Genomic DNA, 54766 nt, shown 5'->3' on the forward strand with positions numbered 1-54766 from the left:
ACCCCCCCGGGCCTTTGCTTTTGCCCCCCCTGTAGCCCCGAGCCAGGCGCGGCTGGGGCTCTACCGGTAAGGCCTCTGCCGAGCATGGCTCGGCACTACCAAAAACAACAAAGGCCCGGATCATTCCGGGCCTTTGCTTTTGCTCCACCTGTAGAGCCGAGCCATGCTCGGCTGGGGCTTTACCGGTAAGGCTTCTGCCGAGCATGGCTCGGCACTACCAAACCAGAGCCGCTTACTTGTTCGGCGCAAACGCCAAGGTGCGACGGGTGGTGGTCGGGCTGCTGATCGGCTCGAACTTCCAGCGCTTCACCGCATTCAAGGCTTCGCGGTCGAAGGTGCGTGCCGGGGTGGCGCGCAACACGCGGGCGTCGGTGACCGAGCCGTCGGTACCGATGGTCAGTTCCACCAGCACTTCGCCCGAGGTGCCCGAACGCAAGGCATCGGCCGGGTAACGCGGGGCCGGGGTGCTGACGGCACGCAGCGCCGGTGCTGCCGCCGGCTTGGGCGCGGCGGCCTGCTGGGCGGCGGCCTGGGCAGCGCTGCGCTGTTCGGCTTCGCGGCGGACGGCAGCCTGACGCTCTGCTTCCAGGCGCTCGCTGTCCTTGCGCGCGGCTTCCTGCTTTGCTGCAAGCTGCTGGGCGGCGGTGGCTTCGGCGGCCTGCTGTTGGGCCAGGCGCTGCTGTTCGACCTGCTGCTTGGCGCGGGTCTCAGCGTCCTTCTTGGCCTTGTCGGCTTCTTCGACGGTGCGGCGTTCGGCCACCTGCATGCTGCCGGTGACGCCCTGCTTCAGGCGCGGCAGCGCCGGTGCGGTCGGGTCCACTTTCTCCACCAGTGCGATCAGGCGCTGGGTTTCGGTGAAGTCCTCGCGGCTCAGGGCCTGCTCGGCGGCAATCAGGGTGTAGGGCTGCAGATCGGTCAATGCGCTCTTGATCGAGGCGTCGCCAGGCAGCTTGTCGCGCAGCGCGAGGTAGTACTCCATGGCGTTGTCGCCAGCCGGTGCATACATGCGGTTGTCGCGCAGGGCGGCGCTGGCCAGGTCGCGTAGCTGCTGGGTGTCCATGGCCTGGACTTTGTCGGCAACCACCGGTGCGGCGGGTGCAGCTGCTGCGGGCGTGGCCGGTGCAGCTGCCGGTGCGGCAGGTTCATCCTTGCCGGAACAGGCGACCAGCGTGGTCAGCAGAAGAGCGGGCGCCAACAGACGCAGCTTGCCTTTACTCATGACGTACGACATCAAACATCCCCTTGAATCGACGAACGTGGACTGCGTTTGCCTTGACGGCGGCATGGTGGCGGCATTTCCCGATGCCGTACCCATCAGCAGTGAAGCGCGAATCTAGCATCGCCGGCACGGTAAGCGGGGGCCGATGATGACGCTGAAATGAAAAAGTGATGGGCGTCACATCATGTGACGCCCATCACTGCGGTTGCTCAGTGTGCGTTGGCCGCCGGTTTGGCGTGGCCGTTGGACATCAGCTTGTCGGTCCAGGCGATGCCGATGGCCGACAGGATGAACACGCAGTGGATGATGGTCTGCCACAACACGCCATCGCGGGTGAAGGTAGTGCAGGGCGACTTGAGCGCGGTCAGTTCCGGCGTGCACAGCGGCATGCCGAGCTGGCCGGCTTCGATGAAGGTCTTGAGCAGGTGGATCGAGGAGATGCCGATGATCGCCATCGCCAGTTTCACCTTCAGCACCGAGGCATTGACGTGGCTCAGCCACTCCGGCTGGTCCGGGTGGCCCTGCAGGCCAAGACGGGAGACGAAGGTTTCGTAGCCGCCGACGATCACCATCACCAGCAGGTTGGAGATCATCACCACGTCGATCAGGCCCAGCACGATCAGCATGATCTTCTGTTCGGTCAGGCCCTGCGCGTCGGTAACCAGGTGCAGCAACTCTTTGCCAAACAGGAACACGTACACGCATTGCGCGACGATCAGCCCCAGGTACAGCGGCAGCTGCAACCAGCGCGAGGCGAAGATCAGGGACGAGAGCGGACTCAGCGGTTTGTGTTGGGACATTGGGAGGATGGTGCGTTGCGGAAACAGGGGAGGTTACCGGTCGCCCGGAAGGCTGCCAAGCGGCTACCGTAGGAGCCCCTGAGGATGGTTCTGCCGAGGCGTATTCATGATCGACCTTTATTACTGGCCCACCCCGAATGGCCACAAGATCACCTTGTTCCTGGAAGAGGCCGGGCTGGAGTACCGCGTGCACCCGGTCAACATCGGCAAGGGCGACCAGTTCCTGCCGGAATTCCTCGCCATCTCGCCGAACAACAAGATGCCGGCCATCGTCGACCATGCCCCGGCCGACGGCGGCGCGCCGCTGAGCGTGTTCGAGTCCGGTGCCATCCTGCTGTACCTGGCCGAGAAGACCGGCCGCTTCATCCCCGCCGACCTGCGCGGCCGTGCCGCCACGCTGGAATGGCTGTTCTGGCAGATGGGCGGTCTCGGTCCGATGAGCGGGCAGATGGGCCATTTCAACGTCTATGCGCCGGAGCGCATTCCCTACGCGATCGAACGCTATGACAGCGAGGTGCGGCGCCTGCACCGGGTGATGGACAAGCGCCTGTCCGAGTCTGCCTATCTGGGTGGTGCCGAGTATGGCATCGCCGACATGGCCAGCTACCCGTGGATTGGTGCCTACGCCAAGCTGCCGGTGGACTTCGAGGCCTTCCCGCACCTGCGCCGCTGGCACCAGGCCATCGCCGAACGTCCGGCCACCCAGCGCGCTTACGCGGTCGGGCCGACGGTGAATCCGCAGGCCGGCCAGCCGCTCAGTGACGAGGAGAAGCGCCAGCTGTTCGGCAAGCGCGACTGACTGACGGCAGGGGCAGCACGGGCAGGGCTCGGCTAGGATGGCCAGATCCGTGCTGTCCCCGACAGGAATCCCATGCGTCCCTTGTTTCTAGCCCTTGCCATGATCCTCGCCACTCCCGCCGTCCACGCTGAAAAGCTCACCCTCGAAGCCATCACCGGCAAGGCGCCGTTGTCCGGCCCCACGTTGATGAAGCCCAAGGTCGCGCCGGATGGTTCGCGTGTCACCTTCCTGCGTGGCAAGGACAGCGACGTCAAGCAGCTGGACCTGTGGGAATACGACATCGCCAGCGGCCAGACCCGGCTGCTGGTCGATTCCAAGGTGGTGCTGCCCGGCACTGAAACCCTGAGCGATGCCGAAAAGGCCCGCCGTGAGCGCCAGCGCATCGCCGCCTTCAGTGGCATCGTCGATTACCAGTGGTCGCCGGATGCGAAGACCCTGCTGTTCCCGTTGGGTGGCGAGCTCTACCTGTACGACCTGGGCAAGCAGGGCAGCGCCGCGGTGCGCAAGCTCACCAATGGCGAAGGCTTCAGCACCGATGCCAAGCTCTCGCCCAAGGGCGGCTTCGTCAGCTTCGTGCGCGAGCGCAACCTGTGGGTGATCGACCTGGCCAGCGGCAAGCAGCTGCAGCTGACCCGCGACGGCAGCGCCACCATCGGCAACGGTGTGGCCGAATTCGTCGCCGACGAGGAAATGGACCGCCACACCGGTTACTGGTGGGCGCCGGACGACTCGGCCATTGCCTTCGCCCGCATCGACGAATCGCCGGTGCCGGTGCAGAAGCGCTATGAGATGTATGCCGACCGCGTGGAGATGATCGAACAGCGCTACCCGGCGGCTGGTGATCCGAACGTGCTGGTCACCCTGGGTGTGATCGCCCCGCGCGCTGATGCGGCGGTCAACTGGGTGGACCTGGGCAAGCAGACCGATATCTACCTGACCCGCGTCAACTGGCGCGACGGCCAGCACCTCACCTTCCAGCGCCAGAGCCGCGACCAGCACACGCTGGAGCTGATCGAAGCCAACCTGAGCGACGGCAAGCAGCAGGTACTGGTCACCGAGACTGGCAAGACCTGGGTGCCGCTGCACAACAGCCTGAAGTTCCTCAAGGATGGCCGCTTCCTGTGGTCGTCCGAGCGCAGCGGCTTCCAGCATCTGTATGTGTCCAGCGCCGATGGCCGCAGCCAGACCGCCTTGACCTCGGGCAACTGGCCTGTCGATGAACTGCTGGCCGTCGATGAAGAAGCTGGCACCGTCTACTTCCGCGCTGGCGTGGAATCGGCGCTGCGCAGCGAAATCTATTCCGTGCCGCTGGCCGGTGGCATCCCCACCAAGCTGTCGAAGACCGCCGGCATGCACAGCGCCGCGTTCGCCAGGAACGCCAGCGTCTATGTGGACAGTTGGTCCAACAGCACCACGCCGCCGCAGATCGAGTTGTTCCGGGCCAATGGCGAAAAGATCGCCACCCTGCTCGACAACAACCTGGCCGATGCCAAGCACCCGTATGCCAGGTACCGCGACGCACAGCGTCCGGTCGAATACGGCACGCTGACCGCTGCCGATGGCAAGACGCCGCTGAATTACAGCGTGATCAAGCCGGAAGGCTTCGACCCGGCCAAGAAGTATCCGGTTGCCGTCTACGTGTACGGCGGCCCTGCCTCGCAGACCGTGACCGACAGCTGGCCGGGTCGTGGCGATCACCTGTTCAACCAATACCTGGCCCAGCGCGGCTATGTGGTGTTCTCGTTGGACAACCGCGGCACGCCGCGTCGCGGCCGTGACTTTGGCGGCGCGCTGTACGGCGTGCAGGGCACGGTGGAAGTGGCCGACCAGCTCAAGGGCGTGGAATGGCTGAAGTCGCAGCCGTGGGTGGATGGCAGCCGCATCGGCGTGCAGGGTTGGTCCAATGGCGGCTACATGACCTTGATGCTGCTGGCCAAGGCCTCGGACCAGTACGCCTGTGGCGTCGCCGGCGCGCCGGTCACCGATTGGGGCCTGTACGACACCCATTACACCGAGCGCTACATGAACCTGCCGGCGGCCAATGTCGATGGCTACCGCGAAGCACGCGTGCTCACCCATATCGCCGGACTGACCTCGCCACTGCTGCTGATCCACGGCATGGCCGATGACAACGTGCTGTTCTCCAACTCGACCAGCCTGATGAGCGCGCTGCAGCAGCGTGGCCAGCCGTTCGAGCTGATGACCTATCCGGGTGCCAAGCATGGGTTGTCTGGTGCGGATGCGCTGCACCGTTACCGGGTGGCCGAGAACTTCCTTGGGCGTTGCTTGAAGCCTTGAGGCGCGTTGTTGTTTTGATGCGTGGGTGAGGGGGGTTGGAGGCTTAAAGCCAAAAGCACCCCTCCCCAACCCTCCCCTTCGCTGCGCGAAAGGGAGGGTGCAACGCTCAGCCCCCTCCCTTTGGCCAAAGGCCGAGGGGAGGGTTAGGGAGGGGTCAGCTTTTGCACCAGCAATCCCCAACACCCCCACTTCCTACCCTTGCCGCACCGGCGGCGACTGCGTACGGTCAGCCCATCCCTTACGGAGCTGTCCATGAAGCCTCTCGTCCTCGCCGTCGCCCTTGCACTGGCCGCCCCGCTGCCGCTCACCGCAAGTGCCGCCGCACCTGCAACGACCAAGACCACGCCCGCCGCCCCGGCCTGGGTTGCGCGCAGCAATGAGCTGGCGCAGATCCTGCTGCAGGCGCAGGCGCCGTTCCAGCCGGAAATGACCAGCTTCTTCGGCGTGCCGGGTTATGACGACAAGGTCGTCGATCTGGGCGCGGACAACGCCGCGCGCTACCGCGCCGCCATGAACAAGGCGCGCGATCAGCTGCGCGAGAAGCTGCAGGTCGAGCGCGATCCCAATCTGCGCCAGGACCTGGAGATCATGATCGGTGCCGCCGAGCGCAATATCGAAAGCAGCACCCTCAACGAACAGCACCTGATGCCGTGGGTAGATGTGCCGCAGACCGTGTTCGGCGGCATCAACGGCCTGCTGTCCGACCAGGTGCCCGAGGCGCGCCGGGCCAAGGCACTGGACCGCCTCAATGCCTACCTCGGCAAGGCGCCGGGCACGCAGCCACTGGCTACCCTGGCGCGCCAGCGCTACGAGGAAAAGAGCGGCACGCCGAACCTGCTGCAGCCAACCAAGATTGAAGTGGATCAAGCGCTGGCCAATGTTGATACCTACATCGCCGGCATCGGCAAGCTGTTCGCCAAGTACAAGATCGACGGCGCCGATGCCTCGCTGGCCGAGTTGTCCACGCAGATGAAGGACTACATCGCCTGGACGCAGAAGGACGTGCTGCCGAAGGCGCGCACCGACAACCGCCTGCCGGCCGAGTTGTATGCCTTCCAGCTCAAGGAAGTGGGCGTGGACATCGACCCGGCCCTGCTGATGCAGCGTGCCCAGCTCGAGTACATGGAAACCCGCGCGATGATGCGCCAGCTGGCACCGCTGGTGGTGCAGGCAAAGGGCTTGAAGGTTGCCGACAACACCGATTACGTGGCGGTGATCCGCGCGCTGAAGCAGGACAAGATCAGCAACGACCAGCTCGAATCGCATTACCGCGGCGTCATCGATGCGATCGATCCGATCATCCACAAGCAGGGCATCGTTGATGTGCCGCAGCGTCCGCTGCAGATGCGCCTGGGCAGCGAGGCCGAGAGCGCTGCGTCGCCTGCACCGCATTACCTGCCGGCACCGCTGGTCGGCAACACCGGCCAGCAGGGCACCTTCGTGCTGCCGCTGGGCAACCCGGCCTCGGGCGAGAAGGCGCAGTACGACGACTTCAACTTCGGCTCGGCGGCATGGACGCTGAGCGCGCACGAAGGCCGCCCGGGCCACGACCTGCAGTTCGCGGCGATGGTCGAGCGCGGCATCTCGCTGGCGCGCACCATGTTCGCTTTCAACTCCGTCAACGTTGAAGGCTGGGCGCTGTATGCCGAAGCCGAGATGGTGCCGTTCGAGCCGCTCGACGGGCAGATGATCGCGCTGCAGTTCCGCCTGCTGCGTGCGGCCCGTGCCATGCTCGACCCCGCGCTCAACCTGGGCCAGACCGACCGCGAGCGCGCTCGCAAGGTGTTGGTGGAAGGCGTTGGTCTGTCCGAGGCGATGGCCACCCAGGAACTGGACCGCTACACCGTGCGCGCGCCGGGCCAGGCCTGCAGCTACTTCTACGGCTACACCCGCATCATGGAACTGCGCATGCAGACCGAGCTGGCCCTGGGCGACAAGTTCGACCGCCTGGCATTCAACAACTTCCTGCTCGACCAGGGTCTGTTGCCGCCGGATCAGCTGGCCGCCGCGGTCAACGAAGTCTTCGTGCCGGCCCAGCGCCGCAAGTAAGCAAAAGGGCGCCGCAAGGCGCCCTTTTTCATTGGACATATTTTTTTGTGGGAGCGGCGTAAGCCGCGAAGCCACCACATCATCAGGTGACATGGGCACTGACGACTTCAGCACCATCAGCTTCATTTTTGTGGGAGCGGCGTAAGCCGCGAAGCCACCACATCATCAGATGACATAGACAGCAACGACTTCAGCACCATCAGCTTCATTTTTGTGGGAGTGGCGTAAGCCGCGAAGCCACCACATCATCAGATAGCAAAGCTGCCAAGGCCTTCAGCACCATCAGCTTCGCGGCTTACGCCGCTCCCACAGCTCCCACAGCTCCCACAGCGCGCACAGAACAACGCCAGCCCAGGCCGCCTCATTCCTTGTCGTTTGAAGGCTTCACCGTCGTGCTGTCTGTCGCATCAGCCTCGAACAGATGCATCAGATCAGCGCGGGCATCGCGCGAGGTCTGCATCACCGCCACTTCGTCGTCGTACACCAGATGCTGCGCCTTGAGCAGCGCTTCATCGTGCTCGCGGAAACGCTGCACGTGGTCGCGCGCAACGCTGTCCGGAATACCGAGAGCAGTCAGCACCCGTTCGCTGGCTTCAAGACTGGAGCCGAATACCTCACGGAACGGCTCGGCCGACATGTCAAGCAGCTTCCAGGCGTGCTGGCGGTTGCGCGCACGTGCCAGCACCGTCGCCTTGGGATACATGCGCCGCACCAGCCGCACCGCGCGAAGATTGGTGTCCGGGTCGTCCATCGCCATCACGAACACGCGGATGTGTTCGGCCCCGGCGGCACGCAGCAGGTCGGGCCGGGTAGGGTCGCCGTAGTACAGCTGGTTGCCGAAGCGGCGCAGGTCCTTGACCGTGTCCGGGTCGGCTTCCAGGGCAACAAAGGGAATGCGCTGTGCGGTGAGCAGACGACCGACGATCTGGCCGAAACGGCCCATGCCGGCAATCAATACCTGCGGTCGCTGCGCCCCGGCATCCTTCAGCGTTTCATCCGGCTCGGGTTGGGCAGGGCGCGCAGGCGGCTTCAGCTGCAACGTGCGCTGCAGGGCGAGCAGCAGCAAGGGCGTGATCGCCATCGACAGGCTGACCACCGCCACCAACCGGTCATGATTGATGCGACCGAGCAGATGCGCACGCTCGGCTTCGTTGAACACCACGAAGGCGAACTCGCCACCCAGCCACAACACGCTGCCCAGCATCAGCGCATTGCGCAGCGACAGGCGGGCGGCCAGGCCCAGCGCGATCAGAATGGAGAACTTCACCGCCAGCAGGATCGCCACGCCCAGCGCGATGATCTCGGGTTCGGCGGCAACCCGCTTCAGGTCGATGCCCATGCCAACGGCGATGAAGAACAGACCAAGCAGCAGGCCCTTGAACGGTTCGATCTGCGATTCGATCTCGTGGCGGAACTCGGAGTCGGCCAGCAATACACCGGCGATGAAGGCGCCCAGGCTGGCGCTGAGCCCGGCCTCGGCCATGAACCAGGCCGTGCCCAGCACCACCAGCAGGGCGGTGGCGGTGAACACTTCCGGCATGCGGGTGCGGGCGACGATGTTGAACAGCTGGCGCAGCATCGGCCGGCCGAGCACGATCACCAGCATCAGCGCGCCGAGGGCGATGGAGGCATCCTGCCAGCTCAGGGTTTCGTTCTTGACCCCGCCCAGCAGGGGAATGGCCGCCAGCAGAGGAATGGCGACCAGATCCTGGAACAGCAGGATGGCAAAGCCGAGCCGGCCATAGTCGGAATTGAGTGCCTTGTGCTCGGACAACAGCTGCAGGCCCACCGCAGTGGAGGACAAGGCCAGCGCGGTGCCGATCACCAGCGCGCTCTTCCACGAGAAGTGATTGAGCAGCAGCAGGCCGCCCAACACCACCGCACTGATCAGCACCTGTACCGTGCCGGCGCCGAACACCGGCCGTCGCATCACCATCAGCCGCGACGGCGACAGCTCCAGCCCGATCACGAACAACAGCATCACCACGCCGATCTCGGCGGCATTGAGGATGCGGTCGGCGTCCTGCACGAAGCCCAGCACATGCGGCCCCAGCACCACGCCGGCGGCCAGGTAGCCCAGCACCGCGCCCAGCCCGAAGCGCTTGAATACCGGCACGGCGATGACCGCCGCCAGCAGCAGTACCAAGGCTAGTTCGAGACCGGTGCCATGCATTTAAAGGGATTCCTTGATTGATTGCGCTGACCGGTCGGGCAGCTGCCTACCGACGATTTCACATTATGCGGACTGTGCCGTGAGTGAATGCGAACGGCAGTCCTCCATTGGCGGGACGCAGCGATGCAGGCTTGACCCCGTCGGCCAACAGGACCAGACTCGCGCCGCTGGCGGTAGAGCCGCGCAGCACCTTTCCGGAGTCCAACCCATGTCCAGCGACAGTAGAAGTCGATCGCGATCGTCGACACCAGCGACGGCAACCGCCTGACAGGGCTGGTTCGCCCTGTGCTGGCGTTGCGGTCGCAATCCAGAACAGGCGAATCAACATGAACCAGAAGCAATTTCTGCGGCCAGTGGTGGACGCAGCCACGCTGAGCGCGCCCTTGGCCGATTACAACACCGCCGACGCGGTGGAGTATCTCAACGCCCTGCCATTGCCACTTGCGGCCAATACGCTGGCGGCACTGTCTTTGCCGCGTGCGGTCAAACTGCTGGAAGCCCCTGAGCTGCAGCATGCAGGTGAGCTGGTCGCGGCGTTGCCGCCGGCCCGCGCCGCGGCCCTGCTTGGGCTGATGGCCGACGACCGTGCCACCGATATCGTTCATGAACTGGACGATGCCGATCGCGCGCGGCTGATCCCGCTGCTTGCACCGGAGGCGCGGCGTTCGATCCAGCTGCTGCTGAGCTACCCGGCCAATACCGCCGGTGCCTTGATGACCACCGAGTTTGTCGGCGTGCCGGCAGACTGGACGGTGGCGCAGACCCTGCAGCACATCCGCGAAGTGGAGCGCAGCCGCGAGACGGTCTACGCCATCTATGTGCTGGACCCGCAGACCCGCCAGTTGCTGCAGGTGGTGACGATGCGGCGGCTGATCACCGGCGAGCCGGGTGATTCGATCCTGTCGGTTGCCCAGGTCAATCCGCCGGTGACGGTGGATGCCTTGCTGGACCAGGAAGAGGTAGCGCAGCTGATCCGCCGCCACGACCTGCTGGCGATCCCGGTGGCGGATGCGCAGCAGCAGATGCTGGGGATCGTCACCGTCGACGACATCCTCGATGCGTTGATCGATGAATCCACCGAGGACGTGCACAAGTTCGGTGGTGTGGAAGCCCTGGACAAGCCGTACATGCAGATCGGTTTCCTGGAGATGCTGCGCAAGCGTGCCGGCTGGTTGAGCGTGCTGTTCCTCGGCGAAATGCTCACCGCCAGCGCCATGCAGCACTATGAGGACGAGCTGGCGCGTGCGGTGGTGCTGACCTTGTTCATCCCGCTGATCATGAGTTCGGGTGGCAACTCCGGCTCACAGGCGACCTCGCTGCTGATCCGCTCGCTGGCGCTGCGCGAGCTGCGCCTGCGCGACTGGTGGAAGGTCGCCCTGCGCGAGCTGCCGACCGGCGTGGTGCTGGGTGCGATCCTCGGCACCTTGGCGATCATCCGCATCACGGTCTGGCAGTTGGCGGGCCTGCACGACTACGGCGAGCACTGGAAGCTGCTGGCGGTGACCATTGGCGCGGCCCTGATCGGCATCGTCACCTTCGGTTCCTTGTCCGGCTCGATGCTGCCGTTCGTGCTCAAGCGCCTGGGCTTCGACCCGGCCAGCGCCTCGGCGCCGTTCGTGGCAACGCTGGTGGATGTCACCGGCCTGGTGATCTATTTCAGCATCGCCGCAATGATCCTCGGCGGCACCCTGCTCTGAATGTAGTGCCGAGCCATGCTCGGCAGAGGCTTTACCCGTAGAGGGGGACCTGTAGTGCCGAGCCATGCTCGGCAGAGGCTTTACCCGTAGAGGGGGACCTGTAGTGCCGAGCCATGCTCGGCAGAGGCTTTACCCGTAGAGGGGGGACCTGTAGTGCCGAGCCATGCTCGGCAAGGGCTCTATCGGCAAGACCTACGTCAAACGCAAAAAACTACCCCTCCCCAACCCTCCCCTTGGCTACGCCAAAGGGAGGGGGCAGAGCCTGTCTCCCTCCCTTGCGCGTAGCGCAGGGGAGGGCCGGGGAGGGGGGCTCTTCGCGGCAATCACGGCCACTCCCCACCAACACCCCAAAACACCCCCACTTTGATCCAACGCAGCCCACCCAGCACCGCAGCCGTGTACCTTTGACCCGGTACCCGCAACAGGCGTCGCAATGAGCACCTATCACCTGCAGACCGTATTCCGCCCCCGCTCGGTGGCAGTGATTGGCGGCAGCCCACGCGATCGTTCCGCCGGCCGCGCGGTGATCCGCAACCTGCGCGCCGGCGGCTTCGCCGGGCAGATTGGCTGGGTCAGCCCGCGCTATGCCGAAATCGACGGCATGCGCACGGTCAAGAAGCTCAAGGACCTGCCGTGGATTCCGGACCTGGTGGTCATCACCGTGCCTGCAACGCTATTGCCGCAGGTGGTTGCCCAAGCCGCCGAACTGGGCGTAGCCGCCGCCATCATCCTCACCTCCGGCCTGGGCAAGGGGCCGGGCTCGCTGGCCGCACAGGTGGAAGCCGCCGCACGGCCCAAGGGCATGCGCGTGCTCGGCCCGCATTGCCTGGGCGTCATCGCCCCACATGCACGGCTCAACGCCAGCATCGCCGCACACACGCCGCAGGCCGGCGATCTGGCGTTGATTTCCGAATCCAGCGCGATTGCCGCTGCGCTCGTGGAATGGGGCGTGGCGCGCTCGGTCGGCTTCTCGGCGGTGGTATCGCTGGGCGATGCGCTGGACGTCGACTTCGGCGACCTGCTCGATTACTTCGCCAGCGACTACCGCACCCGCGCCATCCTGCTCTACGTCGACCAGATCAGCGACGCGCGCAAGTTCATGTCGGCCGCCCGTGCCGCCGCCCGTGCAAAGCCTGTGGTCGTGGTCAAATCCGGGCGCAAGCCGCGCGGCAGCGCAGAGGTGGTTACCACCCATTCGCAGGCGTTGGCCGATTCCGATGCGGTCTACGGCGCAGCCTTCAACCGCGCCGGCCTGCTGCGGGTGAACGCATTGGACGAGTTGTTCACCGCCGCCGAAACCCTGGGCCGTCTCGGGACCTTCCCCGGCCGGCGCTTGGCCATCCTCAGCAATGGCGGCGGTGTTGGCAGGCTGGCGGTGGATCAGCTGCAGGCACTCGGCGGCAGCCTGGCCGAGCTGTCACCGGCCACCGTCGAGCTGCTGGACCAGGCCTTGCCGCAGGGCTGGTCGCGCGACAACCCGGTCGATATCGTGGTCGATGCCGATGGCGGCCGTTACGCCTCGGCGATTGAAGCGCTGCTGTCCGACGATGCCAACGATGCGGTGCTGGTCATCAACGTACCGACTGCTTTCACCTCGTCAGCCGAGGCCGCTCAGGCACTCACCACCACGCTCGGGCAACGCTCGCGGCAGCTGCGCGACAAGCCGGTGTTCGCGGTATGGCTGGGCAATGACGACCGCGCCACGGTCACCCTCAACACCGCCCGCGTGCCGACCTATCCAACCGAAGCCGATGCCGTGCGCGGCTTCCAGCATCTGGTGCGTTACCGCGAAGCGCAGACCGCGCTGATGGAAACGCCGCCCAGCCTGCCAGCGGATTTCGTGGTGGATGTGCCTGCCGCACGCGCGCTGGTCGAAGCGGCGCTGGCCAATGACCAGCAATGGCTGGACCCGGTGGCAACGCACAAGCTGCTGCAGGCCTACGGCATCCCGTCATTGGAAGTGATGGTCGCGCGTGATCCGCACGAAGCGATGGATCTGGCCCAGCCGCTGCTGGAGCAGGGCATGAGCGTGGCGGTGAAGATTCTCTCGCCGGACATCCCGCACAAATCCGAAATCGATGGCGTGCGTTTGAACCTTGGCAGCCTGCGCGCGGTGCAGTCCGCGGCGACCACCATCCTGCAGCGTGCCCGCGAGAAGCGTCCGCAGGCCCGCATCGAGGGTGTGCTGGTGCAACCCAGCCTGACCCGGCCCAAGGCGCGCGAGCTGATCGCCGGCATTGCCGATGATCCGGTGTTCGGGCCGGTAGTGGTGTTCGGCCGTGGTGGTACCGCAGTGGAAGTCATCGACGACAAGACCCTGGCGCTGCCGCCGCTGGATCTGCGGCTTGCCCATGAAGTAATTGGCCGTACCCGCGTCTCGCGCATCCTCAAGGCCTATGGCGACGTGCCAGCGGCGGACGAGCGCGCGGTGGCGATGGTGCTGGTCAAGCTGGCGCAGCTGGCGGCGGATATTCCGGAGATCCGCACGTTGGACCTCAATCCCCTGCTGGCCGATCGCAACGGCGTGATCGCCCTGGATGCGCGTGTGGCAATCACCCCGGTCAAGCGCCTGCACAAGGGCCGCGGTCACCCGCGTTTCGCGATCTTCCCGTATCCCAACGAGTGGGAACGCACGATCGATCTGTCCGACGGTGGCAAGGCGTTCATCCGCCCGGTGCGGCCGGAAGACGATGGCCTGTTCCGCGCCTTCTTCGCGCGGGTCACCGATGATGACCTGCGTCTGCGCTTCTTCCAGTCGGTGAAGCACTTCAGCCACGAGTTCATCGCACGCCTGACCCAGCTGGATTACGCGCGCTCGATCGCGCTGGTGGCGATCGATCCCAAGACCGGCGAGATGCTAGGCGCGGTGCGCCTGCATGCCGATGCCGATTACAACCGCGGCGAGTACGGCATCCTGATCCGCTCGGACCTGAAGGGCCACGGCATCGGCTGGAAGCTGATGCAGATCATGATCGAGTACGCCGGCTGGCTGGGTTTGAACGTCGTGGAGGGGCAGGTGTTGCGTGAGAACAGCACCATGCTGGCGATGTGCCAGAGCCTGGGCTTCAAGGTGAAGGCGGATCCTGATGATTCGACCATCATGAATGTGACGCTGCCGGTGGGTGAGGTTAAGAGCTGAGCGCTGACGGCTAGGAGCCAAAGGCACCCCTCCCCAACCCTCCCCTGCGCTACGCGCAAGGGAGGGGGCAGATCCGCTCCCTCCCTTTGCCGCAGGCAAGGGGAGGGCTGGGGAGGGGTGTTCTGCTTCGCTCCCTCCTTTGCGCGCAGCGCAGGGGAGGGTTGGGGAGGGGTGCTCTGCTTCGCTCCCTCCCTTGCGCGTAGCGTAGGGGAGGGTTGGGGAGGGGTGCTCTGCTTCGCTGTAAGCGGCCACATGGTTTGCAAAAAGCGGCCACATGGTTTGCAAACACTCAAACCCTGCTCCGAACGTCAATCTAAAGCCATTTGAAACCCCTTTGAAGAGGCGAGCATAGCCGCCCCTCCTGCCCTAAGCCCGTCGTTTGGGCTTCTCCGCCACCCAGGTGGTGTAAATGCGCTCCTTCCGGGGCGCGCGCTTTCCGCCCACGGTGTACTCAATCCCGACCGTCCTGCCTGGGAACCGGTCGAAGCGCTCCCGCATGGCCGGGTGATCGTTGATAGTCAGGATGGCCCTCCCCTGGAGGCCAGCCATCACCTCGGCCAGGCGGTCGTACTGTTCCAGCGGGAAGGCCCGGCCATACCCAGCGGTCTGCCAATAGGGAGGGTCAAAGAAGAAGAGCGCCCCTTCGTGGTCGTACTTCTCGACGCACTTCTCCCAGGGCAGAGACTCCACCACGACCTGGTGCAACCTTAGATGGGCCGCGCTTAGGTCTTCCTCAAGGCGAAGCAAGTTGAACGTCTTCGGCGTCTTGGCGGACACCCCAAAGGTCTGGTTTGTGGCCTTCCCCCCGAACGCCATGCGCTGCAGGTAGAAGAAGCGGGCCGCCCGTTGGATATCTGTGAGGGTTTCCACGTCTTCCAACTGTGCCCAGCGGAACATCTCGCGGCTGGTAAGCGCCCAGCGAAACTGCCTCACGAACTCGTCAAGGTGGTTGGCCACCACACGATAGAGGCGCACCAGCTCGCCCTGCATGTCATTGATCACTTCGACCTTGGCGGGGTCACGGGCAAATAGCAGTGCCGCGCCGCCGGCGAAGGCTTCGACATAGGTGGTGTGCGGGTTTTCAGAGAGCAGCGGCAGCAGGTGCTGCAGCAACCGGGTCTTCCCACCCGGCCAGGGAAACAGCGTTTTCATTCAGTTCTCAGCCTTTGCGATTCATGTGTCCGAGACTGGTTGCCCTCGCGAGGGGGCAGGGTCTCGGTCGATAGCCAGGTGGTGAGTCACCTGTGTTTGAGGCGCTGGGCCGGCAGTTGCAGCTGCTGGCCCGGCGCCCTGTTTCATTGAACTGTCTATCTCTCGACCTGACCAGGGATTCCGCCACCACCCCAGTCGCCGGGACCTTCACCCACCTGAATATTCTGGTCAACCTGCACCTGCACGCCGAACGAGAAGCTCCTGGTAGAGATGATGTTGGTGCCTCCTATAGGCCTGATCTCAACCTTCACCGAATACGAAGCGATGGACCTGCCCTGCGTGAATCTCTGCAACTTGAGCGCAATGGCTCTATCGACAGACAGCGGCACCCAGTTTTCTGCGCCATTAGTGATAGTGCCGGCAGCGTCTGTGACACCCGACTCCGTCACAGTGAGCCTGGTTGGGGTGATTTTGACCTCGTACCCAGCCCCAGCGTCAGTCGTGATCGGGCTGTACCAAACGCCGCTTTCGTCTGCATACCAAGGCTCGCTGGTCTCCCACGTTCCGTTCGGCTTAATGGTGAATCCGGCAGTTACCTCGGCGCTGTACTGCCCGACCGCGAAGCCTTGGGTCAAGGCGTAGGCGGGGCTTGCAATCACACCGCTAGAGCCCGCGCCTCCCGTGCGCTGATGGAGAAGGCCGGAGATCATGCCGATTCCAGAGCGCCACCCAGGCGCCAGGTGTTCGCAGCGGTTTTTACCAACACCGCGATGGCGTGCTGACCAAGAGTGGCCGCATTAAAGGCCGACGCCTTCAGGATTGTTACCCCACTACCAGCAGCAAAGCTGACCTTCCCAGCGCCGGCCTGCGCGACTTGGATCGCGGTTCCGACCCGCAAGTTGAGCGCAGAGTCAGGGCGCACGGTATAGGTGGCTGCACTGGTGTGCGACACCTGTAGGAGGCCCTCAGCGTGCCCAGTTTCTGTCTGCTGCGAAGCACCGGTAACCGAGAGGACCGGCCGAAGCACTTGGCTCGCATTGAGCGTTCCGCTGTAAATCTTCTGGGCCAGCTGCTGCAGCGCAGCTTCAACCTCGATGCCGGTGAAGTAGTCACCCGCATCGACCACGGATACCCCCGCAGCGGTTACCGAGACGCCGCCGCCGGCGATCAGCGACTTGATGGCCTGGAGAAGCTGAGCGTTATTGCCTTTGTTGAGCGTCAAACCAGCCGCTGTCAGTACAGCCGCGATCTCCTCTTGGACGCTGTTGAGCCAGTCAGCGGTTACCACAGTGGCCGGAACGCCCGTGGTCGGGTTCCCTTCCGTGAAGCGACCACTGGTGGTCGCGCCTTCGCCGTCAATCCGATGCATGTCTTCTTTCCTCTTGCTTACGCGCCTTCCAAGGCGCTGATAAGGTTTCGTGCGATCAAGGCATGCCCCAATGCGTTGGGATGTAGGCCATCAGCCGTGGTGTCCAGGTTGCTGGTGCCACGGAAAACAGCGTAGTTGTCAACGAAATCGAGAGACCGCGACCGCGCAACGTCCTGCAACGTTGATCGAACATCGCTCATGCGGAACTTAAATGGGGCTGCTGGGCCATCTGGATCGGCCGGGTTCGCACACATCAACACCACGTCGCCGGCCGGTGCGAACAGATCGACCAGGGCGTTGGCAATGTTCTTCAGCCGATTGACGCTGGTCGGCGTTTCAACCGCGCCACGGTTGTTGGTGCCGAGCTGGACGATGAAGAACTCATCGTTCATTGACAAGATGCTCGGCCCAAATTGACCGAAGCACCGCCCGGCGTAACGGAAGAACTCGCTACCGATGATGCCCTGCGTCGTGATTCGACACACTTTTGGGATGCGGATTGCCTCCAAATACAGTGTCCGGGATGCCGTCGCACCCGACGGAAACACAACCCTGATTTCTACTTCCTTGTTTCGCACATACGGGATGTCATGCGAGCGAACCACGCCATAGGCTTCGGCGGCAGTCGTTGAGAACTGACCTTGAAGCGCGCCGTCAACATAAATCTGGTAATCAGCGCTGTTGCCGGTTGTGGTGGAGTAGACCAGTTCCAGCTTGTCACCCGTAAACGGGAACTTGATAGACACGGTCGCGCCGGTCGCCACTGCCGCCCGGTACTGCTTCCCCAAGACAGCTGCGACAGCGTCGGTTTCAGTGACCGTCGCCGATGTGGAAAGCGTAACCGTGAACGGCGCGATCCCTGGATAGAGGTCAATGTTGCGTCTGAACTCAGCCGTGGACTGGCCAGACGGCGAGTACGACCAGTTCGAAAGCACCGGTTCAATGCCGTCGAAGTACTCACGACCGATATGCCGCTTGAACTCATTCGCAAACGACGGCGAAACGTAGTTGTCTCGCGGGTCGCCAAGTGTCCCTGTGCGCGGCGTGCTCACTGAGTTCTCGGGAAGCGTTGCACCCCAAGTGATCGAGTCGCCAGCGAGCGTGACGTAAACAGCCTGATGAAGTGGGTCTGTTAGAGCGCTCGCCAATTTACGAAGCTGCCCTCCGTAGTAGTGCGCCTTCTTGCTGGGATTGATTGCCGGAAGCAAAATGCCGGCAGGCCGGATAGCTCCGCCGCTCTTGAAATAGCCGTTCGTGTAGAAGTTACGGGTGGGCACTTGGCTGACCACGAAGGTCTTTCCACCCAAGTCAACAACGCGCCCGGTCACCGCTGCCTCCAGCTTAGTGAAGGCCGCCGTGTCATTGGTGCTCCCGTCAGCGGCTGCACCATAGTCCTGGGCACTTGGCATCTCGCGTGCTTTGTCCTGCAGCTGCCGGGACACACCACCGACGCCAGAGGGCAGAAAGCGCATCAGCGTGGAACTCAGTCCACCCAGGGCATCGAGGAATGCAAGGCCAAACGGCACGCCAACCTTCAAGCGAACGGCGCGTCCACCTTTCTCACCGTAGGTCTCAGCACCGCTTGGATCATCAGAGAGATCCAGCTCCTTCAGCTGCACACCTTCGTTCATATCAACCATGACTCATTGCTCCACGAGAATGCCAACAGCCGGCGCCGACAACAGAGGGCGGCCGTCAGGCGTAAGAAGAAAGCGATTGGAAAGCGATCCGTACTGGAAGATGACGCGGGTATGTGCAGGCTTGTTCTGCCGGATGCGACATTCCAGCCCGGCATTCCCCCAAGCACCCAAGCGTTCGCCTGCAGCTGAGTCACCCGCTCGGAATTTGCGCACCGTCGTGCTGGGTGCGGCCACCTTCCATGTAAAGCGCCAAGGGCCGTTCGTCAGTGCTTGACCAGCGGCTGACATACCCGCACGAAAGGATCGGCACTCGTCAATTCGCACAGTGAAGCCCATGGCGGCAGCAAGGCTCTGGAAATATTCCCTGGACTGACCACCCTGGCTGATCAGTTTTGAAACCAGATCATCGCGGCGAGCCTGTTGGCCTTCGGCCAGCAATCCGGAACAGTTGTCAGGAAGCCCGGCAACGCGCTCCCAGTCCGCCAGCATCTCGCTCGTTGAAGACGGGATTGCCTCATTGATCAGCTGCCGAGCGCGGGCATCGATGCGTGCGAACTCTTGGGCAAGCGCTCCCAGCACGGCGGTTAGCACCGCACCGCGATTACGTGGCCACGCAGCGCCCTGCGGCAGCAGTGCCTGCATCTGCTCGCGATAGTCGGTGCCGCTCAGAGCCATGTGATGGTCCCCAAGGCAGGAATCTGACCGGGGCCGGCCACTACGTTCCCACCTGGAACGTTGATGGTGTGATCAACCTCACCCAGCGAGAGCGAAACCGCTTCGCGCAGATGACTGATAAGCAGGGTTCCACCCGGCTCCGCTTCACGACGGAAGACATCCTTCAGCTCCGCTGTTACTGCTTGGCGAACTGCCGGCGTGTCCGGAACCACAGCGATGTTCATATTTACGAGTAGCACAGCTGGAGCCAATGCGATTACTTCTGCAGTGACCGGACGCCGAGCATCGAGATACACCTGTACGGCCGCGATCTCCGTGTTGTCTGGGATATTGCTGGCATCGTTATCACGCACAAAGAACACACCCACCGTGCCTTCGCCCAGCCACTGCGGCTTCACCCAGACACGCGTCACACCTGGGACCTCACGTGCCCATGTGGCGTAATCCGGCTCAGAACCACCTTGCGGCGGCCTCTGGATACGTTCCAGCAGCCGGGCGCGCAGCGCGTCGTCACTTTCCACGTCCGCTGCGCCGCTTAGCGCGGTGAAGGCTGTCACCGTGGCATTGACGCCCATCACCTGGGCGGCAAGGGTGAGCCGGGTATTGATTGCCGCTTCGCTCTCAAGGCCGGGTGTTCCGGACACCACGTCCACCGTAGCCAGGCCGGCGGCGATGGTGGCCGCCGCCGTGGTGGCGTACTCCATGCCATCGGAGCGCCGTACCACGGTGCCGGCAGGGATCTTCACCCCGTCCAGACCGATGAACTGGACGGTGCCACGGGCAGGCACTGCAGCGGTGCGGGTGATCTTCCACACCGCTGCCCAACGCTCCAGATACTCTTTCTCGGCGCTGTCGAGCATGACCTGCCGGGCCACCCAACTGATGAATCCATACAGGCCATGCGCGACGGCCGCCAGCACCCGGCCCAGTACGCTCAGGTTGGAGCGACGCAGGCGGGCGTCGGCGCCTGGAATGCGCGACTCGATATCCGTCGCAACACGGTCCACCAGCTCGGGCATGGATGGGCGGTTAAACGCCATTTGATTGACTCCAGAAGTTTTCAAAGCGGTAGCGGGCGGTGGTGCCGGTGGAACGTTCAATCTGGATGTCCAGCAGCAGCACCTCGGGCCGGACCCAAGAGGCCTGCACGTCGATGCTCCTAGCGATGCCGTCGTCTTTCAGCCAGGCCAAAGCCGCAGCGGCATACGCGCGTGCGCGCTCCAGCGTCGTGGCGCGCTGTTTCTCCCGCGAGAGCAACCACAGGTGTGAGCCGATCTGATCGCCATCCCAAGCGCTGTAGTCATCGCCAAACCAGCCGCGACGGTCACCGTCATCGGTTGGCAGCACGTCGCTGTCTGCGGCGCGGCGGTCAGTGAACAGACTGATGATGACCGCGCTCTTGAGGCCATCGTCAGCGGCCAACTGCGCCCCATCCATGAGCCAATCAAAGTCCGGCTTACCCTCGATGGCGATGGTGGCCACGTCCATCAGTCCATCTCCTGGTTCGGCTTGGCGGTATTAGCAGTGCCGCCCTGGATACCGCCGTGATCATGGCCGTTGAAGGTGGCGCGCATCTCCTGCATCGATCCGCTCTTGTCGCTGATATCACCGTCGCAGGTGATGTTTCCTTCGACATGCAGGTTGCCGGTGTAGACCGCGTTTGGTGCATCCACGCGCAGGCTGGTTCCGGCCCTTACTTCCACAATGCGACCGTTCTTAAACAGGACGTAATCCCCCTCATGGCTGTAGAGGGACACTTCGCCCGGAGCCAGATCACGCTTGCGATAGCGGCGGTCATCCACCGCCAGCGCCACCATGTGGCTGCGCGAGCCACCCACCGCCACAACGATGGCTTCGGCGCCGGGCAACGGCACGCTGGTGAAGCCGTATTGCTGAAAGCGCTCGGATTTGGCGCGGGCTTCCTCGTCCAGCATCTCCAACTGCAGTTCCTGAACCTGGCGCGCGTCATCGATCAGCGCGACCACCGCGCGGCTGATCATCAGCCGGAGTTTGTTGGGAATGTTCATGATTAGAAGAAGTCCTCCACGTCTTTGTTCTTCTTCGCGCCACGGCGCTTTGGCGCTTTCTTGGCGGTGACAGGCTGGCTGCTGTAGGCCTCTTGCGGGGTCAGAATCAGATTGGTTCGCTTGCCCTGCTCATCGGCGATGAGCTCGACCTCGCGGATCAGCAGGTCACGATCCAGGCGCACGGTTGGCGAGCGGAAGCGCACGATGCTGTTGGGGTGCCAGATGCCACCAGCATGGGTCCAGCCTGCGACCTCGCAGCGCACCGTCAGCGCCCTGGCAGCGCGCACCGTGGCTTCCCATTGCGCCCGCTTGGTAAGACTGGCCAAGTCGCCTTCATCCTCGGCAATGATCACCAGTGTCCGGGCACGTTTGACGCCGCTGTCGGTGGCCACCGCACGCAATGCCGAGGCGGCTGCGCCATTGACCTGGTCACTGCCGGCGCGCTGGCCTTTGACGATGTAGGTCTTAAAGCGCTGGGAGGCGTCATTGCTGGCGCTGCAGGAGCGAATGTTCTCGCCCTCGACCAAGGGCGTGGCCACCGTGCCGCCACTGCCCGCCATGCCAAGTACCAGGCCGCCCTTGCCATCGGACAGCAGCAGCACGCCTCGCTGGCGGGCTGCGCGCTCCAGGCAATCAAAGACTGACTCGCCCGGCTCGATGGCAAAGCTTGGGAACGCGGCGCCCAGTTCCGTTTGGACCAGTACGGTGGTGCCGTAGGGCGTGGCCAGATCACGGGCGATCTGATCCAGACGCACATTGCGCCACTCGCCCTTGCCGTGCTCGGCAGCACAATCGACCAGGTCGGCCGTGGCGTCTCGGCCGGAAACGGTCACCCCGTGGCTGTATGCGTCATAGCCGGGCTCGACCTGGTCAACGTACCCGGTCACCAGCGGCACCTTGTCCAGGACGACACTGGCGCTGTCGCCTGTGCGGATCTCGCGAGGCTCGGCCTGCTCGGGCCACAACTCAGAGATACCCAGCGAATACGAACCGCTGATCTCTTCCATGCTGCGGCGAACGTTGATCGACTTCCACCCACCGTAGGCGGTGCTGTTGACGTTTAGGGTCAGATCACTCACTGAACACCTCCAGCGCGCTGCCGCCCGGCACGTAGCCCGGATGGGCGATGCCGTTGCGTTCGATGATCTCGCTGTCGCGGCTGCTGTCGCCGTGGATCTGATAAGCCAGTACCAATGCCGGCAGCGTGCGGGTCGGGGTCAAGGTAACCACGCGTGACAGGTCGGCACCGCGCACATTGATGTCGGTCACCACAGCTGCACGCAGGGCCACCAGGGCGCCATACAGAGCATCGCTGGGGGTGGTGTCTGCGACCTGGTCGATGCGCTCCACCAGTCCATCCCGCACCGCGATGGCATCCTCATAGCTGGGAAAGGTGCGATCAGCGACGGCCAGCGCCTCTTCGATCACGGCCAAACCACGCACCAGTTCGGTGATGGCGGCGTGGTTCTCCACGCCAACCGTGCGCAGTGGAGTGCTGGCAGCTGGCGCGGCCTGGGTGCCGAACGTACCGAAGCTGGCCAACACCCGACTGGCGACGGCCGGGGTGGTCGACGAGCGCAGGCGGGAGAAAATTCCGCGCACCTGGTTGGCCAACCCCATGCCATCGCGCAGCAACGTGGACAGCCCTGGGGAGAGGTTGGAGATGATGGCGATCAGGCCGCTGGCCGAGCCGACGCCGCCGACCGTGTCCACCACCTCGCGCGCCTGGTCCAGGAAGGATTGCGCCTGCGCGATTGCATCACCCTGCAGCCAGCCCGGCAGGCCGTCGAAGCTGAAGCGGTCCAGGAAACTTTGCCCGGACGCATCGGCGGCATCGTCGGCGCGTTCGCGGACCACGTCCTCCGTAACAACCGTGGCGGTCGGGAACTTGAATTCACCGGTTTCAACGCAGCTGAAATAGATGCGGCTGCAGCCACCTTCGGCGGTGGAGTGCTCCACCGTCATGCCCTCGGTGGTCACGCTTACCAGCATCTCCCCGTACTGGGGATGCACCAGCTTGCCGCCACCTTCGTTCTCTACCGCTTCAATGAGCGCATCGCGGCGCTGCATGTAGTCCTGGCCGAGCAGGATGGCGCTGATGCGGAACTCGCGCGCACGGCGGCCAAGATCCTCGGACACCGGGATATCGCGGAAGGGATATTCATGCAGCGTCGAACGGCGGCCAAACTGGCCTTGATCGTTCACTACATCGAAGGCGATGCCGCGATAGGAAGCTGGTTGCAGTTGGTCCTTCCAGGCCATTACTGGTCGCCTCCCATCATGCGGCCAGTGCGCGGCACGTAGCGCCGGCTCGGGCTTGTGCGTGTGGTGACATTGGTCAGGCCACGGGTGTTGGTCACCGCTGCTGTCACGCGGTCATCCTTGACGCTGATCGCCACATCCAACCCAGCATCGCGGCGGGCTTCGTCCTGGCGCCGGGCAGATGCGAGCAAGCCGCGGCCTCGACTACGCCGCATGGTGTGGCCCACATCCTCCTGCAGGGTCTCATCCTGCATGCCGTCTGCCAGGGTGCCGCGATAGCGCAGCAACGGGGCTGCTGCCAGCGCGGCCAGGGTCGCGCCGCCCAGGGCAACACCACCGGCCAGCGCCTTCCATTTGCCGCTTGCCTTGCTGTCCTCGGTGGCTTCCTGCAGCAATCCACCGCCGCCGCCCATGCCCGAGAACAGGCCCGGCGCTGCGCCCACCACGAATACGGGCGTGGCACCACCGGCCTGCTGCAGGGCGTTGCCCATGACCAGGCCCGAGGCCAGTCCGGCAGTGTTACCGCCCAGGCTGGCCATCAGCTTACCCAGCTGCCCCTTGAGCACGCGTCCGCCAACATAGGCGCCGCCTGCAGCTGCTGCGCCAGCACCAGCCAAACCAAAGCCGTCCAGTCCCAGGCCGTCTTCGCTCGTCAGGTACTTGATCGACTCGGCCAATGCCTTGTTGAAGGGCTGGGCGAACTGATCGCCAGCCTGGGCAAGGGTGGCCCGCAGCACGCCGGCCTGTGAAACGGCGTTGTCCATCGTCTCGCCGAAGTCACGTTCCGTGGTCCCACCAGCGCTTCGGGTCTGGGCAGCGATCTGCAGGATCTGATCGATCTTGCCTTCCTTCATCGCGGTGTTGATGCCCTTGATGGTGTCCAAGTCGGCTTTGCCGAACGCCTTGGAAATGAAACCAAAGCGCTCCCGATCGGTACCCAGCTTGTCGTACATGGTCTTGATCTCGGCCATGACTTCAAGGGCATTGCGGCGATCACCATCGCTGTTGAAGAACTTGATGCCCGTGGCTTTCTGCGCCTCGCGCATGTAGTTGGCGTTGGTGAACAGACGCAATGTGCTGTCCATCAAGGTGCCCACGCGGTCCTTCGTGGTCGCCGTGCCCAGGCCTTCGACCAGCGCAAGGGTTTCATCGAAAGTCAGGTTGGCGGCCTTGGCGTTGCCCGCTGCCGTGGCGAACACGCCAGCCAGATCCTCGATCTCGATCACGCCGGCACGGCCGGCTACGGTCATCTTGTCCAGGATCTCCAGCGCCTTGCCCGGCTCGCTCAGGTCGAACTGGAAGTGCTCCTGGGCTGACTGCAGCGCGGTGGCCAGCGTGGTGGCCTCAGAGCCGGTGACGCGCATGCTCTTGTTGATGGCTTCGGTGGCCGGCAGTGCCTGGGCGTATTCCAGGCCACCGGCCGCAAGCTGGCCGAAGCCACCCTCCAAGGCCTGGAAGGTGTTGCCGGCATCGCGGGCCATCTGATGCAGCTCCACCCGCAGCTGCTTGACCTGGTCGCCGGTCATCCCTGCGGTCTGCTTGATGCGGATCAGGCTCAGATCCGTCTTGGCCGACTGCATCATGGTGTTCACCGCGCCATAGCCCAGACCAATCTGAGCCAGCAGGCCGGTGGTGGACTGCGCGAAGCCGCGCAGGTTGTCGAACTCACGCTTTACGGTGCCTACGAACTTCTTGGTGCCACCCTGGGCCTCGGTCAGCCCGCGCGCCCAGTTGCGGGCATCCAGAGATAAGCGGGCGGCGAGGGACAGGGTGTTATTCATGGTCCAGGAGTTCGGTCAGTTGGTTGGCAATCCACACGAAGTGCCATTCGGGCAACCGGCGGATCGCTTCCACGGTCCAGCCGGTTTTCAATGCAATCAGCAGCTCGGCTTCCAATCGGAAGTGGAGACGGGCCGCTACGCTTCCCCCGCCTTGTCCAGCTCCAGCTGTGCGCGCACCAGACGGTTCATGTCGGCCGCCTTGAGCTTGCCGAGCATGGCCAGAGAGAACGGGCCTTCAAAGGTGCCAATGCGTACCAACTGACGTGCAATAAGCGCGGCGCGGAAGGACATCGGCCGCTCGGCCGTGGCGTCGCTTTCAGCGGCGAACATGTCCTCGGCGAGCGCCTCATGCATCACGAAGTCCTTATGGACCGTGTCACCGATACGCAGGCCGTGCTTCAGCGTGCCGTGCATCGTGCCGTCCTGTTCCAGGCGCAGGCCTTCGGGAAGTTTGTTGACTGCAGAGCCGTCCATCAGACCACCTCCTCTGCAGGCAGCCCTTCGTAGACACAGCGCGCCGTGCCGTCGCCGCTGTTGACCACGGGTGTCTCCACCGACCAGGCATTGCGGATTGACCACACCTGCCCGGTGTCACCTTCAAAGGTAACGGTGGCGTCTTCGGTGTGAAGCTCCTGGACGCTGACGCCCTTACGAAGCGAAACGCTGCACTCCACACGGGATTGCTTGGGCGTTTCGCTGAAACCCAGCACGGCGTTTGCGCCCACCTGGGTGGCGCGGGCCACACCGCCCACGTCAAGCGTGGCACCAGGCATGGTTTCCAGCAGCATGCTGCCGATCTTGATCTTGGCTTTGCCAAGGCGCTTGAGGGGATTGGCCATCGTCGGGCTCCGTTACTTGATGAACTGGACCAGCCCTGCAAACACGCGCAGCTGGTTGATGAGGTCGGGCGGAATCAGTGCATCAACACGGTCCCGATCGCTGGCGTTACGCTCCACGATCAGGTCGGCCTTGAACTGGTCGAAGTTCTCGACCAAACCAGCTTCTTCCAGCTCGCGGAACAGGTGCAGCAACTCCATGCGGATCACGCTGGGCGTGGCCACCGCCTGGCCGGGGCCGTAGTTGGTGCCGTCGTCAGCCAGCTTGTGGCGCGGGAAGCGCGCCGCGATGCGGGTACGCACGGCATAGCGGATGTAGGCCAGCGTGCGCACCGTCTCGATGTTGAGATACGACTCATCCGGGATGCCGGTGGCGTCTTCCTGGTACGTGGTGATGAAGCGCTCCACGCGTACCAGGTCGCCGCTGTCCACTACCGTGGTACTGATGCCCTTGTAAAGCAGCAGGTTGCGATCATCGCGGTCGAAGCGGTCCTCCTCGGCCGGTGCCAGTAGGCCCGGCAGCAGCAAGGTCTGGCGCGGGCGTGCCGGGTCGGTCTCGGCGGCATCGACGGCGGCGGCTACCGCCGCCCAGATCCACGGCGCGCTCGGCGAACGGCTGGCGCCCAGGATGGTCAGGTGCGGGCTGTTCTGCGCATCGCCCAGGGTGATCAGCGATGCATGACTTCCCGAGGCGCCGACGAAGGCATGGCCTTCGTTCTGATCCAGCGGACCCCAGCGAACGGCCAGCCAGGCCGTGACTGCAGCCAACGTGGCGGCGTCGGTGAAGCCGATAGCCAGGGTGTTGTACTGCACGTCGGTCATTGCCGCGATGGCATCGGCGATGTTCGGGTTTCCCGCACCGTTGGCCAGGGGCACGATAGTGAGGGTTAGGCCTGCCGGCAGCATCTCGCCTGCGTAGTAGTTCACGCGCACATCGATGCTGTTGCCTTCCACGCCCTTGTGTCGGGCAGTCAGGGTCACCACGCCTGCGGCATTGGCTGCCGTCACTGGCAGCTGTGTGGCGGCGTTGACGGCGGCGACGATGGCCGCCGCCACCACGGTGGCCGATGCGCCAGCGGCAACACCCACCTGCAGGCGAACGCCACCGACATACAGCGCGAACGTGCCAGCAACGCTTGGGCCTGCGGTCACCGTGATGGTGCCCGTAGCCGCAGTGCCGGCGCCCAGCTCATCGACGGCGATGGCGGTCACGTCCAGGGTGCGGTTGGCTACCTTGAAGGCGGTGAGCATGTTGGCAAGCTGCGAGCCACGGCCAAATGCCTGCTCGGCCTGCGAGGCCGAAAGGATCTTCGTGGGCACGTTGGCATTGATGGTGCCGGTAGCCAAACGCATGCCGATCACCAGCACCTTGTGCGCCACGGCAGGCAGGCCGCGCATGGCCTGGCTGTTGTCGAACTCCAGGTACTGCCCCGGCGTGCGGAGCGTGAGCGGGATCGAATTGAACGAAATCACTGGGTCTTCTCCTGGGCCGAAGCCTTGGCGGATTTGGATGGGGTGGCCTGTTCGGTCACATCGCCGTCCTTCAGACGGCGGCGCCAGTAGGAATTCATCTCCACCGGCTCACCCTTGGGCGGCAGCATGCGGAGCGTGTCCGGGCGGATGACGGTGATGCCGGCGGCCGGCACCAGGTGTTTGATTTCGGGCATGCCTATTGCTCCAGGTGCACGGTGTCGGCGGCGTCCACATGGCCGTCCTGCGGGGCCATGTCGATATCGCCATGGAATGTCTTGAATTCGTCCAGGACCGGGCCACCGTCGCCTTCAGCACTGACGTACATGGGCAGCACGAACTGCACCCCGTAAATGGCAGCGCCTTGTTTCTCCAAGTCGCCTGTAAACAGGTTGTCGATGCCGGCAAAGCGCATGGCACCCTGGCCTGGCACTTCGTGCCCTTCCAGCAGATCGCACAGGCGCTCCACGATCTCGTAGGCGCCGATCTCCTGGCTATCGCCGTGCCGCCTGGCCAATTCGCCGCTGGCGTGCGTCGTGGCTGCGATCAGCCCCCACTGGCCGTCGATCACCACCTTGCCCTCGTCGGTCTCGGTGTCCTTGCGCTGACCGCCACCGAACACGACGAACACGCCAGGCGTGAGCCTGAGCAGTCGGCGGAAGGTGTCGGCATCCCAGTCAGCGGGCAGGCTTTCAACCGTCTTCAAGCGCTTCTCAAACTTGGCTTTAACCAGGTCGATCAGGTGCTGCTCAATCTGCGCGATGCTCATCCGAGGAAGTCCCCCAGCGTGCTGCGGTTGAACACCGGCTCCGGTGCGCAGTGCTCGGGCAGATCGGTACTGGCCGGTGCTTGGCCAACCGGGTCCACGCCGATGCTGACGAGCCCCTTGGCCACTGCCTGCAGGAACTTGAGCGCGTCCTCATAGCGACGGCGTACGTCATCGGTCGCGCGGTCATCAAACAGGTGATACCGCGCCACATCGCAGGCCACCCGCTTGAGTACCGTGGGCACAGTGGCCAACGGCAAGCTATAGCGCGTGGCCAGGTACGCATCGATCTCGGCATCGGCATCGGCCAGCTTGGCCGCGACCACCACCGCGTCGATCTCGCCGGCATTGTCGCGGTCGCTCAGCTGGATGATCTCGGTTTCGCCGAAGCGTGCGACCAGATCGGCCTGGGTTGCGTAGGACATGGGTTACTCGGCCTCATCCATGGGCCACGGCTGCGCTTCACCCAGGACGCCGGCATCGATGCCTTCCTGTGCCTGCAGCTTGGTGAGTACCAGGAAGCCCGGCGGCTTGCGCACCACGCCCTGGTGCTTGAACGGGGACAGAATCGGATAGGCGGCGAGCTTATCCAGGCGCGAGGTCACGTCGAGGTCATCGACGGCCGCCGTTTCCAGGGCACCACTGTCCGCCACCACGGCAGTGCCTTGGCCTGCATTGAGCGCATCACCCTGGGCATTGCTGTCGGTATTGCCCACATCCCCGATAACGTCGGTCGATTCATTGGCCGCGTTCCCGTCAGCGGTGGTCGGATTGGTCAGGGTGATGGTTTCGCTGCCCGCGCTGTTGGCATCGCCATCCTGGGCGCCCGGCGCCAACGCCGTTCCCGAGGCGGCCGTCTCAACGGCACCGGTCGGGTTCCCCGAGGCGGCGGTTTCGCTGCCGGCGCTGGTGGCCTGGCCGTCCTGGACAGCGGATGCCGAAGACGTGGCGACCTTGGCGGTCTCGGCAACGGGCTTGGCCACGGCCGGCTTCGGCGCGCTGGTCTTGCCCGTGTTGTTCTTTTGCTTGGCCATCTGGCCCTCCTGGATAGATCGGGGCGGCACGGCCTTCACCGCGCCGCCCCTGAATGCCGTGCGTTGCACACGGCCTACGCCATCAACCGGTTGCGATTACGCCGGGTCGGCGCCCGCGCCTTGGATCAGGTAGCCACCGGTCATGCCCGCGAGCACCGGGGTGGCGTCGTTGATCACCTGGTAGATGAAGGAGTTGGTGGCCTTCTCGAAGTACGGCTCTTCAACCGAGGGCATGCCGTCGATGGCATAGGTGTAGCCAAAGCTGGGTTCTTCCTGATTGCCCATGCCGTCTCCTGCGCCCTGCGCGACATAGGCCACGACAACGTCGTTGCCCCACACATCGCCCAGCGTGTCGGTCTGGCCGGTTGCCACCTTGGCACCGCCCACCACCACGTTGTCCACGTTCCACAGTGCCTTCAGCAGGTCCGTGGTGACGGCATCGCGGCCGGTGTACTTGATGCGCTCGATGATCTTTGGATTGAACTTCAGTTTGTTGAACGCATGGCGGGACAGCAGGACCGTGTTGCCTTCGACGCCGATGGTGTCGCCGATGGCTTCCATACCGGTGTTCACGTCCCTGTTCGGATCGCTGTCATCGCTGCCCCAGCTATTGGCAGGCAGTAGGGTCACCTTGTGATCGTTGTCGTAGTTGGCGGCGTTGCGTGCGAGCTGGGCGCAGTCGTATTCGTGCTCCAGCTGCATGGCGGCCAGCACCAGGTTGACCGACCGCGTGGCCAAGTTGAGGCTGGGAACCTGTTCGGCTTCCTTCATGCGCTCCTTCGGCACAACGGCTTCCAAGCCGCCCGGGACGATGGCGTAGGGCTTGCCCTCGTAACCGAATTCCAGGCGCTTGAAGCGCGCACCAGGTGCGCGGCGGGCGTTGTAGAGGCGGAAGGCTTCCTTGCCGAACTCGATCACCTTGCCGCCGTACGAGTTGACCGGGGCAATCGGGAACAGGAGGTGGCCGACGTTGCCGGCGCGGCGGTAGCCACGGGCGTGCTCGGAAAGGATCGGATCGACGACACGGGTTTGCGAGAGGTTTTGCTGACTCATCTGGGAGTTCCTGTTGATGCGGTCTATAGAGGGATGCCGCTAACGCAGCGGCGTGTTGCGCTGAGCGGAATCAGTTCGGGATCAACAGCACTTCGATGCGGTCGCCATCAGCGGTCGCCGCCTGCAGGGCGCGCGCCACGGTGACGCCAGAGGCCTTGGTGATGGCCTTACCTGCGGTGCCGACCTCGATGGCGGCGCCTTTGGCGATGGCGGCACCGGCCGTGACGATGGCGGTGCCGACCACTTCAACGGGGTACACCTCGCCGATGGCGGCACTGGACTTGGCCACGCCCAGGGTGTTGCCCGCAGCGGTGGCCGGGACACCAGCAACTGCGGTGAAGCGCTCGGCGACGATGGCCGCCGTGGCAACGAGCGAGAGGGTGAGCAAAGAGACGTTCTGGGTCATGTCGGTTCCTGACAGCGAGGGAATGGGTTGCAGTGCGGCTTACTTGCCGCCCACGGCCGTAACGGCGTCGATCCAAGGGGTGTTGGGGTGCTCTGCCTGGTAGGCCTTGGCGCGGGAGTACAGGTCGCTTCGATCCGCCGATACAGCCGCGCCACGGGGTGCGGTGAACTCCAAGGCCTGGGTTTCGTCGTCGGCGCCACCGGCCCTTTCGCTGAAGTCCAACTGCTTCGGCAGGCTGGCAAGGAAGGAGCGCATCAGCTCCGGCGCGGGCTGCTCCACATGGCCATCGCCCTCACCGAATGCCAGCGGCGTGGCGGTCGGCAGTGCCAGGATCAGCTCCACCACGGTGGCCCTTTGCGTGGGGAGGACGCGGCAACCGTCCTTGACCAAGCCATCGACAAAGGCAATCACGTCGTCGCGGCGGGCCTGCTGTGCGGCCTGGGCGTGCTGCAGCTCAATCTGCTGGATACGCTCTTCGCGTTCGTCCAGGGCACGCTCGCGCTCGGCGAACTCGGCCGCGCTATCCAGGGAATCACTGGGTGCGGTGAAGGAGCGCACCGTGGCCTCAACGTCGGGCTGGGCAGCTTCATCCAAGGACTCAATCTGCCAGGAGGGAAGCACCTGGTCTGCAGTCTCCAGGCCCTTCTCGGCAATCATCCAGTCACGGAAACGGCGGAACATGTCGGCCGCAGTGCGAAAGCCCCAACGGCGGTCGCTCATCGCAAAGGAGACCACGCCCTCATCGCTTTCAGAGAACGCCACGGCCTTCAGGCCCTTGACCGCCGGGGCGGCACCGCCCAGCCAGCCCACGTGCTTGATGTAGAGCTGGCCCGGCTTGGGGTTGGACGGGGAGTCCGGCAGATAGAAGGAGGCGCTGCGGTTCTTGTAGCGGCCCGCCTTACGGGCCTCGTTGAAGGCGGCGTCCACCTCGGTCTCTTCGGCGAAGAGCACATCGCCCTGGACGCTCAGGCCGCCCAGCCAGCCGTAGGCAGGCGCGTCGGTCTTCGGGTGGCCAATGACCACGGGTGCCGGCGACAGCGCGGGGTCGTAGCCCTCGGCGATCACCTTCAAGTCGGCGGCAGTGAAATTCACTTCGCGGCCGGAAGCATCCACATGGGTGCCGGCGCGGAAGATCTCGATCAGTCGGGGGGCGGGCTTTGTCATGCCGCCAGCTTCGCGCTGGGGCCGCCTGCGTTGGGTCCGACATTTGTCGGGAATTTTCAGCCCCTTGGGAGGGGGCAAAACGCACTTTACGCGCTCTCAGCCGGACTTGGCAGGCTCCCCGTGCCCGGCAACGGCGTTTGAAAGCCGTTTAAATCGTCCTGAGCGGCCGCCGAGGGGGCCGCTAGGTACATCCGCATGCCCTAGGGGGGCCGCTGGGGCTCACAGGGGCGGTTTTGAGAGGTCAGGTTCCGGCCAGCTTCTCGGCGTGTCGGGTGAGGATGGCCAGGATCTCGACGCGGTCGGTCTGACTGAAGCCGAAGATCTCCCGTCGAGGCAGGAACATCAGCCGGACGTGCGCCTTCACCGGGACCGATTTGGCCCACGCCCGGCCGGTCTTGGTCACGCCCTTCATGTTCCGGCGGTGCACCGGCACATTGACCATCTTGCGCACACCGTAGTGATGCGCGGCGGCATAGGGCACGTTGGTGCCGGCCTCGGCAAAACCCGGACCCGCGCGCCAGGTCAACGAGCGGAACAGGCGGTTGGAGTCGCGCAGGGTCTGGCCGCCCTGGCTCTTGGCCCGGTTGCTGGGCCACCAGGAGCGTCCATCGGGCGCGCGTCCTTGGGTGAAGCGCAGTTGGGTGCTGGTCTTCATGAAGCGGGCGATAGCGTTCATCGCGCCCAGGGCATTGGCGCTCCCCACCGCGAAGCCATCATGCAGCTGCCGCAGCCGCTGAATGATTACCTGGTCATCGAGCTGGACGCGCGGTTCCATCATTCCCCCTTCAACGCCTGGCGCTTGCTGGCCAGCACCTGGTCAAGGTTGGCCTGCCGATCGGCGCCGGGGTTGTAGTCCCAACCAGGATCGATGCCCAGCGGGATCTGCATCACCTCGCCCGTGCGCTTGTTGACCCACTCACGGCGCTTGATGGGCGGCGCCTTGTCCGGTGTCTTGCCCATGGCGCGCAGATCGCTGTCGGAGACCTGGATCACCGAGCACCGGCAGTTCCAGCCATTGGGCGGACGGTGGGTATTCCAGAAAGGGTCATTCCAGGGAAGCGTGAGGCCGTTCCAGGCACGGTGCTGCTCGCGGGTCCGGTTGTCGTCCACCGCGTCGTACATCAGATAGGGCGCGTCCTCTGCCGCTTCCTGGATCTGCTCCCACTCGCCAGCGGCGTAGGCCGTCATCACGTTGGTGCGGAAGATGGTCTCAATGCGCCTGGCGCTGCCCAGCTGCACCAGCTCGGTTTTGCCGGTCACCGGGTCCACCTGCTCGCGCTGTCCCCACCAGCCGGCCTTCATCAGCTTGGGCGTCAGTTCCTTGGCGAACTGAGCCTTGGTGCCGCCGTGATCCAGCGCATCCGTAATAGCTCGCTGCACCTCGGCAAGCAGATCGATGTCGGCCATCTTGGCCACGGTGAACGAAGCTTGGTTTTCTTCCTTCCACACATCGCGCCAGCTGAAGCTGGCCTTCAGGCCCTTGCGCCGGAAGAAGCGCAGGGCCTGTTCGGGAGGAAGATCAAAGCGGGCTTCAATGGCCATGACGTGCGCTTAGAAGAATTCCGGCTTGGCCACGGCGCGCGTCAGTGCCATCAGCCCCTTCTGCAGGTCAGTGGCACCGATGCTCACCCAACGCTTATCTGTCTCGCCGCTGGCCTGCAGCTTGCCTACCAACTCGCCGAGTTCGGCGCCCTTGCTCTTGATCTCGTTCATCAGATCGATTTCGCCTTGGGACAGCTCGCGGTAACCCTTGATTTTGCGGTGTTGGTTGTCCACGTCGTTACTCCTTTGGTGTGCGGCCGAGCAGCCGAGCGGCAAAGCCGCACCGTGCCAAGGCCTGGGTGAGATCAGAGTTGGGCGGGCCTTCGGCCAGCTCGATCACGCGTTCCCGGAACTGTTCCAGGTCATCGGATTCATCCAGCAGCTGCAGCAGCTCCTGGACGCGTGGTTCCACGAACGTGCGCCATTCCAGGCCATTGCTCTTGGCGGCGGCGATCAGCTGGTCAATTCGGTCCTGGGCTTCCTCGCGCTGCCGTTCCAAGGCGATGGGTTCAGCGAAGTCGGCCGCAGCGGTCGTATCGCGCCCTGGCAGCGGCGAGCTGGGGAAGGATGGAGCCTCTTCCCAGTGGGCACCGTAGCGCTCCCGGACGTGCGCCAGGCTGGGCTTGAATCCCATTGCCTTGACCTTGGTGTCGCGCTCGACGGCAGCGTCCAGGTCTTCCGGCTCTTCCAGCACGCGGTAGACGCGCGGCGGCTGGGCGTTGGGGAAGTTGAACATGGTCAGCCATGTGACCGGGCCAAGGTTGAAGCTCTCGCAGATCAGATCCGCATCGGCTTTAACGATGTCCTGGCGCACTTCCATGTGCACTTCGGCCTGTGACTTTGAAGAGCCATTTTCCGTAGTCATGGTTTGGCCCAACACCACCTTGGCGATGGCCTCATCCATGGTGTCGTGCAGGGCTTTGTAATCCGAGGCGCCGCTGCGCTTTGCTTCCAGCAGCTCGATGATCATTCCATCGGGAACGATTACGCCGCTATCGGTACGGATGGCCCGCAGTGCTGCCAGTAGCGCCGCCTTTTCAGCTTCGGTCGCACCTGGCTTGAACTTGCCAACACCTGTTGGCGCAGCAAACTTCTCAACGAAGGTGAGCCAGAAAGCAATGTCGTTGCGCTTGAACAGTGCCGGCCAGTACAGCCAATGTGCCAACCCGATGCCATAGGGCTCATCGTCATGGTCGGCGCCCGTGGCGATGTGCCAGAAGTACGGCGCGGGGGCCGGTTCGCCCTTGAGCATCTGGGAAGGGGTCAGCAGACGCAGCGCCCCGTCAGGGGCAAAGCGGAACCGGCGGCGGTTACGGACCTTGATTGCCTTCCAGCCCAGCTTGCCGTCCTGGATCTCCCACACCAGCTCAGCCACGCTGAAGCCATAGAAGACAGCCCACAGCATCTTGTCGGTGAGCCCGTCCCAGGCAATGCGATTGAGCTGGATGCGCAGCCAGTCGGCGGCCTGCTGGTCCACCGCGCGATCGCTGGCGGCGTCCACCTGCCACTCCGCACTGATGACAGCATTGCGGCGCTGCTCGAAACAGGTCTTGACCTGCCAATCGCTCTTGACCTGTTCGTAGATCTCCAAGTTGCCACCGCCACGTGCCCGTAGTACGCGGTCAGTGGGCAGCAGCAGTGGGCCTGTGTAGGGACGGGTGATATCCCGGCCATCGGCCGTGGTGGCGATTTCAAGGCTGGTCTCAGGGCGCTTGATCGTTTCTTCTTGTGTCACTGGAAACCTCCAAAATCATTACCGCCAGCGACGGTGCCAAAACCGGTATCAGTGAAACCAACGCGGGAGCCGGTGAATGCACCTGCTACGCCTGCAGCAGTGCTTGCACCGGCAGATTGGAACTCCATGGGCACCACTTCCACGCGGGCAATGCTGTTGCCCAGGACAAGGGCGACGGCCGCATCGCCATGGCGCTTGCCGCCGCTCTTGGATGTGACCCGTTTGTTGGGGATCTTGGGCACGCCCTTGACCACTTCCACGGCACGCAGGTCATCCAGCCATTCGCCGTTGCGGGGCAATCCCTCCAGGCTGCCGTCTTCCAAGTCGGCCTTCAGTGGTGGGAACTGCTCGCTGTAGAACTTTTCGGTGATATCGACTTGGTCGATGCGGTTGCTGCCGTAGCGCTGCATGGCCACTTCGGCGAGGTAGGAGCCGTTACCGGTGGCATCCAGGGCGCCGGCACGAAACCGGGGCAGCCGATCCACCACAAAGAACAGCACCTGGCGCTGCTGATCGAAGGGGATATTGCTCATCTCGATAGCGAAAGGCACCCGCCGTTTGAGCGATGCCGTGTATTCGACCTGCGGCACCAGCACGGACAGATCCACGTAGCGGCCGAAGTCCAGACCAAAGATGCTGCCGCGCACTTTGGCACCCTGGGTGGCCAGCGCCTGCAGCACGGGCAGCACTTCTTCATCCAGCCAGCTCTGCACGTCGGCCCGGCGGATGTGCTCCGGCAACTCCGCGAACGCATCATCCCGTGCCACCTTCAGGACCGGGGTGGTCTCATCCATGCGCTGCTCGATGACAGCGCGGGACAGATAGGCACCGGCACTGTTGCGAGGCACGCAGTCCAGTTCTTCCTCTGAAGCGCTGCCATAGGTGCCATACACCTCATCGATGAATTCAACCTGTGCAGGCTCGCTCCAGGCTTTGGCCAGGCGCATGCACACACGCTCAAAGAGCCCTTCTTCCACGGCGAGCGCGAATGTGACGCGGTGGACCGACCCGCGTCGCTTGCCGCTACGGATCTCCTGGATGACCTCATTGAAGGGGTTGTCCACACCGTTGTGCGTGGAAATCAGCCGAACCTTGCCGCCCCAGATCAGGAAGGCAACGGCGGCCTTGAGCAGCTCGGGCAGGTCATCAACGAAGGCGGCTTCGTCGCCTACCAGCACACCCTGGCGACCGCGCAGCTTTCGCGGCCTGCTGGCCAGCGCAATGATTTTGAAGCCACTGTTGGGAAAGCGAATGGTGTAGGTCTTGATGTGCTTGTCGTCTTCATCCTCATCCCACAGCCCTTCGGCGATGCTGCTGGCTGCGTGGTTGAAGGCGCGCGCCCACATTGCGCACGCCTGGATGTATTCCTCGGTCATTTCCTTGTCGGTGCCGAGGTAATAGACGTTCTGGCCGCCAGCGGATTTGTCCGAGGCGGCGATCAGCACATTGTCCGCAGCCTCGGCCCAGGTGATGCCGGTACGGCGGCCTTTCTCCATCACCTTCAGGTTGGACTGGTCGGCAATCCAACGCTGCTGATAGGGCATCAGGGTGGCTGGCACATCCCGTTTGGCAGTGTTGGGGACAAGCTGGCGGGCAGCATCGCTCATGCGCTGTCGGTCCTGATGCCGAGAATGCTGGCCCGAATATCGGCGGCCGCTTCGGCGGAGAGGCCACCTGACTTCACCACCTTGTCCAGCGCCTTTTCCTGATCGCGCAGCAAACGCTCCCTGGCTTCTGCAGCGATGGCCTTGCGCACGTTCACATCGATGCGCTTGGTGTCGATGGCGTCCTTCGCCGCTCGCGCCAGCTTGCGGGCGGTGTCCACATCGACCTCTTTCTCCGACGCCTGGTGCCGCATGGCCACGTCAGTGACCAGCGTCACCACTGCGTTGGTCAGCAAGGTGCTGGCCTTCTCGCCCAGACTGTCGCCGAACTCGCCAACCAGCGCTTGGGAGGCTCGGTCGATATCGCGCATGCGCGCGGTCATCTCCGCGAAGCCCTGCTCGTACCGATGCAACGCTGATCTGGAGATCTCCGCTGCCGGTTCGCCGGGGAAGTTGGCCTGCAGGTCTGAAATCTTTTCGTCCAGTGTCATCCGGTCATCGCGGAGCAGCTTCTCTACGTAAGCCTTCTGCTCAGCGGGCAGCCGGGTGACGGTGGATTTGGCGCGTCGCTTGGGGGCGGCCATGGCTTAGCGCGGGCTCGGGCGGCTGACGCCAGGCACCATCGCGGCGCCTGTGGCTACTTCGTGGCCACGGCTGGTCAGCTCGGCGGCAAGCACGCCTTCTACCGGTTCATGGACACGCACCAGCCCCTGGTCTTTGAGCCAGTGCAGATCCGTCATCACATCGTCCTTGGTTGCAGCCACCGCAAGGTGATGCAGGCCGGCATGCAGCTGGGAGCTGTTGGCGCGATAGCCCAGCTGCTCGGACAACAACCGCAGCAGCACCAGGCGACGGTCTTCGCGCAGGCGATCAGCGAAAGTCTTGGGGTTCATTCAATCGTTCTCCAACAGGTGTTTTTGTACGGTTTGAAGCAGCAGGTTGGAGGCTTGGATCTTGCCTTCCATGGAAGAGAGCCGTTCGAAGATTTGTCGAGACGCAGCGTGGGTGAGGTTGTTCTGCTGGTAGATCTCCAAGCGAGCCACGCGGGCTTCCAGACCGGCGTGGCGCCACCACAGGAACACTCCAACCAGGAGATTTCCCATCGCTACTGCAAGCAGCAAGACCAGCAACGGCAAAACCATTTCGTTCATCGCTGCTCAACCTCGGCTGCGCAGTGGGTGCAGCGTTGGGCGGTGGGCACCGCCTTCAATCGCGCTGCGGGAATGGCTTCATTGCAATCAGCGCAGATCAATGACTGGCTCCCTATCTCGCGCCTGCGGTTGTCCTCGTAGGCAACCTGGGCGGCACGCTGCTGGTTGAAACTGACCCATGCGCGGTCCTCGCACTCGCCCCACTTATCCGCGTCGTCTGGCACTCGGATGCCCCTTGCCTTCGATCATGTCGCTGAAGTCCAACCACGTGCCCTCATAGGCCGCAGCCATACCCCGCAGGTGTGCTGCCTTCTCGCCACGCGCATTGGCCGCTTCGGCTTTACAGCGCCTGGCCATGTCGTGGTATTCATCGCGCAGGCGGGTCAGGTCCGACACCGTCGCCACGACTTCCTTTTTCTTGCTGCTCACGGCTGCAGCCCTGTAGCTGGACCTGCTCCAGCGCCTTGCAGTACCAGTCCCACGCCGTCCGCTGGTACTCCAGCGAGGCCTGGATCAACCGCGATTTCGAAGCCCTGCAGTCGTGGTGCAGCGCCGCCACCTGGTCGTGGTTGTCCAACAGCACCGCCCAGGCGTCCGACGTGGCCAGCGGCAGCTCCGGGCATTCCTCCCGCAGGCTGGCGCTCGGTCCCGGTGGCGGGATCGGCGGCGGCGGGCCCTTGATTGGAACGGTTCCAGTGCTGCAGGACGTCATCGCCAGCGCGGCCATCACGCAGGTCAGGACGATTGCGCAGCAACTGTTCCAGCTCAGCGCGCTGGGCCTGTTGGAATTTGCGGTTGGCTTCATGGTCGGTTTCCAGTTGGGCGGCGATGGCGTCCATGCGATCTGCAGCATTGGCGTAGTCCAGGGTGGAGTTGACGGCGATCTGGCGGAGCTGCTCGGCCTCACCCTGCAGCTGCTCGATGTAGGCTTGGTCTTGCTTGCGGTCCTGCAACGCCTGGGCGCCTTCGGCCCAGCGATTGCCCGCCCACAGGCTGACCACCGCGACCACCACCATCACAACCAGCAGGGCAATGCCGGCGATGGGCAGCAGCTGCTGCACGCTTGCCTTTGCTACGGCGTCCTTCAGCATGTGGGCACCCCTTGCCAGCCAGCGGCCAGGTACGCCGGTTCCAGCGTCAGCAGGATGCGACGGGGATACGCGGTGTTTTCCTTGTGTGCCCAGCCAGCACGAACACGGTGTGGCTCGACCGCTCGCCAGTCATTGGCGTTGTCGCCAGCGGCCAAGGCCTTGCGGCGCTCGCGCAACATCCAGCCTTCGCCGCCGTTGTATCCGCGCAAGGCGAACACCCAGCGGCTGCATTGGTCCACCGTCCCGCCACCGATTGGCGCCACGCGGTCGTACAGCCAGCGGTCGTACAGTGCGGCGGCCAGAATGGCCTGCTGGGCGTTCCAGGGATCGAAGTTGCCCAGCTCGCGCGGGTAGACGGTGCCAATCCAGCTGGCTGTCGCTGGCATGAATTGCGCGATGCCGATTGCACCAGCGCCGGACTTGGCGCTCGGCCGGAATGCAGATTCCTGGTGCAGCTGTGCGGCGAGTCTGGCGGCATTGCCATCCACGCCCCAGGCACGGGCAGAGGCTTGCTCCACGCGATGGCGATACAGCGCTGAGGCTGGTGCTACGCGTGCCGTCGATGGAGCTGGCGATGCCGCTGCGGCCGGGTTGGAGACGATTCCGTAGATCAGGCCGGCGTAGACCAAGACCAAGAGCACGATGCCAACTGCGGCTTCCAGGCAATCAACGCGGTTCCGTTTGCAGAGCGCTTTCCAGCGCGCCCAGGCGTTCATCCGATCAGGCCTGCGGCGATCATGGCGGCGGCGATCAGAACGCCGCGGCGACTCTGTGCCATCGACCGTTCGATACCGTCCAGGTGACGCGGATCGGAATCAGGGAAAGCGGCACGGTCGAAGCCGTAGCCGATTGCACCTGCCATCGTGATCTTCGCTGCGGCCCACAGGTAACTGGCCACCAGCAGGTTGTTGAAGGTGGCCACCACCAGCAACAGCAGCACGCTGAGGGCCAGCCAGAGCCAGATGCGGCCGATACGGTTGCCGAAAGACTCCAGCGAGGATTTCAGTTTGTCGATTCTGTGACTCATCCGTGCGCTCCAAAAAAGAAGCCGGCGGCGGGACGAGCCGCCGCCGGCAAGGCGCAGGGATATCGGATGCCATGCCAACCGTTCCCCACGGGCTCCACTTTGCGTGGATGCGCCGCGCGATTGGGTGCGACATTTATCGCAAAAAGAAAGCCCCGCAGTGCGGGGCTTTGGTTGGGCTCAATCCGGTTCGTGGAAGAGACTGCCTTGCGTTCGTCGCCTATGCAATCTCCCTTGGATACGCACGATGCGTTCGATGTGTTGCTGGCTCATCTTGTACTCAGCGGCCAGGGCGCCCATGTTGTCGCGGTTCGCACGGCGGAAGATCTCCGCGTCACGCAAGGCCACATTCAAGCTGTCCCCGCTGGGCAAGTAATGCGAACGGCCACCCCAAAGCTGGGAGAGCGCCAGCATACCGGCGCGGGCGAGATTCATCGCGTCCTCTGGTGAGTAGCCCATGCGCCGGAAGGTCGCTTCCTGAACTTCTACAGCCTCGACCAAACTGCGCGCCCACTTCTTCGATGGCACGTCGTCGAAGCTTGCTTTCATGTAGCGCTCTGGATCGAATTCATCGCTGAGCGGCAGGTCGATCTGGTCGGTCATTACTGGCTCCCGTACTTCTCATGTGCCTTGGCCCGTTCGGCCTCGGCCATCTCTGGGGTGAACTGGTCCATCTCCACCATGCGTTCAATCCACTTCAACTGCCGTTCCAACGGTGTTTCCGGGTGTGGTGATGGCGTGATGCCGGTGGTGGTGCCCAGGTGACGCCCTGCACGGGCATCCTCTTCTTTCCTGCGCTCCTGCTTGGCATCGGCCTTGTCGGCCAAGCCGAACACCACGGCGCGCAGGTAGTTATGGCCATCCAGCGGCAACGCCAGGCTGGCGCGCTGTGCAAGCATGGTTTCCATGCCAGCCAGCCAATGGCCAGGCGCTGCAGGACGGCGCACGCCGCTGCGTTCGTCCTTACATACGCTGCCAACCGCCACCAGGTCGGCCACTTCCTGGGCGAGCTTCACCGCACGGGCAAGGCGCACACCCTGCTTGGCGGGCTTGAACAAGCCGAGGTACGAAAGCGTGGTGCGGCCAAGCTCAGGGCCAAGGCCTGCTGCGATCAATGCCAGGCGCTTACCTTCCTCTTCAATGAAGAAGGTCGTTACATGACCCTGGGTGCCGCATTCGGGGCAGGTTGCACGCATCAATCGTGCCCCAGCAAGCGCGGGCGGCGTGGCGAACGGGGTGGCGTGTCTGCCTTCGCCTGCACGTCCTTCGGCGACACCATCACCATCTCGCAGCGCGGGCGCTCACCCGCAAGCCAACAGCCGCTGTCACCCTGATAGTCGTACTCGACTTCGACGGCGTTGCGAATCAAACCCATCAACTTCAAGCCGTCTGCTACGGGCAGCATTACGTTGGTAAAGCCAATCTTGACCACACAGTAGTCCTGCGGCGACTTCTTCGCGCTCATCGCGCCCTCCTATTCGCATCGATCTGAAGCGCAGCCACCAGCTTGTGCAGCTGGTTGGCATTGAGCCATTCCAGACGTTCAACCTTGAACATGTGCTGGGCAGTGGCACGGGCGTATTCCCAGTCCCGGCCAGCGTCGGCCAGCAACGCTTCCAGCTTGCGCATCAGCGGCGTCTTATCGGTATCTGCAGGGCGGCCGCGATAGGCCGCCTTGCCATTGGCTTTCTTCTTGTCCACGAAACCCTTGGAGACCAGCGCCGCAATGACCTTGTCGCGCTCGCTGTCGGTCATCTTGGCGGCCGAATCCTTGCCTGTGATGTTGCGATAGAGGGCACGCCTGGTTTCTTCATCCATACCGAGCTGGGCGGCGGCGATGTGGACCTTGGCGAGCTGGGCACTGCGGGCGCTCTTGCCTTGGGTACGGCTCACCATGAGTCACGGTCTCCGTTGTCGATGGCTTCAAAGCGCCAGGAGTCGATATCCACGGCGGCGCGTACGGCCGAGGCGGTGACGCCACAGCCAATCTGGTTGCTTGCCTTGGTGGCAAGGCGTTCAGCTGCTGCCATCGCATCGGCCCTTGCTGGCGCTCGGCCATCCGGCCCGTGATTGCGGCGCAGCTGGGGCAGGAGCCAAACCAGCAGGTTGTTGATGTCCCGGGCGGTTTGGTTGTCGGTGACGGCCATCAGTGGGCCTCCAGCTTCTTCTGCCCTTCGGACAGGCCTTGATTCAATTGCGCCTGGCGGCCAGCTTCCCATCCCGCCCAGCGGTCATTCTCACTGGCGCGGCCTTTCTTGATCTCTTTGCCGCTGGTGCTGCCCAACTCGCCGTGATGGTGTCTGATTGCGGCATCAAGGGCCGCTTGCCTGCCCTCTGGAAGTTCGGCGCGCGGAAACAGCCTGCAGAGTGCAGACACAAAGCCCACCGCGAACTCTTCCCCGCGACGATCCTTGTTCGCCTGCTTGCGGATGCGCTTGGTGTGTGCAGCTTTGCCGCGCTGGAGCTGACGACGGAGGACGGCAAAGGCGTAGCTGGCGACCTGCGGATCTGCTCCGGCGCCGTGGAAGTGGATCACCGTCTCGGCAACCACGCGGAGTAAACCATCGCGTACGACAGTGCGACGACGTAGTTGAATAACAGGGGCGCAACGGTAGCCATCAGCGACAAGGTTCGCCAGTGCAAGCAAGGACGGGGGAACCATCCCGCCGCGATATCCCGTGGATGCCTCGGCTGCACCGATCTCAGAGGCAGCTGCATCGGCTTCGTTGAGGCCGTACTTGTCCATCAACGCCCGAGCCTGCCGCAGGGCGGTTGCAGCTTCGGTTGAATTTGCCGAGCCTGCCATGCGCAGGCAGGCCTGGATCTTGCGGAGTGCCTTTTCCCTATCCATATCAGTGCTTCCGTTGGGCCGCGTCGGCAACAGCAGCGGCCTCGCGCACGATCTTGGGTACGGCCTCGAAAAGGACCACGGTGACTTCGAGGCCGAGGCGACCTGACAGGCCACCAGCTATGCCTGCCAGCATTCCTGCAACCAGATCGGTGGCCTGTTCCTCCGTCATTCGGGTCACGCTGGCGTCGAGCATCTGGAGGACACCGCCAGCCAGTGCGCTTGCGCTGCCGGGGATATCGGTCGGGCACACCTTGATTGCATTGACCTTCATGTTCATGCCTGCACCTCCGCAGCCTTGTCTTCAAACCACACCAGCGCCTTGCAGCCGATGTTGCGCTTCATCACGAATGGCAGGGCGTCGCCGCGCTTGTCGATGTAGCGAACAGCAAGATCCAGCGCGTCCGCCTGGATCTTGCTGTCCGCCTCGACGGTGTCGCTGGTGTCGTAGTAGCGAACGCCTTCGGAGTAGACCTCCCTGGCGTACATCTCGATATCGGCGCGCACGGCGGCATCGGCAATCTTGGTTGCCATGCGGACCTCGGTGTTGGCCATCAACAGCGCGATGGCATCGGCGGCGTTTGCCGCGTGGATCATCAGTGTGCTCTTCATGGTCAGACCGCCGCGAAGTCGAGGGTGATTGCTTGGAAGTCGCCATCAGCGTTCCGCTCGTAGGCGCGCACGTAGGACTTTGACCCCACTACCTGGACGGCTTCAGCGATGGCCTGCATCGCACGTAGCCACCGTTCATCCTTGATCGCGTGGCGGCGTAAGCCGAGCACTTGGCCGGTTCGGATATTTCCCGCGCGATCCACCTTAAAGGCGTCATTTGCGATGATGCACAGTTCTGCGCGGGCGTTCTCCTTCCACTCGGTTAGGCACTCATCGATGAGTTTCTTTGCCGTTTGAAGGCGTTCATCGAAGCGGATGGTTTCCTGCACCTGCAGAACAACCTTCAGCTTGCCGTCGAAGGACATGAGCGTGATGTTGCCCTTCACGCCGCCGATGTTGACGCCGTACTCCTGGGCGCTCAGGTCGACGAAGGCATAGATATCGTTGAACGTCTTTACCTTGCGTGCCCGCAGACGGGCGTGGTCCTCTTGGAAACCGGCAATAATTTCCTGCACCAAGCTGTCCCTGGTGAGGTCAATTGGCTTGATCATGTCCTCGGGTACAAAGCGGCCTTTGGCATCGACCCGGCACCCTTCTGGGATTACGTCATTCTTCATTTGGGGTTTCCTTTTGTTGTTGCGGCTCGGGCTGACGTGCGTAGCCAGGGCCAAAGACTTGATCGAACTGGCGGTGGAGCGCATCGGTGATGCGGTGGCCCTGCCAGGGCGGCATTTCCTCTTCTGGCGCACGGCTCATCGCTGCGCTGCCTGCCGGTAGTCGGTTTCGTGGGCCTGTTCCCATTTGAGAAGGCATCCATGGAACGGCGCCACGTACACCCGCTTGGTTACCCCGGCGATGGTTTCGCGGCGGCACATCACGCCCTGGATGAAACAGCCGTCTGACGGGGGGGCGATGACGATGCAGACGCGCCGCTCGCTCAGGTTCACTTCCAGCGGAAAGCAGCCAGAGGCCTGCAGCTTCGGCAGTACATCGCCCAGTTCCAGCACCCGGATGCCGATCATTCCGCAGGCGCGGCTTGCTATCGCAGTCATTCGGTAGCCCCCAGCTCGCGCCACGCGGAACGCACGTCGTCGTAGCCCATGGCGCGCTTCTCTGCAGCTGCAAACATGTTGGCGAGTCGCAGCACCTTGCCCATGGCGCGCAGCCCACCAGGCTTGCTGGCGATGTCTGACAGCAGGGTACGGGTCTTGCCGTCACGCACGTTCCAACCATCCAGTAGCGCGGCCACATCTTCCTGCGAGGGGCGGATCAGGCGGACCTTCTTGCCGATGCGGGAGAACAGCCGGTCAAGATAGGCCGCGCGATTGCCACCGGTCATGCGAGCGTAGACCGCCTCGTTTCCGACCAAGGCGATACCGATTCCGGTGGCATCGTGGATTGCGCGAATCTGATCGAGGGCAGCCTCGGTGAGGTGCTGGGCTTCATCAACCACCAGCAGGCCGTTGGTGTTGGCTACGCGCCGGCATGCGGCCGCATGCAACTTGTTGGCACCACCCGATGGGGTAAGGCCAAGCGCCTCTACAACCACCTCCAGCGACGTGACCACGTTGGCGCTGGCCTTCGTCATGGTGGCGTGCCACACGTTCGGTGCCATCGTCTTGTACTTGATGATGGCTTTTGTCTTGCCCAGGCCCGCGCTGCCGTAGACCACTGCCATGTCGCCTGCGAGTTGGGCGTAACGCAGTGCATCAATAACGCGGGTGCAGGTAGGCGTCTCGATGTAATCAGGTGCAGCCGGCATGGTTGCAGCCTGGGCACGCTGCGCCTGTGTAGTCTCTGCCCATCGCAGCATCTTGGCTTCGATGGCGGCATTGTCGCCGCCGTAGATGCCGCCCAGCCACTGGCTCAGCGTGGTGCTGCTTACACCGGACTCGGCGGCGATCTTTGCCTGGGAAAGGCGCTTGTCATCAGCCTGCAGCGAACGAACCAGGGCGCGCACGTCGAGGGTGGATTCGGCTTCTGCGGCGGTCGGCAGGGTGGCGGCGGTAGTTGCGGCATCAAGCATGGCGGTGTTTCCCCTTTGGATCGTTGATTTGGTGGTTGTGGCGCTACTGCTCATGGGTAGGACTCAGGCGGCTCCCAGCCGCTGTCACGTAGCTGTCGGACCTGCTGTGCTTCAAGGAAGCTGGAGAGGCTGGTGTCGCGATGTAGGTCATCGGTGCCGGTGCGCTGCAGCGGTTCCTGGTGCTGCGGCGTGGCGGGCGTGGGAGCGCGCTTGTTGAACATCGGTGCCACGACCCCAGCCGAAGGCAGGTTCTCGGGTGGCGGGCTGGGCAGTTGGGCGGCCAGCTGGGCAGCAGTCATGCGGCGCTCTGCATCCAGCTGGGTCTGTGCTGCACGGCGGTACTGCTTACGGGCGCGGGCGTGTTCCTTCGCCGAAACGGTGTCGGCAAAGCCAACTGCAGCTATGCATTCGGCGGTGCCAATATGGACGTTTGCCAACGAGTAGACCTCCACGTTGGTGTGCAACGCTTCCGGATCGAAACGCAGCATCAACTTCTTGCCGGCGTGCGCTGACATGGCTTCGCACCAGTAGCGGTTTCCCGATAGGCGCACGCTGCCATCGCGCTGGTCGGCAGTCACGACTTCGGTGGCTAACAAGAGCTGACGGAGCTGTTCGGTACTGGCCTTGCGAATGGTGGATTGTGCGTAGCTGGCGTTGAACACCTGGTCGAAGCTGCGCTGGCCACCGCAAACGCGGGTGCGGCGTCCTTCACGAGCGTTGTGCGCAGCCACTTCTTCATTAACAACGCGAATGAACTGTTCCAGCGGCACAGCCTTGCTGCCGTAGTTCTCCGGCTTGGCATCTGGCTTGTTGCCTGTGTACGCACCGGCAAAGGCAGGATGCTTGGAAATGCGGTCGCAGAAATCACGCCAGGCACGTTCGATGGGCTTGGCCTGGCCGTGGTAGGGCGTAGCCCAATGGATCTGACAACCCAGCCCTGTGAGAATGCCAACCGGGTCATCCGGCTTCACCTTGAAGCGAAAGCGGTTGGCAATGCCGCCGGTCAGCATCTTGCTTGCGAAGCCGCGGCCGTTATCCAACCAAACTTTTTCCGGAATGCCGTAGCGCTGGATCACGTCGCGGAAGGCGAAGCGGGCAAGGTCTGCCGACTCGGTTTCGGCGATGCGATAGCCCAGCATCTTTCCTGCGTACAGGTCTTGCACGCCGACCATGATGGGACGGGCGATGGTGCCGTCCGGCCAGCGGACAAACACGTCGAACTTATGGCCGTCGGCGTTGACCGCTTCTAGGGCGTGGAAGACAGAGCGGTCGCGCTCCTGCGCCGGGAACGTTCGGTCGAAAGCTTCGCGTCCCTTGCGAGCAAGGATCAGCACGCCTCGCGGCAGCTCTGCCTCAATGCGGCGCTGGAATGTTTTGAGCGATGGGAGCGCCCAGCCGTTGACCTTGGCCAGCCGCTCCAAGCGCTCATAGCAGCTGTTTGCGCTGGGCTGCTCTACCCGTAGATAGTCGGCCTTGAAGGCGTCCCACGCTTCGGCAGGGATATCTGCAGTTGCGGTCCGCCCCGCGTAGGACGACACCAAGAAAGCCATGCGGTGCTGTTTTTCGACCGGCGAAATCAATGCAGCCCAGCGGCCAAGAGAGGCAACCGAAGCACCGCGCACGTTGTCGATCTGCAATTGCGCCGCAACGATGGCACGTGCATCCATGAGACGCCGACCCTCAGTCACAAGGAGTTCCACGGCCTGCAGGGCGCGCATACGGCGCTGCGCTTCCTCTTTAAGGTGCTGGGGCGCCGATTCGTAGCGCTGCCATGCAGCTGCGATCTGCGCCTCGCTGTACCCCGTTGACTTGGAGGTTTTTACGGGCACCAAAACGGGCTGTTGCCGAAGCAAGATTGCTGCCTGAGTAGCCGTTGGAAAGCTCGTGATTGCGTACTCTCGCCCCCCCCCTTTACCAGGGCGGCGGCGGCTTTCCCAAACGTCTCTCTTAGCTATCCGCACTACCGCGCTATGGGTTTGAGGCATCCCCGGCAGGCCAGCTAGTTCGGCCGCGCTGTACCATCGAGCTATGGACATACCTTCATTTTCAGTAGGAACGGATTGGGACGAAGCGACCTTTAGCGAGGTCTTGGAGGGCATGTCTGTCACCGTCATGGGGTCCGCCTCTTTACGGCGAGAGATCGCACGGATTTACGTAGCCATGAGGTCAGCATGCGGAGAATGCTCCGTTCGATTTCCGGTGGATCTGGAAGCTGCTCTGGCTGTTCTTGCTTCGTTGCAGCAAGCTCTACCGCCTGCTGTTCCCTATACCGGCGTCGCATACGCGCCCAACTACGAGCATCTTCCGGCGAGCCATAGAGCGCTTCTTGCCGCCTTGGCGACCTATGCGTGGCGCACGATTCGGGGATTTCCAGCTCAACAGCTATGGCTGGTGCCTGCGGTGTATTCGTTGCGTTTGCCGATGCTTCTGGAACAGCAGCTGTTTCCAGTGACTGTTCGCTCTGCAAAGGCTCCGCCTTGGATATGGAAGTAGGCGATCCTGGCAGCATCACCGCACCTTCCTGGCAATATCTTTCAGGGCGCGGATCTCTTCGCTGGCCTGCTGGCGCACGCGCTCCAAACGCCCGATCTCGGCGTCGAGCGTGGCCGCTCCCAGCAGCAACTGGCCGCCGACGATTCCGCCATGCCATTCAGCCAGGCGCGTGCTGCTGCATACGATTTCCAGGACAGGGGCCAGCCAGAGCGGGCAGTTGAACTCTTCCCGACTCTCGGCGGTGTAGCCGTCCAGCATGTTCTTCGACACATCGCGGCCCGCCAGGCGGCTGGCTCGGGTGGCCACTTCCCAGCGGTCCATGCCCGCCGCACCGGCGTCTTTCAGCATGTCTCCCAGGAGGGCGCTGACGGTCGGGCGGTAATCCATGCTGCCGGGCACCGAGGCGGCCTGGCGCGGCAGGGCGAACATGTCGCCCGTGAGGGAGTCTGATCGGGCTTTGCGCTTCATACGCCAAGGCCTCCAACTGGGTGGGTATGGGCCGGGTCTACCGGCTGCAGGGCACTGGGGTTCATCACAGCTCTGCCGATTGCAGATTGCAGCTCGCGGAGCGGGTGGTAGGCTGGTCGTTGGCCGCCTTCATACCCAGGGCCACGGCAATGTCGTGGGCCTTCCCGAAGTGGCCTTTGTGTTGACCGTTGAGCACCCGGTAAACCTCGTTCCGGGTGTATCCATGGGCTTCGGCCCATGCGGTGATGGTTACGCCCTGCGAGCGCAGGCGCTGCTTGACCTGTTCCGAACTTATGACCTTGGCGGGTCGGGACATTTCTGGTGGCTCCGTGATGCGAATAAAGGGCGCGTATCTACGGGGCAAATATGCCGCAAGTTCTTGCTGTTGACAACAAGAACTTGCGGTCAGGGTTGATTTTGGCCGGGCCTTAGCTGCCCGCTTTTAAATTAACTAATTAAATCAAGTGATTAGGTGCAACTGTGACGCCAAAAAACGTTGGTCAAAGTTCGGTCAACCTTCGGGAAGCAAACATTGACCCCTTCCCTGAGCGCATGAAGTTGCTGATAGAGCATTTCAAACCGCAAGGTGGTGTTGCAGAAATCGCAAGAAGATGCGGCTTTTCCGAGGCCGTGATTCGAAGTTGGCGCGACGGCGCGACTGATCCTTCCAGGGCTCGCTGTGTCCACCTCGCGCAAACAACCGGGGTTTCGTTGCTGTGGCTCACGGCAGGGGACGGTTCAATGTGGCCAGAAACCACACAGGGAGACTTGGGGCAGTCGCAGGATGTGAGCCTAGAGACCCTCAAGCTGGCCGTGCAGACGGTTGAGGAGGCGCTCCAGATCGCGGATCTGCGCCTTTCGCCGGAAAAGGCGGGAGAGGTGGTCTCGCTGGTCTACCAGCTGCTGTGTAGTGGCCTGGCAGAGGCGGAGATCATTCCGATCACCCGGCAGGCCTTGAACGTCGCAAAAGGAGATGCTGTTGATGCAAGCAGAGGCAAGGCGGCGCCTAGCCGCCAGGCTGCGGGGGGTAATCGTTAATGCGGCACGCGAGGCGGCTCAGGGCCGCGTCTCTGCCATTGAGTTAGACCGGGACCAGCGGGGGCGATCACTTCGTGAAATACGAAGGATTTCAGATCGTTACGGCTGGTGGATGGTAGTCGAAGCGACGCTGGACCATTTGCGCGTGCCTACGTTGAGGGATCTGGATGATGGTCAGCTGCAGGCCTTGTCTGAGTACATGCGCCGCTCAGTAGACAATGCGATGGCTGCTTGTGATTTGGAAGATGATTTACCGGCCCGGTAACGGGCTTTCAAACGCCATTTGAACGGCCGCCGGCGTTGGCGGCCGTTTTTCATTTCAAGTGTCGTTTAGGGGGTTTCGAGCCTCTTTTGTCAAACCTGATAGGTTTGCACCTGGCGCGGCCGATATCAGGCTGAAACGTCGGCGCTTCGGGCCTTTCGTCCCATTTCATCCCGTCTTATTTCGGCCAATCCCCTCTTATCAATCCATCAGTCCCCTAACATTCGCTCCCTCCCTTGCGCGTAGCGAAGGGGAGGGTTGGGGAGGGGTGCTCTGGCTTTTGCTTTGGTTGTCGATCCAACCCCACCCCTCACCCCCAAACCACCCCAAGGCGCGACAATAGCGCCATGCAAACGAACCAAGACCCAGCATCCAGCACGCCGCTGCTACTGCTGCCCGGCCTGCTCAACGACGCCACGCTGTGGCAGGCCCAGCTCGAAGCACTCGCCGACATCGCCGATTGCCAGGTCGGTGACCTCACCCAGCAAACCACCATGCGCGCGGTCGCCGAAGATGTGCTGGCCAAGGCCCCGGCGCAGTTCGCCCTGGCCGGCTTCTCCCTCGGTGGCTACGTCGCCCAGGAAATCCTGCGCATCGCCCCGCAGCGGGTGTTGAAACTGGCGCTGCTGGATACCTCGTTCAAACCCGACTCACCCGAGCGCGCCGCACAACGCCTGGCACAGCAGAACAGCGTCCGCCTGCCCGGTACCTTCCATGGTTTCGGCGACAAGCTGATGCGCAGCTACATCGATGCATCGCGGCTGGAGGATCATGCGCTGGTGGATACCGTGCGCAGCATGACCGCGCGCCTCGGCGCGGAAGTATTCCTGCGCCAAAGCCAGCTGCAACGTGCGGACGGCAGCGAGGTCCTGCACGCCTGGCAGGGCCCGGCCTTGATCATTTGCGGGCGCAACGATGCGATCACGCCGCTGTCCGTAAGCGAGCAGATGACCGCACTGATGCCGCGATCAACGCTGGTGGTGATCGAGGACTGCGGCCATCTGGCGCCGTTGGAAAAGCCCGAGGAAGTGAACGCAGCGATGCGCGCGTGGCTGCTGTCTACGCCGGGTTGATCGATTTCAATCCCAAGCCGGGGCGATCCCCGGGTTGGCCACGCGCTCACCCCGATCCAGCTCCGCGATCCGTGCCATGTCCTCGGCATCCAGCCGCAGCTGCGCCGCCTGCAGGTTGCCGGCAAGGTTCTCGCGCTTGGTCGACGACGGAATCACCGCATAGCCCTGTTGCAGCGCCCACGCCAACGCGACCTGTGCGGTGCTTGCCTGGTGCTTGTCGGCAATGGCCTGGATCACCGGGTCCTTCAGCACCGCGCCATAGGCCAGACTCATGAACGCGGTGACAGGGATGCCTTGCTCACGCAGGTAGGCGATCAGGGCGCGGTTCTGCAGGTAGGGATGCACTTCGATCTGGTTGGTGGCGATGGCATCGGCGCCGAGGATGGCGATGGCCTGACGGGTCAGGTCGATGGTGAAGTTGGAAACACCAATCGCCTTGGTCAAACCCAGTGCCTTGGCTTCGCGTAGCGCGCCCAGGAACTCGGCCATAGGCACTTCGTCCTTGGGCGAGGGCCAGTGGATCAGGGTCAGGTCGACGTGATCGGTGCGCAGCTTGCGCAGGCTCTCGCGCAGGCTGGCAAGCAGGTCGTCATGGTGGAAGTTGCTGATCCAGATCTTGGTGGTCAGGAACAGCTGCTCGCGCGGCACCGTGCCGCTGGCGATTGCCGCACCAAGGTCGGCTTCGTTCTCGTAGATCTGCGCAGTGTCGAAGGCGCGGTAGCCAAGTTCCAATGCGTTGTGCACGGAGTCGGTGAGTACCTGGTCCTTGAGGCGGTAGGTGCCAAGGCCGATAGCGGGAATAGTCATTCAAATCTCCATAAATTCGCGCTTACAGGTTACGCCGTGCAGCGCGAACAAAAACCCAAGGGGAAGTAACAGCGTGTTCCGTCAATGCGCGCTGACGGCAATGCCGTTGGCGCGCACATCCAATCCATCGCGGCGATCCAGCCGGCCGCTCAGTACGGTCAGTGCCAGCGCACCCAACACCACCAGCGCGCCAATCCATGGCGTATGCATCAGGCCGATGTGATCGACCACCAGGCCGCCGAGCGATGCACCCAGCGCGATGCCGATGTTGAAGGCGGCGATGTTCAGGCCGGAGGCGACATCGGTTGCCTCCGGCACGAAGCGCTGTGCCTGCTTGACCACATACACCTGCAGGCCCGGCACATTGCCAAAGGCCACTGCGCCCAACGCCAGCACGGTCAACAGCACCAACCAGCGGTTGTAGGCGGTGAAGGTGAGCACAAGCAACACCAGCGCGAGCAGGCCGAAGATCAGCGTCAACGCGGGAATCGGACCGCGGCGGTCAGCCAGGCGCCCGCCCCACAGATTGCCGATGGCCACCGAGACGCCGTAGACCAGCAGCACCGCGCTCACCGCATTGACCGAGAAGCCGCTGACGTCCTGCAGGATCGAGGCGAGGAAGGTGAAGGACAGGAAGGTGCCGCCATAACCCAGCGCAGTCATTGCATAGACCAGCAGCAAGCGCGGCTGCGCCAGCACCGCGAACTGCTGGCCGAACGTGGCAGGCGCGCTGCGCGGCAGGTCGCGTGGCACGAACAGCAGGCTGCCGAGCAGGGCGATCACGCCCAACGCAGCCACCGCCAGGAAGGTCGCACGCCAGCCCAGGTGCTGGCCGATGAAGGTGCCCAGCGGCACGCCGGTGACCAGCGCCACGGTCAGCCCGGTGAACATGATCGCGATCGCACTGGCAGCCTTGTCCTTGGGCACCACCGAGGTGGCGATGATCGAGCCGATCGAGAAGAACACGCCGTGTGCCAAGCCGGTCAACACCCGCGCCACGATCAACGAGCCATAGCCCGGTGCCATCCACGCGATCAGGTTGCCGACGGTGAACAGCAGCATCAGCGCGACCAGCAAGGCCTTGCGCGGCACCCGTCCGGTCAGGGCGGTGAGTACCGGCGCACCCACGGCAACGCCCAAGGCATAGAGCGAAACCAGCAGGCCAGCCGAAGGCAGGCTGACATGCAGGTCGGCGGCAATGGTCGGGATCAAGCCGACGATGACAAATTCTGTGGTGCCGATGGCGAACGCACCCAGCGTCAGCGCCAGCAAGGCAAGGGGAATACCGCGTGACATGGGCGAATCCTTGGAAAGGGCTGCGCAGTGTGACGGCGGAACTCTTGCAAAAAAATGCGGTTTCTCACCAATTACTATTGATTTAAAGTCAACAATATTCCATCGCCACCTGGCCGCCCCCATGAAAACCACTCTGGATGAAATGCAGGCTTTCATCGCGGTAATCGATACCGGCTCGATCACCGCTGCGGCCGAGCAGCTGGGCCAGACCACCTCGGGCGTCAGCCGGGCGCTGGGACGGCTGGAAGAGAAGCTCGGCACCACCTTGCTGACCCGCACCACGCGCCGCCTGCAGCTCACCGACGAAGGCGAGACCTTCCTGGCCCAGGCCCGCGCCATCGTCGCCTCGGTGGATGCCGCCGAAGAGCAGATCGCCGCACGCCGGGGCACGCCGTCCGGGAGGTTGCGGGTGGATGCGGCGATGCCGTTCATGCTGCACGTGATCGCGCCGCTGGTGGCGGGCTACCGTGCGCGCTACCCGCAGGTGGCGCTGGAGCTCAACAGCAGCGAGCGCTACATCGACCTGCTGGAACGGCGCACCGACGTGGCGATCCGCATTGGTCCGCTGGCGGACTCCACCCTGCATGCCCGGCCCTTGGGTCACAGCCGCCTGCGTGTACTGGCCAGCCCGGCCTACCTGCAGCAGCACGGCACACCGAAGAACGTGGCGCAGCTGCAGGGGCATACCTTGCTGGGCTTCAACGAACCGGATTCGCTGAATCATTGGCCGTTGCAGGGTGAAGACGGCGAGCGCCTGCACGTGCGCCCCGCATTGGCGGTATCCAGCGGCGAGATCCTGCACCGGTTGGCCCTGGAGGGCGTCGGCATCGTCTGCCTGTCCGACTTCCTCACCGAAGCGGCACGTGCGCGTGGCGAGCTGGTGCAGGTGTTGCCGAAACTGACCTTGGATGCGCGCCAACCGATCCACGCCGTGTACTACCGCAACACCGCGGTATCCGCGCGCATCAGCTCCTTCCTCGACTACCTGGCCGAAGCAATGGCCCAACCGTTTGTGGGAGCGGCGTAAGCCGCGAAGCAGACATCATCAAAACCACCGGCATGCATGTGATCCGATGATGTCGGATGCGGCGATGCGGCGATGCGGCGGTGCGTGGCGTGTTTTCGCCCCCTCCCTTTGGCGAAGCCAAGGGGAGGGTTGGGGGGGGGGTGAGCTCTTCAGCTTCTGACGTTGCAGCAGCTTCGCGGCTCACGCCGCTTCCACAACAAAGTCAGCACCTGGCCGCAACAACGACGCAGCGTTTGTAGGAGCGGCGTCAGCCGCGAAGCAGACATCATCAAAACCACCGCCTGCATGTGATCCGATGATGCTGGGTGCGGCGGTGCGCGGCGTGCTTTCCCCCCCCTCCCTTTGGCGAAGCCAAGGGGAGGGTTGGGGAGGGGTAAGCTCTTCAGCTTCCGACGTTGCAGCAGCTTCGCGGCTCACGCCGCTCCCACAACAAAGTCAGCATCTGGCCGCAACAACGACGCAGTGTTTGTAGGAGCGGCGTCAGCCGCGAAGCAGACATCGTCAAAACCACCGGCATGCATGTGATCCGATGATGTCGGATGCGGCGGTGCGCGGCGTGCTTTCGCCCCCTCCCTTTGGCGAAGCCAAGGGGAGGGTTGGGGAGGGGTGAGCTCTTCAGCTTCCGACGTTGCAGCAGCTTCGCGGCTTACGCCGCTCCCACAACAAAGTCAGCACCTGGCTGCAACAACGACGCAGTGTTTGTAGGAGCGGCGTCAGCCGCGAAGCAGACATCGTCAAAACCACCGGCATGCATGTGATCCGATGATGTCGGATGCGGCGATGCGGCGATGCGCGGCGTGTTTTCGCCCCCTCCCTTTGGCGAAGCCAAGGGGAGGGTTGGGGAGGGGTAAGCTCTTCAG

At 63.6% G+C, this 54766-nt stretch carries 62 protein-coding genes; 8 read left to right on the forward strand and 54 right to left on the reverse strand.

The window, feature by feature from the left end; genetic code table 11:
- Window positions 1–232 precede the first annotated feature (232 nt).
- Complete coding sequence (locus QMX78_RS01545) at window positions 233–1219, reverse strand: energy transducer TonB (protein ID WP_282265888.1); 987 nt, start codon at window positions 1217–1219, stop codon at window positions 233–235.
- A gap of 209 nt (window positions 1220–1428) precedes the next feature.
- Window positions 1429–2019, reverse strand: a complete 591-nt coding sequence (locus tag QMX78_RS01550; protein ID WP_282265890.1) for a TIGR00645 family protein — start codon at window positions 2017–2019, stop codon at window positions 1429–1431.
- A 106-nt stretch (window positions 2020–2125) separates the two neighbouring features.
- Here QMX78_RS01550 and QMX78_RS01555 point away from each other — a divergent pair, with 106 nt between their 5' ends.
- From QMX78_RS01555 to QMX78_RS01565, 3 genes are all read left to right on the forward strand, one after another.
- Window positions 2126–2818 carry a glutathione binding-like protein gene (locus QMX78_RS01555; RefSeq protein ID WP_282265892.1) on the forward strand — a complete coding sequence of 231 codons (693 nt, stop codon included), beginning with the start codon at window positions 2126–2128 and terminating at the stop codon, window positions 2816–2818.
- A 72-nt stretch (window positions 2819–2890) separates the two neighbouring features.
- Complete coding sequence (locus QMX78_RS01560) at window positions 2891–5116, forward strand: S9 family peptidase (RefSeq protein ID WP_282265894.1); 2226 nt, start codon at window positions 2891–2893, stop codon at window positions 5114–5116.
- Between the two features lie 252 nt (window positions 5117–5368).
- Window positions 5369–7165, forward strand: a complete 1797-nt coding sequence (locus QMX78_RS01565; protein WP_282265896.1) for a DUF885 domain-containing protein — start codon at window positions 5369–5371, stop codon at window positions 7163–7165.
- A 361-nt stretch (window positions 7166–7526) separates the two neighbouring features.
- On the opposite strand, the gene QMX78_RS01570 is transcribed toward QMX78_RS01565, so the two are convergent.
- Window positions 7527–9338 (reverse strand): monovalent cation:proton antiporter-2 (CPA2) family protein, encoded by a 1812-nt coding sequence (locus QMX78_RS01570; RefSeq protein ID WP_282265898.1) that lies wholly within the window; start codon window positions 9336–9338, stop codon window positions 7527–7529.
- A 326-nt stretch (window positions 9339–9664) separates the two neighbouring features.
- On the opposite strand from QMX78_RS01570, the gene mgtE reads away from it, so the two are divergent.
- Window positions 9665–11035, forward strand: a complete 1371-nt coding sequence (gene mgtE / locus QMX78_RS01575; RefSeq protein WP_282265900.1) for a magnesium transporter — start codon at window positions 9665–9667, stop codon at window positions 11033–11035.
- A gap of 433 nt (window positions 11036–11468) precedes the next feature.
- Window positions 11469–14174: a bifunctional acetate--CoA ligase family protein/GNAT family N-acetyltransferase gene (locus QMX78_RS01580; RefSeq protein ID WP_282265901.1), complete on the forward strand. Its 2706-nt coding sequence runs from the start codon at window positions 11469–11471 to the stop codon at window positions 14172–14174.
- 366 nt (window positions 14175–14540) lie between these two features.
- Here the strand turns inward: QMX78_RS01580 and QMX78_RS01585 are convergent, their stop codons facing one another.
- The 49 genes from QMX78_RS01585 to QMX78_RS01825 all read right to left on the reverse strand — a co-directional run bounded on the left by QMX78_RS01585 (window position 14541) and on the right by QMX78_RS01825 (window position 48719).
- Window positions 14541–15326 (reverse strand): DNA adenine methylase, encoded by a 786-nt coding sequence (locus QMX78_RS01585; protein WP_282265902.1) that lies wholly within the window; start codon window positions 15324–15326, stop codon window positions 14541–14543.
- A 155-nt stretch (window positions 15327–15481) separates the two neighbouring features.
- Window positions 15482–16036 (reverse strand): hypothetical protein, encoded by a 555-nt coding sequence (locus QMX78_RS01590; RefSeq protein ID WP_282265904.1) that lies wholly within the window; start codon window positions 16034–16036, stop codon window positions 15482–15484.
- Window positions 16033–16695 carry a hypothetical protein gene (locus tag QMX78_RS01595; RefSeq protein WP_282265906.1) on the reverse strand — a complete coding sequence of 221 codons (663 nt, stop codon included), beginning with the start codon at window positions 16693–16695 and terminating at the stop codon, window positions 16033–16035. The genes QMX78_RS01590 and QMX78_RS01595 overlap by 4 nt, the downstream gene beginning before the upstream one ends.
- A 17-nt stretch (window positions 16696–16712) precedes the next feature.
- Entirely contained in the window at window positions 16713–18335 is a 1623-nt protein-coding gene (locus QMX78_RS01600) for an SGNH/GDSL hydrolase family protein (RefSeq protein WP_282265907.1), read from the reverse strand.
- Between the two features lie 3 nt (window positions 18336–18338).
- Window positions 18339–19010, reverse strand: coding sequence for a putative phage tail protein (locus tag QMX78_RS01605; protein WP_282265909.1), 672 nt, complete (start codon window positions 19008–19010; stop codon window positions 18339–18341).
- Window positions 19001–20050, reverse strand: coding sequence for a baseplate J/gp47 family protein (locus tag QMX78_RS01610; RefSeq protein ID WP_282265911.1), 1050 nt, complete (start codon window positions 20048–20050; stop codon window positions 19001–19003). The genes QMX78_RS01605 and QMX78_RS01610 overlap by 10 nt, the downstream gene beginning before the upstream one ends.
- Window positions 20040–20498 (reverse strand): phage GP46 family protein, encoded by a 459-nt coding sequence (locus QMX78_RS01615; protein ID WP_282265913.1) that lies wholly within the window; start codon window positions 20496–20498, stop codon window positions 20040–20042. The genes QMX78_RS01610 and QMX78_RS01615 overlap by 11 nt, the downstream gene beginning before the upstream one ends.
- Window positions 20498–21037: a phage baseplate assembly protein V gene (locus QMX78_RS01620; RefSeq protein ID WP_282265917.1), complete on the reverse strand. Its 540-nt coding sequence runs from the start codon at window positions 21035–21037 to the stop codon at window positions 20498–20500. The genes QMX78_RS01615 and QMX78_RS01620 overlap by 1 nt, the downstream gene beginning before the upstream one ends.
- Before the next feature lie 2 nt (window positions 21038–21039).
- Window positions 21040–22116: a phage baseplate assembly protein gene (locus QMX78_RS01625; RefSeq protein WP_282265919.1), complete on the reverse strand. Its 1077-nt coding sequence runs from the start codon at window positions 22114–22116 to the stop codon at window positions 21040–21042.
- Window positions 22109–23299 carry a DNA circularization N-terminal domain-containing protein gene (locus QMX78_RS01630; protein WP_282265920.1) on the reverse strand — a complete coding sequence of 397 codons (1191 nt, stop codon included), beginning with the start codon at window positions 23297–23299 and terminating at the stop codon, window positions 22109–22111. The genes QMX78_RS01625 and QMX78_RS01630 overlap by 8 nt, the downstream gene beginning before the upstream one ends.
- Complete coding sequence (locus QMX78_RS01635) at window positions 23299–25080, reverse strand: phage tail tape measure protein (RefSeq protein WP_282265922.1); 1782 nt, start codon at window positions 25078–25080, stop codon at window positions 23299–23301. The genes QMX78_RS01630 and QMX78_RS01635 overlap by 1 nt, the downstream gene beginning before the upstream one ends.
- Window positions 25073–25195 carry a hypothetical protein gene (locus QMX78_RS01640; RefSeq protein ID WP_282265924.1) on the reverse strand — a complete coding sequence of 41 codons (123 nt, stop codon included), beginning with the start codon at window positions 25193–25195 and terminating at the stop codon, window positions 25073–25075. Before QMX78_RS01640 ends, QMX78_RS01635 begins: the two co-directional genes overlap by 8 nt.
- A gap of 20 nt (window positions 25196–25215) precedes the next feature.
- Window positions 25216–25554, reverse strand: coding sequence for a hypothetical protein (locus QMX78_RS01645; protein WP_282265926.1), 339 nt, complete (start codon window positions 25552–25554; stop codon window positions 25216–25218).
- Window positions 25554–25919 (reverse strand): phage tail tube protein, encoded by a 366-nt coding sequence (locus QMX78_RS01650; RefSeq protein ID WP_282265928.1) that lies wholly within the window; start codon window positions 25917–25919, stop codon window positions 25554–25556. Before QMX78_RS01650 ends, QMX78_RS01645 begins: the two co-directional genes overlap by 1 nt.
- Before the next feature lie 12 nt (window positions 25920–25931).
- Window positions 25932–27389: a phage tail sheath subtilisin-like domain-containing protein gene (locus tag QMX78_RS01655; RefSeq protein WP_282265930.1), complete on the reverse strand. Its 1458-nt coding sequence runs from the start codon at window positions 27387–27389 to the stop codon at window positions 25932–25934.
- Window positions 27386–27583 (reverse strand): DUF2635 domain-containing protein, encoded by a 198-nt coding sequence (locus QMX78_RS01660; protein WP_282265932.1) that lies wholly within the window; start codon window positions 27581–27583, stop codon window positions 27386–27388. The genes QMX78_RS01655 and QMX78_RS01660 overlap by 4 nt, the downstream gene beginning before the upstream one ends.
- 2 nt (window positions 27584–27585) lie before the next feature.
- Window positions 27586–28155 (reverse strand): phage protein Gp37, encoded by a 570-nt coding sequence (locus QMX78_RS01665; protein ID WP_282265934.1) that lies wholly within the window; start codon window positions 28153–28155, stop codon window positions 27586–27588.
- The gene (locus tag QMX78_RS01670) at window positions 28152–28577 is read right to left on the reverse strand and encodes a phage protein Gp36 family protein (RefSeq protein ID WP_282265935.1); all 426 of its coding nucleotides are present in this window, start codon (window positions 28575–28577) and stop codon (window positions 28152–28154) included. The genes QMX78_RS01665 and QMX78_RS01670 overlap by 4 nt, the downstream gene beginning before the upstream one ends.
- Before the next feature lie 3 nt (window positions 28578–28580).
- Entirely contained in the window at window positions 28581–29186 is a 606-nt protein-coding gene (locus tag QMX78_RS01675; protein ID WP_282265937.1) for a hypothetical protein, read from the reverse strand.
- Between the two features lie 96 nt (window positions 29187–29282).
- Window positions 29283–30239 carry a major capsid protein gene (locus QMX78_RS01680; protein WP_282265939.1) on the reverse strand — a complete coding sequence of 319 codons (957 nt, stop codon included), beginning with the start codon at window positions 30237–30239 and terminating at the stop codon, window positions 29283–29285.
- A gap of 70 nt (window positions 30240–30309) precedes the next feature.
- Window positions 30310–30645: a capsid cement protein gene (locus QMX78_RS01685; RefSeq protein ID WP_282265941.1), complete on the reverse strand. Its 336-nt coding sequence runs from the start codon at window positions 30643–30645 to the stop codon at window positions 30310–30312.
- A gap of 39 nt (window positions 30646–30684) precedes the next feature.
- Window positions 30685–31809 carry a hypothetical protein gene (locus tag QMX78_RS01690; protein ID WP_282265942.1) on the reverse strand — a complete coding sequence of 375 codons (1125 nt, stop codon included), beginning with the start codon at window positions 31807–31809 and terminating at the stop codon, window positions 30685–30687.
- Between the two features lie 241 nt (window positions 31810–32050).
- Complete coding sequence (locus QMX78_RS01695) at window positions 32051–32587, reverse strand: phage virion morphogenesis protein (protein ID WP_282265943.1); 537 nt, start codon at window positions 32585–32587, stop codon at window positions 32051–32053.
- The gene (locus QMX78_RS01700) at window positions 32584–33351 is read right to left on the reverse strand and encodes a phage minor head protein (RefSeq protein WP_282265944.1); all 768 of its coding nucleotides are present in this window, start codon (window positions 33349–33351) and stop codon (window positions 32584–32586) included. Before QMX78_RS01700 ends, QMX78_RS01695 begins: the two co-directional genes overlap by 4 nt.
- A 9-nt stretch (window positions 33352–33360) precedes the next feature.
- Window positions 33361–33585: a hypothetical protein gene (locus QMX78_RS01705; protein WP_282265945.1), complete on the reverse strand. Its 225-nt coding sequence runs from the start codon at window positions 33583–33585 to the stop codon at window positions 33361–33363.
- 4 nt (window positions 33586–33589) lie between these two features.
- Window positions 33590–35086: a DUF935 family protein gene (locus QMX78_RS01710; RefSeq protein ID WP_282265946.1), complete on the reverse strand. Its 1497-nt coding sequence runs from the start codon at window positions 35084–35086 to the stop codon at window positions 33590–33592.
- On the reverse strand, window positions 35083–36693 hold the full coding sequence (locus QMX78_RS01715; RefSeq protein WP_282265947.1) for a hypothetical protein: 1611 nt from the start codon (window positions 36691–36693) through the stop codon (window positions 35083–35085). Before QMX78_RS01715 ends, QMX78_RS01710 begins: the two co-directional genes overlap by 4 nt.
- Window positions 36690–37274: a phage protein Gp27 family protein gene (locus tag QMX78_RS01720; RefSeq protein ID WP_282265949.1), complete on the reverse strand. Its 585-nt coding sequence runs from the start codon at window positions 37272–37274 to the stop codon at window positions 36690–36692. Before QMX78_RS01720 ends, QMX78_RS01715 begins: the two co-directional genes overlap by 4 nt.
- A gap of 3 nt (window positions 37275–37277) precedes the next feature.
- The gene (locus QMX78_RS01725) at window positions 37278–37583 is read right to left on the reverse strand and encodes an ArsR family transcriptional regulator (protein WP_282265951.1); all 306 of its coding nucleotides are present in this window, start codon (window positions 37581–37583) and stop codon (window positions 37278–37280) included.
- Entirely contained in the window at window positions 37584–37841 is a 258-nt protein-coding gene (locus QMX78_RS01730; protein ID WP_282265953.1) for a hypothetical protein, read from the reverse strand.
- 204 nt (window positions 37842–38045) lie between these two features.
- Window positions 38046–38270, reverse strand: a complete 225-nt coding sequence (locus QMX78_RS01735; RefSeq protein WP_282265956.1) for a hypothetical protein — start codon at window positions 38268–38270, stop codon at window positions 38046–38048.
- Window positions 38267–38932 carry a hypothetical protein gene (locus QMX78_RS01740; protein WP_282265958.1) on the reverse strand — a complete coding sequence of 222 codons (666 nt, stop codon included), beginning with the start codon at window positions 38930–38932 and terminating at the stop codon, window positions 38267–38269. Before QMX78_RS01740 ends, QMX78_RS01735 begins: the two co-directional genes overlap by 4 nt.
- Window positions 38926–39573, reverse strand: a complete 648-nt coding sequence (locus QMX78_RS01745; protein ID WP_282265960.1) for a transglycosylase SLT domain-containing protein — start codon at window positions 39571–39573, stop codon at window positions 38926–38928. The genes QMX78_RS01740 and QMX78_RS01745 overlap by 7 nt, the downstream gene beginning before the upstream one ends.
- A gap of 71 nt (window positions 39574–39644) precedes the next feature.
- Window positions 39645–39959 carry a putative holin gene (locus QMX78_RS01750; protein WP_282265962.1) on the reverse strand — a complete coding sequence of 105 codons (315 nt, stop codon included), beginning with the start codon at window positions 39957–39959 and terminating at the stop codon, window positions 39645–39647.
- 177 nt (window positions 39960–40136) lie between these two features.
- Entirely contained in the window at window positions 40137–40559 is a 423-nt protein-coding gene (locus QMX78_RS01755; protein WP_282265963.1) for a Mor transcription activator family protein, read from the reverse strand.
- On the reverse strand, window positions 40559–41152 hold the full coding sequence (locus tag QMX78_RS01760) for a hypothetical protein (protein ID WP_282265964.1): 594 nt from the start codon (window positions 41150–41152) through the stop codon (window positions 40559–40561). The genes QMX78_RS01755 and QMX78_RS01760 overlap by 1 nt, the downstream gene beginning before the upstream one ends.
- Complete coding sequence (locus QMX78_RS01765; protein ID WP_282265966.1) at window positions 41152–41421, reverse strand: hypothetical protein; 270 nt, start codon at window positions 41419–41421, stop codon at window positions 41152–41154. Before QMX78_RS01765 ends, QMX78_RS01760 begins: the two co-directional genes overlap by 1 nt.
- Window positions 41418–41849, reverse strand: coding sequence for a regulatory protein GemA (locus QMX78_RS01770; protein WP_282265968.1), 432 nt, complete (start codon window positions 41847–41849; stop codon window positions 41418–41420). The genes QMX78_RS01765 and QMX78_RS01770 overlap by 4 nt, the downstream gene beginning before the upstream one ends.
- Complete coding sequence (locus QMX78_RS01775; protein ID WP_282265969.1) at window positions 41846–42103, reverse strand: hypothetical protein; 258 nt, start codon at window positions 42101–42103, stop codon at window positions 41846–41848. The genes QMX78_RS01770 and QMX78_RS01775 overlap by 4 nt, the downstream gene beginning before the upstream one ends.
- Window positions 42103–42807 (reverse strand): DUF2786 domain-containing protein, encoded by a 705-nt coding sequence (locus tag QMX78_RS01780; protein ID WP_282265971.1) that lies wholly within the window; start codon window positions 42805–42807, stop codon window positions 42103–42105. Before QMX78_RS01780 ends, QMX78_RS01775 begins: the two co-directional genes overlap by 1 nt.
- A 1-nt stretch (window position 42808) precedes the next feature.
- Window positions 42809–43084 (reverse strand): hypothetical protein, encoded by a 276-nt coding sequence (locus QMX78_RS01785; protein ID WP_282265973.1) that lies wholly within the window; start codon window positions 43082–43084, stop codon window positions 42809–42811.
- Window positions 43081–43416 carry a hypothetical protein gene (locus QMX78_RS01790; protein ID WP_282265975.1) on the reverse strand — a complete coding sequence of 112 codons (336 nt, stop codon included), beginning with the start codon at window positions 43414–43416 and terminating at the stop codon, window positions 43081–43083. The genes QMX78_RS01785 and QMX78_RS01790 overlap by 4 nt, the downstream gene beginning before the upstream one ends.
- A gap of 2 nt (window positions 43417–43418) precedes the next feature.
- The gene (locus QMX78_RS01795) at window positions 43419–44033 is read right to left on the reverse strand and encodes a DUF3164 family protein (RefSeq protein WP_282265978.1); all 615 of its coding nucleotides are present in this window, start codon (window positions 44031–44033) and stop codon (window positions 43419–43421) included.
- Window positions 44023–44172 carry a hypothetical protein gene (locus QMX78_RS01800; protein ID WP_282265980.1) on the reverse strand — a complete coding sequence of 50 codons (150 nt, stop codon included), beginning with the start codon at window positions 44170–44172 and terminating at the stop codon, window positions 44023–44025. The genes QMX78_RS01795 and QMX78_RS01800 overlap by 11 nt, the downstream gene beginning before the upstream one ends.
- Window positions 44169–44468 (reverse strand): hypothetical protein, encoded by a 300-nt coding sequence (locus QMX78_RS01805; RefSeq protein WP_282265981.1) that lies wholly within the window; start codon window positions 44466–44468, stop codon window positions 44169–44171. The genes QMX78_RS01800 and QMX78_RS01805 overlap by 4 nt, the downstream gene beginning before the upstream one ends.
- On the reverse strand, window positions 44465–45442 hold the full coding sequence (locus QMX78_RS01810) for an AAA family ATPase (protein ID WP_282265982.1): 978 nt from the start codon (window positions 45440–45442) through the stop codon (window positions 44465–44467). Before QMX78_RS01810 ends, QMX78_RS01805 begins: the two co-directional genes overlap by 4 nt.
- Window positions 45443–45492: 50 nt before the next feature.
- A complete protein-coding gene (locus QMX78_RS01815; protein ID WP_282265983.1) occupies window positions 45493–47541 on the reverse strand; it encodes a transposase domain-containing protein in 2049 nt (682 codons plus the stop codon).
- Window positions 47542–47950: 409 nt separating this feature from the next.
- Entirely contained in the window at window positions 47951–48403 is a 453-nt protein-coding gene (locus tag QMX78_RS01820; protein ID WP_282265984.1) for a hypothetical protein, read from the reverse strand.
- A gap of 64 nt (window positions 48404–48467) precedes the next feature.
- The gene (locus QMX78_RS01825; RefSeq protein WP_282265985.1) at window positions 48468–48719 is read right to left on the reverse strand and encodes a DNA-binding protein; all 252 of its coding nucleotides are present in this window, start codon (window positions 48717–48719) and stop codon (window positions 48468–48470) included.
- A gap of 236 nt (window positions 48720–48955) precedes the next feature.
- Here QMX78_RS01825 and QMX78_RS01830 point away from each other — a divergent pair, with 236 nt between their 5' ends.
- Both QMX78_RS01830 and QMX78_RS01835 read left to right on the forward strand, forming a co-directional pair.
- Window positions 48956–49441 carry a hypothetical protein gene (locus QMX78_RS01830; RefSeq protein ID WP_282265986.1) on the forward strand — a complete coding sequence of 162 codons (486 nt, stop codon included), beginning with the start codon at window positions 48956–48958 and terminating at the stop codon, window positions 49439–49441.
- A gap of 609 nt (window positions 49442–50050) precedes the next feature.
- Window positions 50051–50776: an alpha/beta hydrolase gene (locus tag QMX78_RS01835; RefSeq protein WP_282265987.1), complete on the forward strand. Its 726-nt coding sequence runs from the start codon at window positions 50051–50053 to the stop codon at window positions 50774–50776.
- Window positions 50777–50782: 6 nt separating this feature from the next.
- Here the strand turns inward: QMX78_RS01835 and dkgB are convergent, their stop codons facing one another.
- On the reverse strand, window positions 50783–51583 hold the full coding sequence (dkgB, locus tag QMX78_RS01840) for a 2,5-didehydrogluconate reductase DkgB (RefSeq protein WP_282265988.1): 801 nt from the start codon (window positions 51581–51583) through the stop codon (window positions 50783–50785).
- A gap of 81 nt (window positions 51584–51664) precedes the next feature.
- Window positions 51665–52879, reverse strand: coding sequence for an MFS transporter (locus QMX78_RS01845; RefSeq protein WP_282265989.1), 1215 nt, complete (start codon window positions 52877–52879; stop codon window positions 51665–51667).
- A gap of 121 nt (window positions 52880–53000) precedes the next feature.
- Here QMX78_RS01845 and QMX78_RS01850 point away from each other — a divergent pair, with 121 nt between their 5' ends.
- Window positions 53001–53906, forward strand: coding sequence for a LysR family transcriptional regulator (locus QMX78_RS01850; protein WP_282265990.1), 906 nt, complete (start codon window positions 53001–53003; stop codon window positions 53904–53906).
- Window positions 53907–54766: the final 860 nt, after the last annotated feature.

Source organism: Stenotrophomonas sp. PS02298 (assembly GCF_029959445.1).
In the GTDB taxonomy this organism is placed as follows: domain Bacteria; phylum Pseudomonadota; class Gammaproteobacteria; order Xanthomonadales; family Xanthomonadaceae; genus Stenotrophomonas.

Bases quoted from the DNA above. Each gene is read 5' to 3' on its own strand.
- QMX78_RS01545 (WP_282265888.1), bottom strand. From the start codon at position 1,219: ATGAGTAAAGGCAAGCTGCGTCTGTTGGCGCCCGCTCTTCTGCTGACC.
- QMX78_RS01550 (WP_282265890.1), bottom strand. From the start codon at position 2,019: ATGTCCCAACACAAACCGCTGAGTCCGCTCTCGTCCCTGATCTTCGCC.
- QMX78_RS01555 (WP_282265892.1), top strand. From the start codon at position 2,126: ATGATCGACCTTTATTACTGGCCCACCCCGAATGGCCACAAGATCACC.
- QMX78_RS01560 (WP_282265894.1), top strand. From the start codon at position 2,891: ATGCGTCCCTTGTTTCTAGCCCTTGCCATGATCCTCGCCACTCCCGCC.
- QMX78_RS01565 (WP_282265896.1), top strand. From the start codon at position 5,369: ATGAAGCCTCTCGTCCTCGCCGTCGCCCTTGCACTGGCCGCCCCGCTG.
- QMX78_RS01570 (WP_282265898.1), bottom strand. From the start codon at position 9,338: ATGCATGGCACCGGTCTCGAACTAGCCTTGGTACTGCTGCTGGCGGCG.
- mgtE (WP_282265900.1), top strand. From the start codon at position 9,665: ATGAACCAGAAGCAATTTCTGCGGCCAGTGGTGGACGCAGCCACGCTG.
- QMX78_RS01580 (WP_282265901.1), top strand. From the start codon at position 11,469: ATGAGCACCTATCACCTGCAGACCGTATTCCGCCCCCGCTCGGTGGCA.
- QMX78_RS01585 (WP_282265902.1), bottom strand. From the start codon at position 15,326: ATGAAAACGCTGTTTCCCTGGCCGGGTGGGAAGACCCGGTTGCTGCAG.
- QMX78_RS01590 (WP_282265904.1), bottom strand. From the start codon at position 16,036: ATGATCTCCGGCCTTCTCCATCAGCGCACGGGAGGCGCGGGCTCTAGC.
- QMX78_RS01595 (WP_282265906.1), bottom strand. From the start codon at position 16,695: ATGCATCGGATTGACGGCGAAGGCGCGACCACCAGTGGTCGCTTCACG.
- QMX78_RS01600 (WP_282265907.1), bottom strand. From the start codon at position 18,335: ATGGTTGATATGAACGAAGGTGTGCAGCTGAAGGAGCTGGATCTCTCT.
- QMX78_RS01605 (WP_282265909.1), bottom strand. From the start codon at position 19,010: ATGGCTCTGAGCGGCACCGACTATCGCGAGCAGATGCAGGCACTGCTG.
- QMX78_RS01610 (WP_282265911.1), bottom strand. From the start codon at position 20,050: ATGGCGTTTAACCGCCCATCCATGCCCGAGCTGGTGGACCGTGTTGCG.
- QMX78_RS01615 (WP_282265913.1), bottom strand. From the start codon at position 20,498: ATGGACGTGGCCACCATCGCCATCGAGGGTAAGCCGGACTTTGATTGG.
- QMX78_RS01620 (WP_282265917.1), bottom strand. From the start codon at position 21,037: ATGAACATTCCCAACAAACTCCGGCTGATGATCAGCCGCGCGGTGGTC.
- QMX78_RS01630 (WP_282265920.1), bottom strand. From the start codon at position 23,299: ATGGCCTGGAAGGACCAACTGCAACCAGCTTCCTATCGCGGCATCGCC.
- QMX78_RS01635 (WP_282265922.1), bottom strand. From the start codon at position 25,080: ATGAATAACACCCTGTCCCTCGCCGCCCGCTTATCTCTGGATGCCCGC.
- QMX78_RS01645 (WP_282265926.1), bottom strand. From the start codon at position 25,554: ATGGACGGCTCTGCAGTCAACAAACTTCCCGAAGGCCTGCGCCTGGAA.
- QMX78_RS01650 (WP_282265928.1), bottom strand. From the start codon at position 25,919: ATGGCCAATCCCCTCAAGCGCCTTGGCAAAGCCAAGATCAAGATCGGC.
- QMX78_RS01660 (WP_282265932.1), bottom strand. From the start codon at position 27,583: ATGCCCGAAATCAAACACCTGGTGCCGGCCGCCGGCATCACCGTCATC.
- QMX78_RS01665 (WP_282265934.1), bottom strand. From the start codon at position 28,155: ATGAGCATCGCGCAGATTGAGCAGCACCTGATCGACCTGGTTAAAGCC.
- QMX78_RS01670 (WP_282265935.1), bottom strand. From the start codon at position 28,577: ATGTCCTACGCAACCCAGGCCGATCTGGTCGCACGCTTCGGCGAAACC.
- QMX78_RS01675 (WP_282265937.1), bottom strand. From the start codon at position 29,186: ATGGCCAAGCAAAAGAACAACACGGGCAAGACCAGCGCGCCGAAGCCG.
- QMX78_RS01680 (WP_282265939.1), bottom strand. From the start codon at position 30,239: ATGAGTCAGCAAAACCTCTCGCAAACCCGTGTCGTCGATCCGATCCTT.
- QMX78_RS01685 (WP_282265941.1), bottom strand. From the start codon at position 30,645: ATGACCCAGAACGTCTCTTTGCTCACCCTCTCGCTCGTTGCCACGGCG.
- QMX78_RS01690 (WP_282265942.1), bottom strand. From the start codon at position 31,809: ATGACAAAGCCCGCCCCCCGACTGATCGAGATCTTCCGCGCCGGCACC.
- QMX78_RS01695 (WP_282265943.1), bottom strand. From the start codon at position 32,587: ATGATGGAACCGCGCGTCCAGCTCGATGACCAGGTAATCATTCAGCGG.
- QMX78_RS01700 (WP_282265944.1), bottom strand. From the start codon at position 33,351: ATGGCCATTGAAGCCCGCTTTGATCTTCCTCCCGAACAGGCCCTGCGC.
- QMX78_RS01715 (WP_282265947.1), bottom strand. From the start codon at position 36,693: ATGAGCGATGCTGCCCGCCAGCTTGTCCCCAACACTGCCAAACGGGAT.
- QMX78_RS01720 (WP_282265949.1), bottom strand. From the start codon at position 37,274: ATGGCCGCCCCCAAGCGACGCGCCAAATCCACCGTCACCCGGCTGCCC.
- QMX78_RS01725 (WP_282265951.1), bottom strand. From the start codon at position 37,583: ATGAACCCCAAGACTTTCGCTGATCGCCTGCGCGAAGACCGTCGCCTG.
- QMX78_RS01730 (WP_282265953.1), bottom strand. From the start codon at position 37,841: ATGAACGAAATGGTTTTGCCGTTGCTGGTCTTGCTGCTTGCAGTAGCG.
- QMX78_RS01740 (WP_282265958.1), bottom strand. From the start codon at position 38,932: ATGCTGAAGGACGCCGTAGCAAAGGCAAGCGTGCAGCAGCTGCTGCCC.
- QMX78_RS01750 (WP_282265962.1), bottom strand. From the start codon at position 39,959: ATGAGTCACAGAATCGACAAACTGAAATCCTCGCTGGAGTCTTTCGGC.
- QMX78_RS01755 (WP_282265963.1), bottom strand. From the start codon at position 40,559: ATGACCGACCAGATCGACCTGCCGCTCAGCGATGAATTCGATCCAGAG.
- QMX78_RS01760 (WP_282265964.1), bottom strand. From the start codon at position 41,152: ATGCGTGCAACCTGCCCCGAATGCGGCACCCAGGGTCATGTAACGACC.
- QMX78_RS01765 (WP_282265966.1), bottom strand. From the start codon at position 41,421: ATGAGCGCGAAGAAGTCGCCGCAGGACTACTGTGTGGTCAAGATTGGC.
- QMX78_RS01775 (WP_282265969.1), bottom strand. From the start codon at position 42,103: ATGGCCGTCACCGACAACCAAACCGCCCGGGACATCAACAACCTGCTG.
- QMX78_RS01780 (WP_282265971.1), bottom strand. From the start codon at position 42,807: ATGGATAGGGAAAAGGCACTCCGCAAGATCCAGGCCTGCCTGCGCATG.
- QMX78_RS01785 (WP_282265973.1), bottom strand. From the start codon at position 43,084: ATGAACATGAAGGTCAATGCAATCAAGGTGTGCCCGACCGATATCCCC.
- QMX78_RS01790 (WP_282265975.1), bottom strand. From the start codon at position 43,416: ATGAAGAGCACACTGATGATCCACGCGGCAAACGCCGCCGATGCCATC.
- QMX78_RS01795 (WP_282265978.1), bottom strand. From the start codon at position 44,033: ATGAAGAATGACGTAATCCCAGAAGGGTGCCGGGTCGATGCCAAAGGC.
- QMX78_RS01800 (WP_282265980.1), bottom strand. From the start codon at position 44,172: ATGAGCCGTGCGCCAGAAGAGGAAATGCCGCCCTGGCAGGGCCACCGC.
- QMX78_RS01805 (WP_282265981.1), bottom strand. From the start codon at position 44,468: ATGACTGCGATAGCAAGCCGCGCCTGCGGAATGATCGGCATCCGGGTG.
- QMX78_RS01810 (WP_282265982.1), bottom strand. From the start codon at position 45,442: ATGCTTGATGCCGCAACTACCGCCGCCACCCTGCCGACCGCCGCAGAA.
- QMX78_RS01815 (WP_282265983.1), bottom strand. From the start codon at position 47,541: ATGCCCTCCAAGACCTCGCTAAAGGTCGCTTCGTCCCAATCCGTTCCT.
- QMX78_RS01820 (WP_282265984.1), bottom strand. From the start codon at position 48,403: ATGAAGCGCAAAGCCCGATCAGACTCCCTCACGGGCGACATGTTCGCC.
- QMX78_RS01825 (WP_282265985.1), bottom strand. From the start codon at position 48,719: ATGTCCCGACCCGCCAAGGTCATAAGTTCGGAACAGGTCAAGCAGCGC.
- QMX78_RS01830 (WP_282265986.1), top strand. From the start codon at position 48,956: ATGAAGTTGCTGATAGAGCATTTCAAACCGCAAGGTGGTGTTGCAGAA.
- QMX78_RS01835 (WP_282265987.1), top strand. From the start codon at position 50,051: ATGCAAACGAACCAAGACCCAGCATCCAGCACGCCGCTGCTACTGCTG.
- dkgB (WP_282265988.1), bottom strand. From the start codon at position 51,583: ATGACTATTCCCGCTATCGGCCTTGGCACCTACCGCCTCAAGGACCAG.
- QMX78_RS01845 (WP_282265989.1), bottom strand. From the start codon at position 52,879: ATGTCACGCGGTATTCCCCTTGCCTTGCTGGCGCTGACGCTGGGTGCG.
- QMX78_RS01850 (WP_282265990.1), top strand. From the start codon at position 53,001: ATGAAAACCACTCTGGATGAAATGCAGGCTTTCATCGCGGTAATCGAT.